The following is a 57,671-nucleotide window of genomic DNA, read 5'->3' on the forward strand; positions in this document are numbered from 1 at the left end:
CCCTTCTTGATGCCGTGGTTGATGCACGGTGCATAGGCGATGATCAGGCTCGGTCCTTTATAGGCTTCGGCTTCCTTGATGGCCTTGATGCACTGGTTCATGTCGGCACCGAGGGCTACCTGGGCAACGTAGACGTAGCCATAGGTCATGGCCATGCGGCCCAGATCCTTCTTCTTCGTCCGTTTGCCGCCAGCTGCGAATTTCGCAATGGCACTGGTCGGTGTCGCTTTCGACGACTGGCCGCCTGTATTGGAATAAACTTCCGTATCCATGACCAGGACATTGACGTCTTCATCCTGGGCCAGGACGTGATCCAGGCCGCCGTAGCCGATATCATAGGCCCAGCCGTCGCCGCCGAAGATCCACTGACTGCGTTTTACCAGATAGTCGCGGCGGTCATAAATCCGTCTGCATACCGGGCAGCTGTCCTTTACGCCTTCCAGTGCGGCTGTAACCTTGTCGGCCCGTTCCCGTGTGCCTTCTGTATCATCGCGGTGATCATACCAATCCTGCAGGACAGCTTTCACATCGGCCGGCGTCTGGTCATTAGCCAGTACTTCCGCTACGTCCATAGCTACCTTTTCCCGTACCTGGCGGACACCGAGGTACATACCCAGGCCGTATTCGGCATTATCTTCAAAGAGACTGTTGCCCCATGCCGGGCCGTGGCCGTCGGCATTGGTCGTGTACGGTGTAGACGGTACACTGTCTGCCCATACGCAGGAGCAGCCCGTCGCGTTGGCAATCATCATGCGGTCGCCGAAGAGCTGGGTGACCAGTTTGGCATAGGGTGTTTCCCCGCAGCCGGCACAGGCACCGGAGAATTCCAGCAGCGGCTGTTCGAACTGGCTGCCTTTGACGGTAAACTTGTTCATCGGGTTGGCTTTCCGGCTGACACTCATGGCATAATCCCACAGAGGAGCTTTCTGTTCCTGTGTGCTGAACGGTTTCATGACCAGGGCCTTTTCTTTTGCCGGGCATACCTGGGCACAGCTGCCACAGCCGAGGCAGTCCATGACGGATACCTGCATGGTAAAGTGCAGGCCCTGGGCGCCTGTTGCCGGACGGGAGACAAATCCTTCCGGTGCGGCTGCCACTTCTTCGTCCGTCGTCAGGACAGGACGGATAGCGGCATGAGGACATACCATAGCGCACTGGTTGCACTGCAGGCAGTTTTCTACCTGCCATTCCGGTACATTGATAGCTACGCCACGTTTTTCGTAGGCTGCCGTTCCCTGCGGGAAGGCGCCGTCTTCCAGACCGAGGAAGGCACTGACCGGCAGGCTGTCCCCTTCCTGGGCATTGATCGGCTTCTGCAGTTTCGTGATGAATTCCGGTACGTCTTTCTGCGCTTCCGGTGCATCGGTCGCATCGGCCCAGGCTGCAGGGATATCGATTTTCACGATCTGCGATACGCCCTGGTCGATAGCGGCGTTGTTCATATCGACGACTTTCTGGCCTTTCTTGCCATAGTTGGTGACGACAGCGTCTTTCAAATATTTCACGGCATCTTCAACGGGGATGATATCGGCCAGTTTGAAGAACGCCGACTGCATGATCATGTTGAACCGGCCGCCCAATCCGATGTCCTGGGCAATCTTGACAGCATTGATCGTGTAGAACTGGATATGTTTCTGTGCCAGGGTCCGTTTCATCGATGCCGGCAGGTTCTGTTCCAGTTCTTCTGCATCCCAGATGGTGTTCAGCAGGAACGTGCCACCGTCTTTGATACCGGCCAGTACGTCGTATTTGTGTACATACGTCTGCTGCGAGCACGATACGAAGTTGGCTTTATTGATCAGATAGGAAGACGTAATCGGTGTCTTGCCAAAGCGCAGGTGGGATACGGTGATACCGCCGGATTTCTTCGAGTCGTAGGCAAAATATGCCTGGGCATACATGTTGGTGTGATTGCCGATGATCTTGACAGCCGACTTGTTGGCGCCGACCGTACCATCACTGCCGAGGCCCCAGAACTTGCAGGCCGTCGTACCAGCCGGTGTCGTATCGATGTCCTTGGTGACCGGCAGGGACGTATTGGTCACGTCATCGGTAATGGCAACGGTGAAATGGTCTTTCGGCGTATCCTGTTTCAGGTTTTCGAAAACGCTGAGGATATGGGTCGGTGTCGTATCCTTGCCGCCGAGGCCGGCACGGCCGCCTACGATGAGCGGTGCGTTTTCTACGCCGCTGTAGGCCTGGGTAACATCGAGATAGAGCGGTTCTGCCAGGGAGCCCTGTTCCTTCGTGCGGTCCAGGACGGCGATCTTCCGAACCGTTTCCGGGATATATTTGAAGAAGTATTTGAGCGAGAACGGGCGATAGAGATGGACCGAAAGGAGACCCGTCTTTTCTCCGTGGGCGTTGAGGTAATCCACCGTTTCCTTCGTCGCATCGCACAGGGAGCCCATGGCGATGATCATGCGGTCGGCATCAGGCGCACCGTAGTAGGTGAAGGGGTGGTATTCCCGGCCAGTCAGTTCCGATACTTTTTCCATGTATTCTTCTACGATGTCCGGCAGGGCCTGGTAATAACGGTTCTGTACTTCCTGCTGCTGGAAGTAGATATCGCTGTTTTCCAGGGAGCCTTTCAGCGTCGGATGGTCCGGGGACGAGCCGCGGTCGCGGAATTTCTTCAGGGCATCCTGGTCTACGAGTTTTGCCAGGTCGTCGTAATCCCAGGCTTCGATCTTCTGGATTTCATGGGATGTACGGAAGCCGTCGAAGAAGTTGAGGAACGGCACGCTGCCTTTAAGAGCCGCCAGATGAGCAACAGCAGCCAGGTCCATGACTTCCTGTACACTGGCTTCGGCGAGCATGGCAAAGCCGGTCTGACGGCAGGCCATAACATCGCGCTGGTCACCGAAGATAGACATGGTATTGGTGGCCAGAGCGCGGGCTGCGACGTGGAAGACGCCTGGCAGGAGTTCACCGGCAATCTTGTACATATTCGGAATCATAAGCAGCAGTCCCTGGGAAGCCGTATAAGTCGTGGTCAGGGCACCGGACACGAGAGACCCGTGTACAGCACCGGCAGCGCCGCCTTCGGCCTGCATTTCCTGGATTTTAACAACCTGGCCGAACATGTTCTTGACGCCCTGGGTTGCCCATTCATCCATTTTTTCTGCCATAGTCGAGCTCGGCGTAATCGGATAAATGGCTGCTACATCGGTAAATACATAGGACACATAGGCGGCAGCCGTGTTGCCGTCCATGGTCATCATTTTCATTGCCATTGGAAACTCCTCCTAAAACGTAACTAAATGTTAAGGCGTAAATATAATGTTTCGTTATTCATAAGAGAGCTAAAAAGAGACTGCAGCAACATAATTCTATATGTATTTTGCTGCAGCCTCCCTTAGCGTTATGCAATTAATCAGAGTGGGATTCTGTCTGCATTACCAATATTATTTAATCAGATCGAGAGCCTGTTTGAGATCAGCGATGATATCATCAGCATCTTCCAGACCTACGGAGAGACGTACCAGACCTTCGCTGATGCCGGCAGCTTTCAGTTCTTCCGGTGTATATGTGGAGTGTGTCATGGAAGCAGCATGTTCGATCAATGTTTCAGCATCGCCGAGAGATACAGCCAGGCTGCACAGTTTGACGTTGTTCATGACGATAGCGCCTTCTTCTCTGCCACCTTTGAGTTCGAAGGAAATCATGCCGCCGGGCAGACGCATCTGTTTTTTAGCCAGTTCATACTGCGGGAAGCTCTTCAGGCCAGGATAGTTGACTTTTGCAACGGCCGGATGGCTTTCGAGGAATTCAGCAACCTTCATGGCGTTAGCCGAATGTTTTTCCATACGCAGAGCCAGTGTCTTCATGCCGCGGGCGATGAGGAATGCATCAAACGGGCTGAGTACGGAACCAGTCATATCTTTGATACCGAAGAGACGTACGTTGTTGATGTATTCCTGAGAACCAACTACGAAGCCGGCAATAACGTCGCCATGGCCGTTCAGATATTTAGTAGCGGAATGAACAACTACGTCAGCGCCGAGGGATAACGGTTTCTGGATGTACGGCGAGCAGAAGGTGTTATCAACTACGACGGTGATATCGCCCATTTCATGAGCCATCTTGCTGATGCCTTCGATATCGGAAATCTTCAGTGTCGGGTTAGCCGGTGTTTCGAGGTAAATAACACGGGTATTCGGTTTGATAGCTTTTTTAACAGCGTCCATATCGGTGATATCGACGAAGGATACTTCTACACCATAGCGGGTCATGCCGTGGTTCAGGAGAGCGAATGTGCAGCCATAGAGCGTATCGCTGGCTACTACATGATCACCTGCATGGAGCAGTGTCCAGAGAGCGGAAGAAATAGCGCCCATACCAGAAGCTGCAGAGCAGCAGGCTTCGCCGCCTTCGAGCATGGCAACTTTTTCTTCAACCTGCGTATCGGAAGGATTGCCAAGACGGGAATAAATGTAGCCCGGTTCTTTTAAAGCAAAGCGATTACCGCCCTGTTCAGCCGAATCAAATACGAATGTGGAAGACTGATAAATCGGGTTGGTCAGTGCACCGAATTCATTTTTCATAGCACCTGCGTGAATAGCCTGTGTAGCAAAACCCATTTTCTTCAACATTTCTTTTTCCATTACAATTTCCTCCTTAAATTATATAGAATGATAATATATAACACTATTCAAAAGCTATGCAGCTTTTAATAAACAAAGTATGTTTTCTTGTTTTTATTTCGTTTCCTCTTGACAATGTAAGTGTAACATAATGCTCATCCTTTGTATAATACGTATCAATCGTGCTATTGCATAGTTTAAAACTATATAAATCCAAGACAAAAAACTGCACTCTCTCATGGCAGAGTGCAGTTAATAGTTGTTTATTACATTATACGGTATAATACCGGTACGTACCATCAATTTCCCGACGAATCAGTTGCCCGTGGTGGAGCAGGTATTCAATATGAGCCAGCGTTTCTCCCATGGCAAACCACTTCTGGGTCGGTGGGAATTCGGCCCACGACCTGCCCCGCATAGACCAGGAAAGGCAGGGGGCTAGTTCAAAGGCCGTCGCTCCTGGATGCGCGGCGGCCGCCTGCAGCACTTCATCGAGACGGCTGGCATGATGCCTCCTTAGCGCATCGATACGGCTGGCAATAGACGTATCTCCTTTGCGATGTCCCGGCAAGGCCAGCCGTACAGGCAGATCATATACCTTATCCAGGCTCTGCAGATACCGTTCCAGCGCATCAGGCATATGATACCAGTATTGAATATTCGGCGTAATATCAAAGAGAATATGGTCACTGGTAAATATAATTTCTTTGTCCGGTATATACAGGCAGCACAGGCCTTTTGTGTGGCCCGGCGTATGAATGACCTGAAACTCCGTACCAGCCAGCAGTATCCGTTCCCCATCGTGCACAGTCTGTACTGTAAAAGACGGGTCCGGCGAATATTTCCGTGCCTGATTGGAAAATTGATTCTTTATATCTTGCGGCGGCATTCCTTCGACCATAAATTTTTCCTCCGCATATCGCCAGGTGCTGCCATCAGTCGAATCGACGAGATACTGATAGTCATCATGATGCATGAAAATCCGGCTTCCCGCCCGGGCAAAATCTCCCACAAGCCCCGTATGATCGGCATGGAGATGCGTCAAAAATAAATCGGTCCGCGCCAGGTCAACACGGAGGCTGTCCAATCCAGTAAACAGCGCTTCCCGGCATTCCGGCCGGTTAAATCCCGTGTCAATGACTAAAAACCGGTCTCTGCCACGTACGACATAGGAATTCAGATATCGCAGCGGATTGTTTGGCAGTGGTACTTCAATGCGGTATATATCCGGTTCCGCACATATATGTTCAATCATCATATAAAGCTCCTTATCTCTGAAATATTATTTAATTATAACACAAAACACCAGAAACACGGATAACCTGCAGCTATCCGCATTTCTGGTGTTTTGTCCTGCATAAAAGAGCGTCAACAACTTTACCGTCAGGAATACAAAAAAATAATAACACGATGCAAAATACACAACTAATATAAAAATATAAAAAACTAAAACCTTACCAATCCCCCTACAAAAATACTCCCCCATGCCGCTGTGCGGCACTTATCACGAACCGATGTAAATCTACGCATTGTTTCTTTTTCAGGAAGCTTTTGCATACCCCCATATGCCACCATTCTCACTGCCCCCACAGTTTGTCCGGCCGGCTCCCTGTGCCATTTGATCTCCCCAGATGCAATGGCATCTCTTTCCCTGTCTGCAATAAAAAAGGCCCCTGCTGCATGTCCTATGCAACAGGGGCGAAGTATCGCGGTACCACCCTGATATTATACTCAGTGTCTTACCAGACATTCCCTAACGCGGAATCACGTCTATGCCTCCTGTTTCTCTAGAAAAAAATTCGACATAGCTGCTCCCGGGCGAAGTCGGATATACGGATCATCTCCCGGCTCTCAGCAACCGCCGGTTCTCTGTCAGAAAATACCAATCATACCCTTTACCCAATCATAGCATTTTGTGGCATCTATTCTTTAAAATATATGCCTATAGGAAAGATTGAATACATTATCTATGAAAAATCATTCCCTGTCAAGGCTTTTATTTCAGTTTTTCGCCACATTTCTTAAATTAAACGTTTAATCAGTGTGCTTTTTCTTATTCTTTTTTCTTCCGGGGATTAAAACGGTTCATTCCCTTATCCACGCCCAATTTCAGGCAGCCCAGAATGGCGTCTGCGGCTTTTTTGAGCCCTTCTTCATATTCTGGTATCAATTCGTCTGGAAAAGGCGTCAGAACGTGATCTACGACATCATGATGGGGCAATGGACGGCCTATGCCTACACGGAACCGGATAAAACGTTCACAGCCATGAGCCAGAAGACTCTTGATTCCATTGTGTCCCCCGGCACTGCCACTGGTCCGGATACGCAGCCGGCCTACGGGCAGATCCATATCGTCATATATGACATATACATCGGTTTCATCCAGTTTATACCAACGCATGAGCGGGCCTACAGCAGCCCCGCTGTTATTCATATACGTCTGCGGTTTGACCAGCAATATCTTTTCACCGTCATCCATCGCCTGGGCTACCAGGGCATCCATCTGACTCCGCCAGACCGTAACGCCAAGGCGTGATGCCAGTTCGTCAATGACGCGGAACCCCGTATTATGCTTCGATTTTTCATATTCCCGGCCCGGATTGCCCAGGCCCACTATCATGTGCACCTTCGTACCTGCCTCTTATTTGTCAAACAGACGGCTGACCGATACATCGTGGAAAATACGCATGATTGCTTCGCCGAGAAGCGGTGCCACAGAGAGAACTTTGATTTTATCAATCTGTTTTTCTTCCGGAAGAGGAATCGTATTCGTAATAATCAGTTCCGTAATAACCGAATTCTTAATGCGGTCCACCGCCGGATCTGTAAGGACGGCATGGGCACAGGCTGCATACACACGGGCAGCACCCATTTCTTTCAGTGCCTTGGCACCACCGCACAAGGAACCTGCCGTATCGACGATATCATCGACGAGAATACAAGTCTTGCCTTTGATGTCACCGATGACATTCATGACTTCGGCAACACCCGGACGGGGGCGGCGTTTTTCAATGATTGCAATAGGCGCATTGACGCGGTCAGCCAGGTCACGGGCACGGGTTACCCCGCCAAGGTCCGGAGAAACGACGACGATATCGCCCATATCACATTCTGCTTTCTTTTGATTGATATATTTAGCAATGATAGAAGCAGAGCCGAGATGATCGACAGGAATATCGAAGAATCCCTGAATCTGTCCGGCATGAAGATCCATCGTAACCACCCGGGTAATGCCGGCAGTCGTCATCAGGTCAGCAACCAGTTTGGACGTAATCGGTTCGCGGCCACGGGTCTTGCGGTCCTGACGGGCATATCCATAATACGGCACAACTGCCGTAATGTGACGGGCCGAAGCACGTTTCAGCGCATCTGCCATAATCAGCAATTCCATCAGCGTATCATTGGCAGGCTGACATGTCGGCTGAATGACGAAAACATCCTTGCCGCGGACACTTTCATCAATCATAACCTGAATTTCACCGTTGTTGAATTTGCCGACAAAAGCCTTGCCCAATTCCAGGCCAAGGTAGTCTGCAATTTCTTTTGCCAGTTTCGGATTGGCATTACCTGTAAAAATTTTCAGCTTTTTCCCGTCTTCGTAACTCATGGTGAGCCTCCTAATTAAGTAGTGAAATATAATAACAGCAGTACCGATGGAACTTACTGATTATTTCTTATATGTATCGTCTTTTACCCAGCCTTCGATATTACGCTGTCTGGCCCGGCCCACAGAAAGAGCTTTGGCCGGAACATCTTTGGTAATCGTCGAACCAGCGCCGACATAAGCATAAGCACCAATCGAAACAGGCGCTACGAGATTGCTGTTGCATCCCACAAAGGCGTGATCGGCAATCGTCGTGCGATGTTTGATTTTGCCATCATAATTGACTGTAATCGTTCCGCAGCCGATATTGACGCCACTACCGACATCACTGTCGCCAATATAGCTCAGGTGCGGCAGTTTGGTACCATCGCCGACGTTTGAATTCTTTACTTCCATATAGTTGCCAACCTTGACATGATTGCCGATCACCGTATTGGGACGGAAATGGACAAAGGGCCCGATTTCACATCCATCCTTGATCTGACAATCATGGGCATAGGTAAACTGTAAATGATCGTGGGACCCCATTTGTACGTTCGTCATGCGGACGTACGGCCCGATCTGGCAATCTTCACCGATAACGGTATTTCCTTCCAGAATTGTTCCCGGATACAAGACCGTATCCCGGCCCACTACTACCGTCGTATCTACATAGGTATTGGCCGGGTCGATAATAGAAACGCCTTCAGTCATCAGCTCATCAATTTTACGGCTGCGCAGGACCTGTTCGGCCGCTGCCAGCTGTTGACGGGAATTGACACCCAGCGTTTCCCGATAATCGGGAGCAGCAAATGCGCTGACTACCCTTCCTGCACTGACCAGCATGCCAATAATATCTGTCAGATAATATTCGCCCTGGGCGTTGTTATTATTCACGTTGTGCAGCATCTGCCAGAGTAAAGACAAATCAAAGCAGTATATACCGGCATTGACTTCATCGACGGCCAGTTCTTCCGGAGTTCCATCTTTCTGTTCGACAATTTTCACTACCTGGCCGGCTTCATCGCGGATTATCCGCCCATAACCAGTAGGGTCCGGCATATGAGCTGTGAGGATCGTAGCCGCAGCCCCGCTCTTTTCATGCCAGTCCAGAAGGGATGTAAACGTATCTTTCGTAACCAGCGGCGTATCACCACAAGTAACCAGCAGCGTTCCCTGTGCATCTTTCAGCAGGGCTTCCGCCTGCAGGACAGCATGCCCGGTTCCGAGTTGTTCTTTCTGCATCACTGTTTCTGCTTCATTGCCCAGATATTCCTGTACCATTTCGCCACCGAAACCAACTACGACAATCTGCCGCAGTGTGCCCGCCGCTTTTACGGTTCGCAGGACTTGTTCTACCATCGGCACTCCACCGACTTTATGCAGAACTTTGGGAAGACGGGATTTCATTCTCGTTCCCTTGCCTGCTGCCAAGATAAGTGCAATCGTGTCTTTCATTCAGCCTTAGCCTCCCTGGTGTCAAATAACTTTACCATGTCTTTTTAGAATAACACAAACACTGCCTAAAATACATAGTAAATTTACAAAAAATTGCCACAAATTGGTAAATTCTCTTATGCTTCTTTGACATGCAAAAAGGAGAGGGGGCTCCTCTCCTTTTCTGACTCTTGCTATTTTATAAAACATGGACAACGACATTCTGTCTGCCAAAATTCAAAGCTTCATCGCGGTCGTCCATTCCCAGATCGATGCGGTTGCCAACAATGGCTCCGCCCGTATCATCGGCAATAGCGTCCCCGTATCCTTCAATATACAGCCGCGTTCCCAACGGAATAACATCGGGATCGACAGAAACGAGGCCATGCGTCAGCCGGTGACCACCTGCGGTGATACCGCTGTTTCCCGGATCATCTGCCGTATAGGCCGTAGCATCCATCACCATACTGTACTGGTAAGAACCACTTTCTTCAGGCACTTCACGCCCGCTGGCATCAGCCAGAGCCTGCATTGTCTGTGTTCCGACAACTCCGTCGGCGTCTAATCCATGATCTGCTTGAAAGCGACGCACAGCACTTTGTGTACCACTGCCAAACACACCATCTGCTCCATCAGATAAATATCCAGTATCAATGAGCATATATTGCACACTCTGTACAACAGAGCCGGTCATCCCCATTTCTACGTTCGCAGACGCAAGCGAAGAAAATGCAAAAACAAATAAAGCTGTGAGTAAGAAGACTATTCGTTTCTTCAAAAAACCACCTCTTTGCTAACATCAAAAAATCACATCGACAAAATTATAGCAAAAATGACACCATAAGTCAAAAAAATACGTATTTATGCATCGATTTTCGTCTATTTATACTCTATTCTCTTTGTGCTCGTTCTTTATTATCCTCTATTTATCACACTTTAATCATAAATTTTTATTACCAGGTACTAATTTTAATAATTATTATGCATTTTCGTGTTCTACCAAGTTCCTGACTTTTTCTGCTGCTTCGACGGAATCTGTCAGGACATACAGGTAATCTCCGGCACATAAACGGGTATGATAATCGGGAATAATTTCTTCTGTTCCCCGTTTGATATCGACTAAGGCAACATGATCCGGCCAGTCAATCCGCCCAATATATTTTCCATCAACGACGCTGCCGCTGCTGATAGTCAGCTCCAGAATATTACGTCGTTCTTCTGCAGGAAGCACTTTTTGTCTCGTCGCAAGAGACCGTTTAAGCAGTGTATCATAAATAGGCTGCCCTCCCAGAAGCTGTGCCGTCGCCAAAGCAATCATAGACGCCGTGCAAAGTACAAGCAGATGTTCATATGACGCCGTCATTTCCATGATCAGAATCGTACCCGTAACGGGAGAATGAACAGACGCTGCAAAAAACGCCGCCATGGAAATGACAATGATATTCGTCAGGTAATACGAGGAAATCACTCCCATTTGTACGAGAAGAATACCTATGCTGCCACCGCATAATGCTCCCAGTACCAGCATGGGAAGAAAAAATCCGCCCGGCGTGCCACATCCATAGCTGATCAGTGTAAACACGAATTTACCACAAAGCAGTGTCAGAAACAGAGTCAGCGACAACGGCAGTTGATACAGGCTGTTGATGAGGTCATTGCCCCCACCGAGAACCTGAGGAAATCCATATCCCAATATACCCGCCGTTACCAGGGCGAAGGCAATGCGCATATAATCATTGCGGAATACAGGCAATGCGTAGAATCGACCAATATTGAGAAGCCCTTTATTAAAAATAATTCCCGCTACACCAATAATGATTCCCAATACAACAGCCAGCCACATGTAACGTAACGGAAACGGTGGCAGCATGCCAAAATGAAAAATCGGGTCCCGGCCAAATACTACGCGGCTGACCATGGTTGCAACCAGAGCTGCTGCCATAGCCGGAGCCAGCACGACACTGGAAAAATTGCGATGAAGTTCTTCCAGAGCAAAAATCGCCCCTGCCAGCGGTGCATTGAATGCGGCCGCCAGACCGGCGCTGGCTCCCGCCGTGATTAAGTAGCGCTCTTCCATCCTCGTCCGCCCCAGTGCGCGGCTCATCCCCTGTGCGGTTACCGCACCAAGCTGAATAGACGGCCCTTCTCGTCCCAGGGACAGGCCCAGCCCAATCCCCAGGATACCGCCAGCCAGCTTGACCCAGAGGACACGCAGCCATCGCAAACGCACGACGCCGAGAATGATTCCTTTTACTTGCGGAATGCCACTGCCGGATGCTTCCGGTTCATGCTGTTTCAGCCGGTACAGTACATAAGATGCTAACAGTAAAAACACAAACCATAATATATTTTCCATCCATCCCGCCTGCATGAGCAGGCTATATATCTGTTCGCGCAACCGGGTACCCGCTTCGAGACACCAACGGAAAAAGCTTATGACAATACCGCTCAAGAGGCCCACCCACGCGCCTTCTGCAAACAAGCGCAGGCGGAAGCGGGGCCAGTGGTTTAAATTCCGTATAACCGGAATAATATCTATTTTACTTTGCATGATGCCAACCTCCCTATATATGGTCAGTATATCATATTTTTTATATTTTGATTATTTTATGACGTTTCTCATGATATAATAAACGGCATAGAGTACATCATCGTATAAAAAACGCAATATATTATAGTATATATAATATAAGAAACAATTGAATTAAACGATGGATAAACATAACATTTTTTATGGCAAGGAGGCCTATACAGTGCATACGTACCAGCCCGATTTTGATATTGAATCTGCTGTTTTACATGAATTACCTTATATGATCCACATGCGTGAACAGTTCCACGCCCACCCGGAATTGAGCGGCCGGGAACACGAAACTAGTCAGACAGTCCTTCACGAACTCCAGAAAGCAGGCATAGAAGATGCCCGCATCATCGCTGATACGGGAGTCACCGGTCTCATCCGGGGGGCACTGCCCGGCCCGGTCTTACTGCTCCGCGCCGACATAGATGCACTGCCCCTGACAGAGCAATATAGTTGTTCCTATACCTCCCAGACGCCCGGTGTCATGCATGCCTGCGGCCACGACGGACATACGGCCAATCTTCTCGGCGTCGCCCGCATCCTCCAGGCTCACCGGAACTGCCTGCGTGGCACAATCCGCCTCGCCTTCCAGCCTGCGGAAGAAGGAGACGGCGGCGCTGCCCGCATGATAGAAGCAGGGATATTACATAATCCTCATGTCGATTACGCTCTGGGACTGCATGTCGCCGGCGGACTTCCTCAGGGATACATCGGTCTTCGCCATGGAGAATGTTCTGCTTCTTGTGACGATTTCACCATCACAATCCATGGAAAAGGCGGACACGGATCGCGGCCATCGGATTGCATCAGCCCCATTCAGATGGGCGTATCCATTATCTCCCAGATTCAGGACTATGTATACCATAAACGGGCCGATGGCGACGGCGTCGTCCTCACCTTTGGCCAGTTCCAGTCCGGCCATAATCCCAACGTCATTCCCGATACAGCAGAACTCAAGGGAACGCTGCGCACATATAATGAAAAAAAACGTCAGGATATACTGGAAACATTGCAGCATATCCTGACCGCTTCGGAAACCATTTATGGTGGTACCTGCCAGCTTCATGTCGTTCCCTTCTCCCCAGTATGCATAAACGATGATGCCGTCACATCCCGCGTCGAATCCATCCTGCGCCACCACATGGCTGACCGCATCCAGTTGATTACCATGGAACGCGGCTCCGGTTCTGAAGATTTTGCCTACTTTAGTGCCGCTGTTCCTTCCTGTTTTTATTACACAGGCATCTATGACAAAGAACCTGTATTCGGCCACAACCCGGATTTTCACTGGGACAGCCATGCATTACAGTACATGGCAGAAAGTATGCTAACCCTTGTGTATTACTTCGCCGGCTGATTCTTCCTGACCGGCAAAAGATTGCAGACACGGCCGCAATACTGATAAAATATGTGCTGCTGTCTGCGTCGGATGCAGATGCGTGACCAGATAATACACACGATCTGGCGGCGGGTTAGTCAGTTTCTGTATAACATACTGTCCCGTCGCCGCTAATTGCCGGGCCATGGAAATCTGCATAACAGACCACTGTCCCGGCTTATTCAGCATCAGAGGAACCAGGCTTGCATTATCCAGGCTGACATAACTGTTATTGACCGATGCCCACCATTGATCATGCCACGCCTGGAACCCAATGCCACTGTAATTATAAATTTCCATTTCCTGTGGCAGATCCCGGGGACTGCAGACAGGTCCGGAAATCTCGGTCCCGATTGGTCGGACTACGACCATGGGCTCACTGAACCATTTTTCTACTAGCGTATTCTGATATTCTCTGGCAATGAGAGAAAATCCCAAATCTGCCTGATGGCGTTCAACCAAATCATAAATCAATCCCGAATGAGAGGTCATCACCTGCAGATGTGTCGCCGGCGCATGTCCGTGCAGATAGTCCACTATCGTTGGGATTACCTGGATATTCAGGCTGCTCAGAGAGGCAATCGTAAAAGACGACTGCCAGCGCCCCCTTCCCAGATGACAGGCATCCTTCCACAGAGACAGCATTTCATTGGCGATAGGGAGAAAATTCTCGCCTGCCAGTGTCAGGCGGAGAGATTTCATGCCCTGCCCCCGCTCTATCAAAATGACCTGCAATGCGGTCTCCAGATCTTTTATCCGTTTACTCACCGTCGATTGAGACAAATGGAGATTTCGTGCTGTCTGAGAAAAGCTGAGTGTCTGGGATAAATCAACAAAAATCTGTAAATCTTCATTCGTATACATCCTTTTCCCTCTCTTCGTTTCATATTCCATAAATCAATATTATCAGTACATATCAGACTCTGTTTCTATACCTATTCCAAATCGCGATACATTCATTTGATATTTACTATTTTACAAAATCAATAAAGTTTCGTATAGTAGAAAATCATATGGTTCCAAATATTTTTACCCGAAGTGAGGTCCTACCATGGTTTTCCTTTACATTCTTGAACATACGATGCTGCCCCTGTTTACACTGGTACTTATCGGTTACCTTGTAGACAGAAAATTTCACATTGCTGTCAAGTCATTGTCTAAATTGCTCTTTTTCCTCATCATTCCCAGCTTTATTTTCACTAACATTTATAAAACAAATTTTCCCAGCAACAGTATAAATATCCTGCTCTGTGTGTTTGTCCTGCTCTTCATCTCTTTTGTTATTGCCAATATTATCAGCCGGTGGAAGCATTATGACGCCGGAATGACTGAATCATGCCGCAATGCGCTGATGTTCAATAATACTGGCAACCTTGGCGTCGCATTAATTATCCTGGTCTTTTCTCATGAACCATTTATTGTAAATGGCCAGACACCGTATCTGGATGAAGCGATGGTCGTCTGGATTATAATTTATGTAGTTCAGAGTGTCGGCCTCAATACGCTGGGACTCTATCAGGCCGGACGTGGGAGACTTACTGCACGGGACACACTGAAAATAATGTTCCAAATGCCAATTATTTATTTGTTTGCAGCAGCGGTCCTGACCCGGTATCTCGGCTTACATGCAGAAAACTTTTATTTCTGGCCTATTATGGAAATGTCAAGTCAAGCCATCACACCAGTCGCTATGTTTACCATTGGCGTGCAGCTTTCACAAACGAAAATCGAGTGGCTGAATCCCGATGTCTGGATAATCAGCATCTTAAAATTCTTCATAATGCCCGTCATCGGCCTGGCTATCATTTTTACCGCCAATGTTTTCATGCCTGGCACTTTTACAGCGGTCGGGGCCATCGTCTTCCTCATCTATTGTGCCATTCCAACTGCCGTCAACACGGCTATGTTTGCCATGGAATTTGATAATAATCCCAATTATGCCACCCAGGTCGTCATGAATACGACGGCACTCAGTGCCATTTCACTGACATTAGTCATATTCGTCGGCCACCTTATATTTGTGTAATTTTCTATAATATTATACCTTTTATAAAATCAGAGATGCCAGATAATACATACCCTCGTATGCATTATCTGGCATCTCTTTATTCGTTATTGATAATCATTTCTTTTAAACATATGTTGTAAATGTAACAGAAATCCTGTTATAATCATGATATAGTAATCATAGAAAAAAACAAATGACCGATATACAAGAAAGGAGACATCCATCATGAAGGCTCTCGTACTCTACTCATCCCAAACTGGCAGAACGAAAAAATTTGCCGAAGCAATCCGTTCCGTACTCCCCGAAAACACGGATTTCCTGCCCATGGAACAAGCCCCGGAACACTTTGACGACTACGACATCGTCTTTGCCGGCATCTGGTTTTTAGATTACAAATTGGATAGCGTATCCCGGTCCGTATTACAGCGGCTGAATGCAAAAAAAGTAGCTATTTTTGCGACTATGCACCGCGACTTATATTCCGATGAAATCTCAAAAAACCTGCGCCAGGCCGTCGATCTGCTACCGCCCCATGTGTGGGTTGCCGGTACGCACGTCAGCTACGTAAACGAATCCATCGCCAGAACGCCCCTGGGCAAGCAGGAATCGCTCCGTCTGGATACACTCCAGGACTTTGCAGCCAACACCTATGAACGGGTTCTGACAGCAGCATAGCAGGATAGTACGATAAAAAACCGGAACAGAATGAGAAGAAAATTTCTCACCTCTGTTCCGGCTTTTTCATTGCTTACTTTATTTTCTCATATCTTTTTCAAAGACATACTCTGTCTGATTTTCCATGTGAAACCGATGAAGCATATCGATAAATTCCATTTCTTTCCGCCTGATATAATGAATAATCCTCCATTTAAACAGCGTGATTTCACGGCGCTTCATTTTTTCCATCTGCGTATCGGTAATCATATACATATCCCGCGAAGGAGTCTGCACAGCCAGTCCGGAGATATAGCAGTCTTCCCGTTTACGGAGTTCCAGGCATATGCTATAAGGAGCAAAGAACCACGTCGTATCATCGAGCAAATCAACCGCTATCTTAGCCGTATCTACAGAAAACTTCGGCATGATGTAAGATGGAAAATACAAACTATGCCAATGGACATAATCTGCCCCCCAGTTGATATATATCTGCTTCCTGCCATCCAGATCAGACGGCATCAGGACAGTTTTATTATGTATTTTATGCCGGCTTACTACCATCAGGGTTTCGGAATGAATCTTCCGGACCCTGATATGGGGCACCCGTTGTTCCCGCAGAGGAAATCCAATATCCAGTACATGGAGCCGTACCTGTTCATATATTTCATTTGAATGAAGAGTCCGGATATGCAGCCGCCAGTCCAGGGGATCTGTCTTCAACTGATTGTAAAATGCGCTGAATAAATAATTATTGACACTATTGACCGTTCCTATCGTCAATTCCAACGTTTGAGGGCGATGCTGAAAATTTTCCAGATCCTGATCCAGTCTCAGCCAGTTCTGGGCCAGTGGCAGAAACCTCGTTCCCGCTGCCGTAAGATGGGTATGCTTGGCTCCTTTATTACGAATAATCAATTCTTCCCCTACATGTTCCTCCAGTTTTTTCAAGCGATGGCTGACGGCAGCCTGGGATATGTACAAAACCTGTGCAGTTTTACTAATATTTTGCACATTTGCCAGCGTTACGAAAGTCTCTAATAAATCTTTTTCCATATCATTATCCCCATTTTATATTTCGATTATGCATTCAGATAATTATTCACTATATAAATAATTATCTGAATTATTATTTGTTTTTATTTTAATTCTTCCTGTATTAAGATGTCAATGTAAGATACGTATCTGATAAATGCAATAGTAGTATACTTTAGGAGGATATTAAAATGGAGATTATGGACTGCACGCTTCGTGATGGAGCTAATGTCGTGGGTGCTGGTTTTTCTACTGATTTAACAAAACTTATGATTGAAGGACTGCTTGACAGTCATATAACGGTGATTGAAATGGGACATTGCACAGGCCTTGGCAGTATGCAGCATGGAGGCAAACACTCTCCCGTGACTGACGATGAATATTTAGACGCCATCCAACCTTACGTCAAAAGAGGTCATATCGGCATGTTCCAGTCCGCAAAAAATGCCGATGAAGAACTTATCTTCAAAGCTGCCCATAAAGGGCTGAGCTTCCTGCGTGTCGGTGCCAATGCAGGAGATGGCAAAACGGCTGTAAATGCCGTTAAAATAGTCCGCAGAGCCGGTCTGGAAGCCCGCTACAGCCTGATGAAAGCCTATGTACTCACGCCAGATGAACTGGCCGCCGAAGCAGCTATGCTGGAAAATGCCGGAGTCCAGGCTATTACAATCATGGATTCTGCTGGTTACATGTTCCCGGAACAAGCCGCGGAATATACCCGGAAAGTAAAATCCGCAGTTTCAATTCCCGTAGGGTTCCACGGTCACAGCAATCTGGGAATGGCTATGGCAAACGCCCAGGCTGCCGAAGCCGCTGGCGCAGATTTTATCGACTGCGGCCTTATGGGCATGGCCCGCAGTGCAGGAAATATCACAACCGAAGGGGCTCTGGCTATTTTCCAGAGAGAAGGCAAAGCATTACAATACGATTTCTATGCTCTTCTCCATTTCATTGATGACAAACTGATGCCTGCCATGGAAAAAGAAGGATATCATACCCCCATAAAACCATTAGACCTGATTTTAGGCTATGCCGGCTGTCATTCCAGCTTTGTCAACACCTACAAAGAAGTAGCTAAAGAAACAGGTACAGACCTGTACAAACTCATCGTAGAAACATCAAAACGGAATCAAAAGAACCCAACCCGGGAACTGATGGAAGAAGTAGCAAGTTCCATTCATTAAGGAGAGGTATCAGGTTATGGAAACTAAGATGAATGTCTCGAAAAAAACACAATATCGCTGGTTTATCTTAGCATTAATATTCTGTGTTTACATGGTAGCTGGTGCAGACCGTTCCAATATCGGAATGGTCGTACCATTTATCAAAAAAAGTTTTGAACTAACCAATACAGATATTGGCGCTATGGCCAGTTTTTTCTATCTGACCTATGCAGTTATACAGATTCCTGCTGGTCATTTATATAGTAAAAAAGGGGTAAGAGGTTTTTACTCCGTCTCAATTTTATTCACTTCCATCGCTACATTTATTATGGGTATCGCTGACTCTGGGCTGCATCTAAAATGGGCCCGTGCACTCCTTGGTCTTGCCGAAGGGCCAATTAATATCGGATCTATTGCTACAATCAATAAGTGGTTCCCCACACAGGAAAAAGGTATGGCAACAGGTATCTACTTATCATCGATTAAATTTGCCCCAGCTTTTGTTCCACCACTCTGTGCGTGGATCATCATTGAATTTGGCTGGCGGACTGTGTTTTACGTGTTTGCCATTCCCGGTATTTTCCTTGCAGTGCTTTGGTGGTTATTTGTTCGCGATAACCCTCGTGACAGCAGACATGTCAATGAAGCAGAAATTCACTATATCGAACATCCTACTGTCACACTGGAAGATACCAAAAAAAGCACATCCTCCAATGCAAAACATCCTGAAGGAGTTATTGATAAGATTATTCGTACAAAACTAGTAACTCCCTTAAAATCCAATAAAGAAATCCTGAAATCGTGGAATGTATGGGCGGATGCGGCTGGCTATTTCTGCCTTGTAGCCATTACCTACACCATTATGACATGGATTCCTACATATCTCGTGCAAGTAAAGCAATTTGCCATTATGAAAGTGGGATTAGTTGCTTCCGCTCCATGGATTGGCGCCGTCTTGGGCAATGTTATTGGTGGAACACTATCAGATAAAGTATTTCATAGCCGCAGAAAACCCGTTATGCTGATTACCGCTATCAGTACTGTTTTTCTGATGTATTCTCTAAAATATGCCCCTAATGATATGACCATTCTTGGTTTGCTTCTTTTACTGGCCGGTACTTTCCTGAATCTTGGATATTCCATGTTCTTAGCCTATCCTATGGGCATTGCCACCAAAGATAAAGTGCCATTTGCTGCAGCTATCGTAAATACTGCTGGTTCATTAGGCGGAGCATTTGGTCCTTTTGCCGTAGGGCTGATACTCGACATGTTTGGCTGGGATCATGTCTTTACCTTCCTTGCTGGTATTTCGTTATTAGTTGTTTTCCTTCTTATTACCATGATAGAGCCGATTCAAAAAACCGATTCTGTTCCAAATAATAATTAGTTTTCCACCTGTTAGAGGAGATGCTTTTGATGAAAACATATATTTTTGATCCTATTTCTGACGATGCACTGGCATATGCACGTAAACATCTGGACGTTGTGACGTGGAAGGATGATAAAATCAATTCTCCCTCCGATGCAGAAGCATGCATTGTCCGTACTTACAAAATTGGTAAAGAAGAAATAGATGCCATGCCAAAACTCCGAATTATCGCTAAGCATGGTGTCGGTACAGATAACATCGATATTCCATATGCTAAAAGCAAAGGCATCCTCGTAACCAATACACCGACTGCCAATTCTAATTCCGTAGCCGAACAAGCCGTTGCACTGATTTTTGATTGTGCCCGAAAAATCACACAGGCCCATATAGATAACGAAAAAGGGCTGGAACGCAATCAGCCAATGTATCTTAAAGGATATGAAATCACAGGAAAAAGATTAGGCCTCATCGGAATCGGTCACATTGGCTATCTCGTCGGGAAGAAGTTAAAATCCGGCTTTAATATGGATGTCTACGCCTATGATCCATTTATTTCCACAGAAAAATGCGAATCGATGGGATTTCATCATACAAAAGATATGGACGATATCATTAAAACCTGTGATGTCATTTCTATCTCTGTTCCCTTAAACGATGCTACACGCAATCTCATCAGTAAACGTGAATTGGGAATGATGAAACCGACAACCATCTTAATCAACACATCGCGTGGCGGTATCGTCAATGAAACCGATTTGTATGAAGCTCTGCAAAACAAGAAAATATGGGGTGCCGGTTTTGATGCTTTTGTCTCAGAACCACTTCCCCCACATGATAAACTCTTTAATTGCTTCAATTTCGTCGGCACGCCCCATAACGGCGCGAATACGTACGAAGCCCTGACCCGTATGGGCACAGGTGCCGTCGATGAAATCATCCGCGTAAGTGAAAACAAACCTACTCTTACAAATCTCGGAGCTAAAATTCATTAAAATCATCTTTAAATAAATAATAGAAGCGCTGGCAATATCTTTCACTGTCAGCGCTTCTATTATTTATACTATATCAAATTCCATACTTATTATACAATTCATTGCGGAATGCCTCATCCTGTACGGCACGCCGGGCGTCGTCCAATTTATGCTCGTCCATCAGGTATTGAATCAATGTGCCAAGCCGTTTCTCCCCTTTTTTAATCCCCTTTTCTTCTCCTTTTTCAAAGGCTTCCCTAGTATTTGTATTGTAATCTATGATAGCCATTTCCCGGTTAATATAGGCTCTTCGTTCTGCTGTATTCTGCATGAATTCCCGGGCCGCTTTCATGGCATCATGAATGGCTGCATCACTCATGATCAGTTCCTCCTTTTCCTCTGCATTCAGTTTGTTGGCAAAAAACGCCAGCCACCTCTCCATTTTCGTCATCTTCTGCACCGGTTTCACTGGCAGTTTGACAAATTTAGGTATTTCCAGAAAATGTAATACCAAATCCTTGTTCAGCCGATCGTCCGTCTGTTTATTATACACACTCCACAGAGAATGAGCCTCTTCCTGGGGTAATAAGTTGAACCGTAACAGGTTGACCGTAATACAGGGTTTTACGTCTTTATAGTCCCCTCCTGGAGGCAGAGACATGAGGTACATTCTGGCCCAGTAGCACAAGGTGCGTCGTTGCATATTTTTCTGATTGATGACCTGTACTTCAATATCTACCTGTTCCCCCGTATCTAGTGTACAGGCCACATCCAGCCGCGATAATTTCTCATCATATCCATCCGGTATCAATTCCGTTGGGGCAAATACAATGTCACAAATAGGATGACCCAAATCTTCAGAAACAACGGCATTGAGAAAATCCATGGTGATTTGTTTCCGCTCCGGTTTTCCAAATACAAACTTAAACAGGACATCATTCATAGGATTGAAATTATGCTCACTTAGTTGTGAATCCAGCATATCATACCGGGCTTTCCTGTTCATTTCATACATAGTCAATACACTCATCTTTTCTTTATTATATCATGAAAAAAACAAAAAAAGGTCCACACAACTGCGCCAAAAAGCGCTAATCGTGTGAACCTAAAGTTCCATACCATCAAATTTTACATTCTGCAGCCACCATCAATTATTGCATATTTCACCCCCATTTCCTATGTAATTTATAAAATATTATTCTCACTTATATCATAACAAAAATATAACGCATGTGCAAATTCTCAGTTTGCTAAATATATTCTGACAAAAATGTGAATGATATGCACAGCTACTTTTCTTCCCGCACTTTATCCCAAAGCACAGCTACATCCTGCCAGTTTTCTGGTCGTTTTTCATTAAAATAGGTATGTGCATCGAGATCACGGAACCATTCCAGTCGTTTTTCTGTAGCCTGCGTCATAATCGGCGCCACACCAATGTCTTCCAGCATCTTCATTACGTCGCTCATTTCATGGGCCTGCCGGGCTCCATGCCATGCACTGGCTACAACAAGGTAATTATTGTTGAAATCAAATGATTTTCCATCCAGTGTATTGCCAATCGAATCAATTACCAATTTGTCTACGCCCAGTACGTTGGCAGCTTCCAGCATTTCCGCGCCCAGAGCCGCAATGCCTTTCATATAGATACTGCGGACAAATTTTACTGCGATGGCATCACCAGGTTTTTCCGTAATCTGTTTGATATTCATGCCATACGGGACTAACGCGTCGATAAAAGGCTGACAATTTGCGCCCGAAACCAAAATAGGTACTTTATAATGAGCCTGACTCAGGCTGGCCATAAGCGCCCCGTCAATGAAATTCCCGCCGTTTTCACTGATCAACTGATTTTCTGTCCGTTTGACACTGGGCAGACTGGTTGATAAATCGACGAGAAGTTTCCCCGGTGTCACACTGCCCAGCAATCCTTTCGTCGTATCCAGTGCAAATGCACCGGGTACGACCATCAGAATCATATCGCATTTTTCTACCACATCATTGTCAGAATCCAGAAGGGTTACCCCTGCTTTTTCCGCCTTATCTTTTACAATATATCCCTTATCCGGATGATTCTGCATCACATCATAAGCATAAATTTCTTTTAAGCCCTGTTCTATCAGCCCACTACTGATTTCGTATCCTACTTCACCAAACCCAATGAATCCTAATTTCACAATACTCACGCTCCATACATCATTATTTGATTTACTCTATTATTTCTGCACCAATTTCTTTGACTTTATCTGCTACCCAGGGACGGATATAGGTGCCATCTTCTACAATGTGTTTCATGATCCCCGCTTCTTTTTCCATGACCTTCTTCGTTGCAGCTGCAATATCTGCTGCTTCTTCCGGTTTGATGACGACGATGCCATCACCGTCACCGACGATGATATCACCAGGGCGGACGATTTTGCCCCCAAAGGAAATGACCGTATTGATTTCTCCCGGGCCATTTTTATACGGACCATTGGGAATCGCAGCTTTAGCATATACAGGGAAATCCATAGCCGCTATTTCGTCGGAATCACGGATAGCTCCATCTACGATAACACCAGCCAGGCCCCGTTTCTGACAATAGGTAATCATCAGTTCTCCAAAGATAGCACGGTTCACATCGCCGCCGGCATCAATGACGATGACATCACCCGGCTGTGCCATATCCATAGCCACATGGAACATCAGATTATCGCCTTCCGGTACTTTGACTGTAAACGCCGTTCCCAGCAAAGGAGCCTTGTTCAATGGGCAGATATCCGACCGCACTGCCGCTGTACGGTTCATGCAGTCATCAATATTGGCTACAGGCATTCCCTTAAATGCTTCTACTAAAGATTTATCTGGTCTTTCAATCGTTTTGATAATTTTGCATCCTACACTCATTCTTCTCTTTCCGCCTTTCATGTGTATAAATAATAGCATTCATGTTTAATGCTTTACCGGTATAAGCTTCATGTCTTGATATCATTTTATATCCAGGCTATAATAAAGTAAAATGAATAAATAAATAATTAATAATCAATTATTTTCATATTTGCTGAAAGGAGTATCACACATGCATATACACGACATCGAAGCCTTCCTGACCGTCGTTCAGACCCGCAATATCAGCCGGGCGGCTGAACAGCTCTACGTATCCCAGACGGCTATTACCCACCGTCTGCAGAATCTGGAAGCCGAACTAGGCGTTACTCTGTTGGAACGGGGCCGGGGCATCAAAGAAATTTCACTTACTCCTTCAGGACAGGATTTTATGCCTATCGCCCACCGTTGGGCTGCTTTATGGAAAGAGCTGGATCACTTCAAAGAAGAAGGAGAAAAACTTTCTCTTTCCTTTGGCTCTGTCCAATACCTGAATGATTTTATCTTTCCACCATTATTTCAAAAATTGCTGAATCATCAGCCAAAAATTCATTTATCCCTGCACACTGAGCATACGGCAGAATTATATCCTCTGCTCGAACGCAGGGAAATCGACGTAGCCATTGCCTGGCGGAACATCAAATATCCTGATATTCTCTGCACTCCCTGGAAAAAAACACCTTTAGTCGTATTAAAATCCAGTACCATATCTGACAAAGGCATTTCGACCATTGACAATACCGATTTAAATCCCCAGGACGAAATCTATGTTCCCTGGACACCGGAATTCAAAAACTGGCATGATGACCACTGGCCCAGTGATATTTACAGCAGTCCTACACTTCTTACAGGAGCACCTCTCACATTGCAAGTATTGAAAAACAGCGGCCGTTGGTCAATCGTTCCTTTGGGAATGGCACAGTATGCTTTTTCGCTGGGTGGATTCACCTATTCGTATTTATCCGATTCTCCCGCGCCCCTGACCGCCTATATTATCCAGCACAAAAAGCCCCGTCCCACCACGCAGAGGTCTCTTTCTATTTTTTTCAAATACTTGCAGGAATTTTCGTTGAATATTGACAGACAAGCATTAGCTTATAAAGTGTAACACATTGTTTACAATACATCGGCAGGGCTTTACATTAAATCTGGCTTATTGGTATAATATATGCATAATACTCATAATTATAAAAAGAAGGTCGTGCCTATGCATTCTTCGTCTCTGGCAGTCGGTCTCCTTCTTCTTGCCCTGCTGCCATCTATTTTCGTCCAATACAGAGTCTTTGTCCCACTCCTGGCTCCTTACCAATCACGCCGCCTGGCAAAGGCATTTATCCTGATGTATGCCGCCATTGTCCTGTGCGTTGTTTTTGTGTTTTCACAAGGTATTGTAGGCATCGCCTGGATTTCATTCAAAGACATCATATCCTTGCACGCTATCCCTTATCTGCTACTCGGTCTGCTGTATGTGCCGTCATACCGGCTGCAGTATGTATTCGTTCTGGGAATGCAGGGCCTGTATATTGTGGCACTTCTCACGCTCATTATGAACGTAGAGCTCCTGTTCATTCCTCCCAGTATATTTTTCCAACATATTACTCCGTTCCTCATGGCATACATGCTGTCCTATATCATCCTTGCACCACTGCTGCTAAAATTTTTCCGTTCCTTGTTCATCACCTATCATATGGTCGATATGCTGTCGTTCTGGAAATACACCGCCTGGATTCCAGTCTCACTGATCCTATATTCTGCCATTCTGGCCCATACCAATGAACCAATAGCCCGCGAATACCTCATTCCGCGCGTACTGCAGGCCTTGTTTGGGATTTGTATTGCCATTACGATGTATCTGGGCACGCGGAAAATGCATTATGCCATCGAACTCAAGCGTGAAAATGCGGCCCTGCTGACACAGATGGAAATGTTCGCCGACTATACGCGGATGCTTCAGTCCGCTCAGCGGCGCATGTCCATATACCGCCATGACACACGGCATCAGCTGCGCCTTCTGTCCAAATTAATCCAAGAAAAAGACGATACAGCTTCACTGGCCTTACTGAAAACGCTCACGCAGGAACTGGCTCAGACCCGTCCCTATCACTGGGGAGAAAACACCTGTATCCGGAAGACACTGCTTCCGCTCATCGAGAAAGCCCGGGAAGACGGTATCCCCGTCATGGCAGACCTCTCGCTGGCGCCGCATCTTCCCTTTGAACAGGAACTGGCTCAGGCGGCCGCCCGTCTGGTAAACGCCGCGATTGCCGTCAGCCGCTCTCAGGATAAAAGCAAGCAGTCTATCACAATCATTGCCCGTCAGACAGAAACGACAATCATGCTTCTCATCGGCAACCGTCAGACCGGCCCGGTATTGATGGATGCTGAAGGGCATCCACAAAACGGCCCATATGCCGAAGTGATACCGGCCCTGCATCAGTTTATAATAAATCATCAGGGAGTCGGCCGGTATACCTGCAAGAAGGGATGGGTTATCGCCAACGTGCGTATTCCCTGTAAGGGAGGTGCGTCCGTATGATATGGATACTCATTACTACTTGTCTGCTCACCCTGTCCATTGTACCGCCGGCCTATCTGCAGTATGCTTCTTTTGCCCCCTTGCTATCCATAACGCAAAAAAAATGGGTGTGTGCCGGATACGCTGTCTGTTTCATGGCAGAAACACTGGTCCTGATCTATCTCTTTCTCGGCGGGCAGTGGTCCCACTCTATTTTCATGTTCAAAAAGCTGTATTCCCTTTTATGGATTCCCTATTTTATCTGGGCCGTCATCATCATCCGTCCCTATTTTTTCCGGCATATCTACGTATTTGCCCTGCGCACCATATTCATGCTGATGCTCCATACCTTCATCTATTACGTATTCTATGTATTCATTCATCTGGGCATCTTACCTGTCAGCGAAAGCTCCCTGCTCTACCCACTCGAACTGTTTGTTTACACCATCAGTTATATACTCTGTCTGCCTTTCCTGATCCGGTATTTCAATGAAATATTCCGCAATGACCATGCGCTGAGCACACGGGTTTACTGGAAATATATCTGTGTCCTTCCCTGCCTGCTCCTGGCAGAATCTCTGTTTTTTGTCACCCAGTCTATCCCCAATGTAATCTATTTCGAAATGCTGGTGCCACGAATCATCATTTCCTGCGCTACCCTGCTCGTCGCCCTGAGCGTACGGGCCGGCATCAATCAGGCTGATGCCATTTATTTGACGCACGAACGCAATGACGCCCTGGCCGCTCAGATCCAGTCCAATCAGAATTACGCCCAGTCGCTGAATGAATCACAGACATTGATGGAACAGTTTTACGAAAAAAGACGGGAATATTTACAGAAATTGACAACCCTCATATCGGATCACGACTATGATAAAGCCCTGGCCCTGATTGAACACATAGGTCTGAAGCTCAATCAGACCAAACGGCAGCAGTATTGTAAAAACGCGGTCGTCAATGCCGCCCTTACGACTTATCTCAGTGCGGCCATACGCAAAGGTATCGCCGTCACGGCCCAGGCCGATATCCCGGACTGCAGTCCGGCCTTCAGCACGGACCTGTCCATGGTCTTTTCCAATCTCATTGAAAACGCTGTCCATGCCAGTGAAAAACAGGCAGAAGGCAGGCGCGTCCTGACGCTTCTCGTCGTTCGTCAGGAAGATATGCTGAACATTCTCATAAAGAACCGCTTCGATGGCACGGTCATATTTAACGAAGACGGGCTGCCAACGACCGATGCCCCGGGCCACGGCATCGGCATGAAATCCTTGGCCCGCTTCCGGGACGAATACCATGCCAATGTCATCTGTACCTGCGAAAAGGGCTGGTTCAGCACCTACATCCGGCTGGCACTGCCAGACACATAACATCTTCTAAGAAACAACAAACAGGCTGTCGCAATGTAAGCTACGAAAGCTATTTTGCGATAGTCTGTTTTAGTTTGCCAAAGAGCCGTCCCTTTGGCAGATACATCATGCTGCAGATGGAGAAATCTCATGTATGACCCATCGCTTATTGACAATATCTCACCAAATAACAAGACTGCCGCATCCTGAATGAAATTCAGGATGCGGCAGTTCGTCATGCCTTTTGCTTCCGCCTCTGACGATGCAGGGATTCAGCGTTTGTTATGCCTTGTTCTGGGCAGCCATAGCTTTCAGTTCTGGTTTAAATTCTTCTACCAGTTTCGCTTCTGCTTTGGCGCCTTTCTGCAGGGCTTTGTAAATGATTTCTGCCATTTCATAGCGGGTCATCGTGCGTTCGCCATGATACTTGCCATCTTCATACCCCTGGATGATGCCGTTGCCAGCCAGGCGGGATACGGCTTCATATGCCCAGTGGTTTTCCGGTACATCGGGGAATTCCTTGGACAGGTTCGGATTGAGGACAGACAAGAGGGCATCCATCTGATGCTGCAGGGTATTGACCTGGGATTCGAGATTCTTGACGTATTTTGCGCTTTCCGCCATCTGTTTATTCCGTGCTTTGTTGCCGCCGCGGCCGATGCGGACCGCTACGCCGCCGCCGATCATATTGTCATCCGAGCCGACTGTACCGGACAGGTTGACCATGACGTCTTCATTGGGGCGATAGAAGAGGCCCAGAGCCGTAGCCGTTTCGTTCTTGTAATTACCAACGGCTGCTGCCACATTGAACTTGGAATCGGCGTCAAATTCGAGAGGATGGAGGTTGGCCATAGCTGCTGCGTTAGCACCAACTTCGTTGATGCGGCTGTCCATCTTGCTGACGCGGCGGTTGGTTTCATAGAGCTGTGATCCATTGACCGCATCCAGGCTGTTGGCCGAAAGTTCTCCCGCTGCCACGTTGGTGATCTTCTGATTATTGGCGTTGATGCCATTATCATCAATATAGGTCTTGTCGCCAACTTTGTACGAAGAAGCTGTCACACTGCCCGATACGCTGGCATTGCCGCCTACGCTGAGGTCTTTGGCAACGGTGACCGTATCCTGGAAGTTTGCGGCTCCTGCTACATCGAGGGTGCCATCAATAGTCGCATTGTTGGTCACATGCAGGTCTTTCGTAGTGGTCGTGCCACCGACCGTGAGGTCTTTCATGACTTCAGCATAATCCATAGTCGCTTTGCCCGTTTCGAGGGTATTGCCGGAAATGGTCGTCTTCGTAATCGAACCGTCGCCGATTGCCGTGTTGTGGTCCGTATTTTCGAAAGTCGTGCCATCCGTCGTCGTAGTCACGGTGCTCTTGCCTACCGTATCTTTGATGCTGGTAGTTGCCGTGTTTTCAATTTCTGCTGCACTGTTGGACAGTTTTTCTTCCGCCTTGTTCACCAAGTTCTTGGCATCGTTGGTAATCGTTCCCTGTTTTGCCGTATTGGTGATATCCGCGCTTCCCTGACTTACGCTGGTGCTGGAAGTTCCATCGCTTGTGCTGACAGTCGTATTGACAAATCCATTGTCGGCATCTTTCAGGATATCGATGATGCTGCCGCTGACCAGTTTTTCCGTCGAAGTCGTTGCCGTCTTAACAGAAGCATTGTACTGGGTATCGCTGGCTTTGATCAGCTGTTCCGATTTATCCACGGTGTTGTTGGTATTGTTGGACTTGGTCCCGTCGGTGATGGAGGAGGCAAGGCTCTTTGCATCCTGGTTCACAACAGTGGTATTGGTGCCGTCCGTTACGGAGGAAGCGATCTGATCTGCTTTCTGCAAGTCGTTGGATGTATTGGTTCCGTCCGTAATGTTGGTATTGGTCTGGCCGGCAACCGTGTCGATGGTGGTCTTCTTGTCACCATCAATCAGCTGGGATTTTTCTTCGGCTGCACCGCGGAGATAGGAAGCGGTCTTGCCATCGGCCTGGCTCATTTCTTCCTTGGTCTGATAAGACAGCTGGGTAGAAGTATTGGAACCGGCATCGTTCGTCACTTTCTGTACGATGGAGCTGGTAGCATCGGTTTCTACATCGATAGCTTTGTTGGTAATCTTGTTCTTCGCTTCGTTGGTGATATTTTCTGCTGTCAAGCTGCTGTCACCAGTTACGGTCGTGGTCTGGTTTCCGCCTACCGTGGTGCTCAGGTTGGCTTTATAGTCTTCCGTCACATCGCCGGTCACAGTAGTAGACTGTTTTCCAGTGATGGTATTGGTCTGGTCACCAGTGATATTATTGATTTGATTGCCATTGACTGTGTGCTTTTCTTCACCGGTAATGGTGGTTTCCAGTCCGCCATTGTAGTTTTCCGTAGCTTTTCCAGTTACGGTTTCAGTCAAAGTACCGCCCACCGTATTAGTCTGGTTGCCTGCTACATAATGGGTTTCGTTACCGCCCACCTTGGTATCCAGGTCGGACTTGTAGTCTTCTGTGACTTTGCCGGTGACGGTGGTCTTCATTTCGCCGCCGACAGTCGTGGTCAGGTCTTTGCCAACCGTGTTGGTCATGTTTTCCGTAGCGTTGTTGATGATATCCTTGGCATCATTGGCGATCGTACCGTTCTTAGCCGTGTTGGTGATATCTTTTGCCGTCTGGGTGACGCCAGTGCTGTTGGTGCCATCCGTTACGGCGCTGCTGATGAACGGGTTGGCTGCATCGTCGAGGTTCTTGATGACGTCGATGATGCTGCTGCCGCTTACCAGGGCATCTTCCATCTTAGTAGCTGTCTTAGACGTAGCACTGTACTGGGTATCGCTGGCTTTGATCAGCTGTTCCGATTTGTCTACGGTGTTGTTGGTGTTGTTGGACTTGGTCCCGTCGGTGATGGAAGAGGCAAGGCTCTTTGCATCCTGGTTCACAACGGTGGTATTGGTGCCGTCCGTTACGGAGGAAGCGATCTGATCTGCTTTCTGCAAGTCGTTGGATGTATTGGTTCCGTCCGTAATGTTGGTATTGGTCTGACCGGCAATGGTGTCGATAGTAGTCTTGTTGCTACCATCAATCAGCTGGGATTTTTCTTCCGCTGCACCGCGGAGATAGGAAGCGGTCTTGCCATCGGCCTGGCTCATTTCTTCCTTGGTCTGATAGGACAGCTGGGTAGAAGTATTGGAACCGGCATCGTTCGTCACTTTCTGTACGATGGAGCTGGTAGCATCGGTTTCTACATCGATAGCCTTGTTGGTAATCTTGTTCTTCGCTTCGTTAGTGATGTTTTCTGCCGTCAGGCTGCTGTCACCAGTTACCGTCGTGGTCTGGTTTCCGCCTACCGTAGTGCTCAGGTTAGCTTTGTAGTCTTCCGTCACATCACCAGTTACCGTTTCCGTCAAGGTTCCTTTCACGGTATTGCTCTGGTTGCCATTGACCGTAGTGCTCTGGCTGCCATAAGTTTCTGTCACAGCTCCTTTGACGCTTTCCGTCTTGCTGCCACTGATGGTATTGGTCTGGTCTCCTGCTACCACATTAGACTGATTTCCGCCTACATTGGTGCTCTGGTCACCGTCAACCGTAGTTGCCTGGCTGCCGTATTTTTCCGTGACACTACCTTTGACCGTTTCCGTCTTGCTTCCACTTACCGTATTCTGCTGATTGCCAGCTACGATATTGGTCTGGTTTCCGCCTACAGAAGTTCTCTGGTCTGTCTTAACGTTGGTAACCTGGGCTTTGAAGTTTTCTGTTTCCGTTCCTTTTACACTGACCGTACGGTCTCCGGACACGGTATTGGTCTGATTACCTGCCACATAATGGGTTTCATTTCCGCCCACCTTGGTATCCAGGTCGGATTTGTAATCTTCCGTAACCTTTCCAGTAACAGTGGTCTTCATTTCGCCACCCACGGTGGTCGTCAGGTCTTTGCCAACGGTGTTAGTCATGTTTTCCGTAGCATGGTTGACCAAATCTTTTGCCTCATTGGTGATGGTTCCATTAGAAGCTGTATTGGTAATATCCGTCGTAGTCTGGGTGGAAGAAGTCGTGTTGGTTCCATCGGTGACTTCACTGGAGATGTTATCTACCTTCTGATCTACCTTGGAGAATACCGTATCAGACGAATTAATCTGATTCAGGATTTCATCGACACGCTGTTGGAACGTCGAGGTCTTACCTTCCTTATCTTGGAGGACACTACTGGATTCCGTTGCACTCTGAGTTGCTGTATTGGTGTTACTATCTTTATCCTTCAGTGTGCTCTGTGACTGAGTAGATGTCTGTGTAGACAGGTTGCTGTTCTTTTCAGAATCGATAACCTTGGACGTTACATCGTTGCCTTCTACAGTCAAAGTACTCTTGTTCCAGTTACCATCTGCATCGGTAGATTTCGCCCATGTAGAAGTGCCGTTTTCATCATAATCGATGGCGCTTTCTTTTTCACTGCCATCTTTGGTGCTGGTGGCTTTCTTGTAGCCCGTGATTTCACCGGCTGCCACTTTCGTGCTGGCCGTTACGTTGTTGTCCCCTACAATGCCGTTCTTGGTCAGGTCGATTTCATCCACATTCAGCTTGCCGTTGACCGTCAGGTCGCCGCCGATGGTGGCATCACCGCTGGTGGTGATGGTTTCAGCGCTCAGGTTCTTCACACCAGTGAGGTTGCCATTTTGCATGGTTGCCGTGCCATCAGAGATGCTCTTACCCTGGATAGCACCGCCGGCGGTCAGGTCACCGGTAATGGTGGCACTGCCTGCTGTGAGAGCGCCCTGGATGGAAGCGCTGGCTCCCGTAATGGCACCGCCTGCGTGAATGTCACCCAATGCGGAGATGTTGCCCGTGGAAGTTACGGTGCCGCCGGTAATGGTACCGCTGGTGTTGATGTTGCCATTGGTGATGGTAGCAATCCCATCGGTCAGGGTCTTGCCGGTTACCGTTCCGTTGCTCATGGAAGCACCCTTACCGTCGGTTACGGTTTCGCCGGTGATGGTTGCCCTAGAAGTGACATTTCCATTTTCATCTACGGTGAAAGCCCCGTTGGCCCCTTTGATCTTGCCGTCAGCGCTCATCGCTGCCTTGGCTTCGCTGTAGGTATCGCCGCCGGTGTAGACACCGTCTTTATCCACCACCGTGCTGTTGGTGCCAACCTTGATTCCATTTTCGTTCAGGGTGATCTGGTTGTCCTTGCCCTTGTTCAGGATCATTTCGTTGGCATCGGTCTTGGAGGTGGTCACGTTGCCCTGGGCGTCAATGGTAGTGGTGTTCTTTTGCAGGACATTGTCATTGCTCAGGCTCAGTCCGCTGTTGACGGCTTCCACCAGTTTGGTATCTGCTGCCACACGGGCCGAAGTTTCTGCCGTAATCTTATCATCCAGTACCGTATCGGCTGCTGCCCGTTCCTGGGCTTCCTTGGCATCAGCCTGGTTCAGAGCCGTGAACCCATCAGCCATGTTCTTGTTGATGGTATTGAACCCATCCACCATATTCTGGTTGACCTGCTGGATGACCTTATCCTGGGCTGCATCGGCACCAATTCGGGCAGCCGTTTCTTTTGCTAATGCCGCATCGAGATTGGTTACGTTTTCGCCGATGGTTTTGTCCGCTTTCACGATGGCCCCATCCTGTACGGCGGCATCGGTCTTGCTGACATAATTGTCGGAAGTCTGTTTTTCCAGATATTCCTTCACATTGGTGATCCGGGTATCCAGTTTTTCATCCCCTGCTTTGATTTCATCATGGATTGCATTGGCTTCGTTTGTAATGCGTTCGTTCAGTTCATTATCTGCCGCTTCACGGGCCTTTTCTTCTGCAGCTACTTTCCGATAGGTATACGTATTTGCTGCATCAACTTTCTGATCCGTTTCAGCCTTCGTATAAACGTCAGCTGCATTGGCTTTTTCCGCAATGGCATCGGCATTGGATTTAACCTGGGTATCGAGAGCGGAAAGGTTAGCCCCCACACTATTGGTTTGGACTACGTAGTTTCCGGTCTTCGTTGTATCATCGTAAACAGCTTCCGCTTCTACTTTCCCTGCTACCGATACATCACCAGTAGAGGTGATATCACCAGTAGAAAGGCTTCCAGAAGTCAATTCTCCACGGATTTCCATGTCTTTAACTGTCTGGTTTTCTTTAGTGCCTACAATCAAATCGCCGGTGCTGGAAATATGAAGGGCCGTGCTGGTTTTCTGGTCCGTCATAGCCTGCTTGATTTCAGTATCGGCGGCTTCCCGGGTTGCAGCTTCGTTGGCATCCGCCTGACTCAGGGCCGTGAATCCATCAGCCATATTCTTGTTGATGGTATTGAACCCATCCACCATATTCTGGTTAACCTGCTGGATAACTTTGTCCTGGGCTGCATCGGCACCAATCCGGGCTGCTGTTTCTTTCGCTAATGCCGCATCGAGATTGGTTACGTTTTCACCGATGGTGTTGGCGGCTTTCACGATGGCTCCATCCTGTACGGCGGCATCGGCCTTGCTCACATAATTGTCGGAAGTCTGTTTTTCCAGATATTCCTTCACATTGGTGATGCGTTCGTTCAGAGCCGTATCGCCAGCTTCACGGGCCGTTGCTTCGGCAGTGATAGCATCAGCATTAGATTTAACCTGGGTATCGAGAGCGGAAAGGTTAGCCCCCACACTATTGGTTTGGACTACGTAGTTTCCGGTCTTCGTTGTATCATCGTAAACAGCTTCCGCTTCTACTTTCCCTGCTACCGATACATCACCACTAGAGGTGATATCACCAGTGGAAATACTTCCAGATGTCAACTGCCCACGGATCTTCAGATCTTTGACGGTCTGATTTTCTTTGGTCCCTACAATCAGATTGCCATCCTTGGAAACATGCAGGGCCGTGCTGGTCTTATCCGTTGTAAACTGATCCGCATTGGCTTTGACCTGTGTATCCAGTGCAACGATATTTTCACCTACCGTATTGCCGGCCGTTACATAATTACCGCTCGTAAGGGTATTATCCACGACGCCCTGCATGCCGACGACTTTATTTTTAGCGGTAATATTGGTCTGGGAAACGATTTCCTTAGCACCTACCGTCGCCTGAGACGAAATATTTCCTGTTGCCGCAATGGTTCCTTGAGAAATAATGCTATTCGTGCCAATCAGGTCTTTCCCTTTTATGGTACCAGTAGCCGTAACCGTCTGACCAGCAATGGTTCCTACGGCTGTAATATTTCCCCGGCTATTAACACTTCCTGCATTCACAGCACCACCGGCACTCAGCGTTCCCGAAATGCTAGCTGATTTTGCAGAAACCGGACCAGCAACCTTCAATCCCGTTACATCCGTCGTCGTTGTGGTTTTTGTAGCGCTGTCATATGTTTCTTTCTGTAATGTATTGTCCGAAGAAAGAGTCAGTTTATCCGTTCCCAAGTTATCGATGACGCTCTGATGCTGGGCTAATTCAGTTTCGACGCTCTGCATAGCGGTTTTCAAATCTCCAATATCTCTTGCATTATTGGTAGCTTTCATTACCGTACCAGCCAGATTATCCACATCTCTTTGCGTACCCGTAATGACCTGCGTATCATTTATTGTCGCCGAGCTAATGGTTGCATAGCTATATCCCGCTCCGAGGGGACTAATCAATAAAGCTGCTACGGCTGCCAGTACAGCCCGTTTCGCCATACGGCCCGTGCTCGTGGATTTGCTCGTTCCTTTGGCTAATTCTGAAGCTACGACGTAGCAATTTCTTGATTTACTCCAGATGACTTTAAATATTTTATTCATGTTTTCGCCCCCTTTCTGTATAAAAATTCATCTATAACCCTAAATTTGCGTACAAAAATAAGACCTCACAAAAAATCTGTTTTTTCAGAATTTTTATGCTTCTTTTTTAAAAATAAACTTGAAATATTCTTCCTGGAATTGGCAGTATTTCCGTTTTGCCAGCGGAATCTGATATCCCTGGATTTCGATATAATCGCTTTTGATGACGTGAATGGCCGCCTGATTTACGATATACCCTTTGCCCGGTGAAATAAACTGGCCGGGAGAAATGGAATCCAGTGTCGCAAGCAGCTGTGCCAGGGCCTGGCGCGTCTCCAGAACCGCCCCATCGTGGGTATATACCTTCTGGATATGGCCTTTACTTTCTACAAACAGGATATCGTTGATTTCTTCCACTTGTATGCCGCCCCCGACAAGACGGAAAATGATTTTTTTGCTATGCCGCTGCCGGATGCTTTCCATGACCCGGTTCATAGCCTGATCAAACTGTTTTTGTGTAAACGGTTTGACGAGGTAATGCGCGGCCTGGACACCGAAGGCATCGACTGCAAACTCATCGCTCGTCGAAAGAAAGATGATTTCCGCCCGGCTTTTCTGGTTTCGCATTTCTGTTGCGACATCGGTTCCCAGCATACCAGGCATACAGATATCGAGCAGTACAATATCAAAATTCATTTCTTCTTCAAAGGCATCCAGAAACAGCATGGCATTATCATACCGGGAAATTTTGATTTCATACGTGCTGTCTGCAAAATAAGTACGCACGGCGTTTTCCATGATATCCAGCTGTTCCGGTATATCGTCACAAAGGGCAATCCTCAGCATAGTATACCTCCTTTCGATATATGATATGAGCATCCGTCATTTCTCATTGCACTTGCATTATATCATGTACTTTTCCTTCGAAAGGCCTTCGTGTCATTAAAAGTGCATTTTTTGTCACAAGTGGGATTTCCTCATATTCACTCAGGTAAATTTACCGTTTCTTTTCATTTCTTCCGTCCCGATATGGACAGGAGATAGATTTCAACGTTCTTCCCCTTTTATAATTTTAGTATATAACAAAACATGTTCTGCCGATAGTATACTTTTGTATATACTTATGGGATGTGGGACGGGAAAGCCACAAAAAATAGAACCAACTGGCGCGTTTTTGTCAGACCGGTTCATACCAGGAAATTCCCGGTTCTCTTCCAGACTCCCCCACATATAGTATATAATGCAGAACTTTTTCTAATCCTTCTGCCAGAAATAGAGCAGCCGTCTGCTATCTGACAGCCAGACCGTTGGAGACATACTATGCCAGAAACTTGTCCTGACCGTAATACAAAGTGATTACCAGTTGACAGTTCAACATTTGCAGCAGAAAAGAAACTTCGGCGTCTGGCGGGAAACAGGGAACAAAGCCGGTCTGCTGCCCTAGTTGACCGGACAGCCAGTTCATTTCACGATAAAACTATCAAAAAGTTGGTTGCTTTCATAAAAATTTATTGACAATCCCTGTATTTACAACTATAATGAATGTCATCAATAGAACACAGGGCGATGAAGCCCGGCTATGCACACACCGTAGTGTGTCATAGCCGGGCTTTTCTGTTTTTCTATTGGTAATTATTTATTCGTACTGCAATAGAATAAGAGCAGGCAGGTCATTTCGAGGGGAAGTAACAGGCTTGTCTGTATGAGGGGACAAAGAGGTCCTGCCAGCACCAACCTCCACGTGCTGTGCAGGACCTCTTTCTTTTGCAGTCAACCAGAGGGGTGACAGGTATGAAAAAATTTTGGTGTTTGTTTTCCTGGTTCCTGCTCATAGCGCCTACTGCACTGGCTGCTGACGGGAGCGGAACCATCGACACGGGGGATACGGCCTGGGTACTGATTTCCGCAGCCCTGGTCTTCATCATGACCCCGGGTCTTGGCTTTTTCTATGGCGGTATGGTCCGCAGTAAAAATGTACTGACGACGATTATGCAGAGCTTCTTCATCGTCGCCATGATTTCTGTCGAATGGATTATTCTGGGATATGCCATGACATTTGGTACCGACATTCACGGCTTTATCGGAAGCCTGGACAAAATCGGGCTGGCCGGTGTGGGCATGCAGTGCCTTTCCGGCGGTACGATTCCCGAACTGGCCTTTGTCGCATTCCAGTGCATGTTCGCCGTCATTACACCGGCTCTGATTACCGGGGCCTTTGCCGAACGGGTCAAATTCCGTGCTTTCTGCATTTTTATCCTTTTATGGGCTATCTTCATTTACAATCCCATGGCTCATTGGGTCTGGGGCGGCGGTTTCCTGGCCCAGCTCGGCGCACTTGATTTTGCCGGTGGCCTCGTCATCCACATTCTTTCTGGTGTATCGGGGCTCACACTCTGCCTGCTCGTCGGCAAGCGCCGCGGGCTTGGCAAATATCCTATTATTCCACACAATATGCCCATGGTCGTCCTGGGCGCAACACTCTTATGGTTTGGCTGGTTTGGCTTTAATGCCGGCAGTGCTCTCGGTGCCAACGCACTGGCAGCCAACGCCTTTATCTGTTCCCAGGCCGCAGCGGCTGCTGCCACCGTTTCCTGGGTCCTCATCGAATGGTTCATCAATGGCAAACCGACCGTCCTGGGAGCCGCATCGGGCTGCATCGCCGGTCTCGTAGCCATTACGCCGGCTGCCGGCTTCGTCGCCCCCCTTCCGGCTCTCTATATCGGTGCCATCAGCGGCATCATCTGCTATCTGGCCGTTGCCGTCTGCAAGAATCGTCTGGGCTATGACGACGCCCTCGATGCCTTCGGCATCCACGGTGTAGGCGGCACGTGGGGTTCCATCGCCACTGGCCTCTGGGCTACGGTAGAAGTCAATCCGGACGGGGCCAACGGCCTTTTCTATGGCGATGCCCATCTTTTGATGGCACAGGTCATTTCGACAGTCGTTGCGTACGCGCTGGCTATTATCGGATCCATTATACTCTATAAAATCATCAGCCTCTTCACGAATTTCCGCGTCGACGCCGATGAAGAAGTGGTCGGACTCGATATCAACGAACACGGCGAACGCGGCTATACGCAGCAGACATTATAATATGGACAGCAACGGCCAGTGTCACACCCTTACCCAAGCACTGGTCTTTGCCGCATCAGCTGCGGGATTGGCATGACGATCCCAAGACGTGTTACATGTATCTCCTTAACAAACAATCCCTCAGCTGATGCTATAATAGATATATATCCCAATGCAGGAGTGATTATATATGAGAAAAATTACAAAAATAGACATCGTGACCCGTCCGAGCAAACTGGATGAACTCAAAGCCGCCCTGAACGCTATCGGCGTCATGGGCATTACCGTCAGCCAGGTCTATGGCTGTGGTACACAGAAAGGCCATATCGAAGTATACCGGGGCAAGGAATACCAGGTAAACCTCCTTCCTCATATTAAAGTAGAAACGGTTGTCTGCGAAGTCCCTGTCGATGATGTCATCGAAACGGCCATGCGCATCTGCCAGACGGGAGAACCGGGCGATGGCAAAATCTTCGTGTTCAACGTCGAAGATGCCGTCCGTATCCGTACGGGAGACCGCGGAGCCGAAGCCATTATGGATGAAAAAGAACCTCCTACAACGTAATTCCTGATACGACGAAGAGGCCGCTCCACGAAGCGAAATGCTTCATGGGGCGGCCTCTTTTTCCGTATGGAATCCTATGGGAGTTTTCTTATCCGTCTACCGATTCCAGTGCTTTTTTGATTTTGGATGCCACACCGGTCATTTTATAGGCCGGGATGGAGCAGACACCGAGGCGGATGCCCCGTGCCAGAGGAGCAGCAAAAATGAGGTCTTCCTGAAGTTTTGCACAGGCCTGAGCCGATTTCAGCGTCGGGACAGAAATGAAAAATCCCGCCTTATAGGGAACAAAATCGAGATTGCAGGCCTGGGCTTCTTCCATGAAAATATCTGCACGGCGGCGGATATTCTGGAAATAGTTATTTTCTTCTGTTTCCAGTTCTTTCAGCAGTGCCGGGTCTCTGCGTACAATAGATAACAGGGTCATGGCCGCCCGGTTGATATTGGACCAGGCCGTACGGGCCGAATATTTCCCCACTTCCTGAAATTCATCGATGACATCCTTGCTGGAAGACAGGCCTACGAGAGCGCCTGCCCGCTGGCCGTAGAGGGTAAATCCTTTAGACATGCTGTAGGCAAACATGACGAAGATGTGTTCCGGCAGATGGCTGAACTGCTTCATGAACGTACGGACTTTGTTCTTATCCCCCGTATAGGCGATATATGCGATATCGACGAGGATACTGATGCGTTTTCCATTCTTTTCGTGGAACCGGCACACATCGAGCACTTCTTCCCAATCGCGGTCCGACAGGGCAAATCCTGTCGGGTTATTGGCCGGCGTGTTGAGCATGATGAGCAGAGAGTCCTGCTGGCGCAGAATGGCTGCTACAGCCGAAGAAAAAGAATCAATATTGAAGGAACGGCTGTCATCGAGCATAGCAAAAGTCGTAAGATGGCGGCCCACTTCGTCACAGAGATTGTCGTAGACCGACCAGCGCCAGTCCGTCGTCAGAACCTGGTCACCTACTTCCGAATAGTTAGTAATGGCGATATGAACGGCCCCGGTACCACCGGCCGTCGCTATGGCAGCCGTATAGCCATCGGGCCGCTGGTCTTCAAAGGTCGCATCGATGACATCACTGCGGTAATCGGCCAGTCCGACCGGCGGCGCATAGGTAATAAAATCACTCATAGGCAGTGATTTATATACTTTTTCGACGACAGGAAGACAGGCTACTTTTTCATCGTCTCCAGCATAACAACCTACGGTAGCATTGACTACGTTTTTAATTCCGTATTTTTTTATTGCCTCTTTGGCTGCCGCGCTGGACGAAAATACGACATCATTTATTTTTTTCCCTTCCCGGCTGGCAGCCGCCATACATGTTGACATAACAGGACCCCCTCCAAAGCAAAAAAGCAATGATTCCTTTTTATTATACCACGCAATGCCCGGTTTACATATATTTTAATGCAATTCAATCTTTTTCTTTCTGTTCTTTTGGTTCTATTACGGTGGCCTGTTTTATTCCTTTTATTCCCAGAAGGTCTGAAAGGAGTTCGCTCTGACTCAGTTCTTCTCCTACGTGTACCGTCAATTCCAGTTCGACATTTTCCTCTTCTTCTCCAGAAAGAGTGCGAAAGGAAAGAAGTGCCAGCTGATGGTGCTGCAGATATTCCGACAGGCGGCGGGACTGTCCCACCGTATTGCGCATCGTCAGGTGCAATACGTAAGAATGGCGTCCCCGTTTCCGCATCATCTTATCCAGACGGACAAAGACGGTAAGTACGATAAATATGAGCACCGTCGCGGCCGCCGCTGTCACCAGATAGCCGGCACCGACGACCAGCCCGACGGCAGCCACACCCCAGATGCTGGCCGCCGTTGTCAGGCCCTTGACACTGTGTCCCTTCTGATTAGCCAGAATCGTGCCGGCTCCGAGAAACCCTACACCAGAAATGACCTGGGCTGCAATCCGTTCGGGATCCGAACGGGTATAGCCATAGACAGAATAGAAATCGAGGGCAATATTAATAGAAATAATCATGCACAGGCAGGCGCCGAGGCATACGAGAATATGAGTACGCAGACCGGCAGATTGGCTCCGGGCCTCCCGTTCATACCCGATCAGGCCACCCAGGATAATAGCCACGATGAGCCGTATGATACTGTCACTGGTACTAATCATCATGGGCATCACTCCTATTCATCAAAAAAGCAAAATCTTCACTTTTTCTTTATATTAGTTATAGTATAATATACGTCGGAAGGAAAATCTACGCTCAGCGTTTATACTGTATGTCTATATTCCTTATACACCATGTTTACAGAAAGGAGCCTTCCTGATGGGTAAACATATATTTTATCTCGATAATCTGCGCACATTCGTCATTTTTCTGGGTATTCTCTGCCTGGCAGCTGGTTCGTTCCTGCCGGCTCCGTTTATGCCACCTCATTACGTCTTTGCCGGCCAGCCGGGTACTATCGCCCCTTTTTATTATCTCTTTTATGAATTTGCCATGACACTGGTCATTCCGGTCCTCTTTTTTATCAGCGGCTATTTTAGCGCGTCGAATCTGCGGATCCGCCTGTTCCAGCCATATTTCAAAGGACGCTGGCTGCGTCTGGGCTGGCCTTTGCTGTTTGCTATAATCATCATGATGCCGGAAATAGCCTGGATCAGCGCCCGCAGCACGGGATACAGTGCGGGATTTTTCACTTTCCTTACGCAACGCTTCCTGGGCCGGGGATTCACGTTGGGAATATACGGATTTCTGGCAGTGCTCCTGCTGTTCATCCTGCTGCTCATGGCAGCCAAAAAGCTCAATCATCAGGCCCTTCGCCATACGGAAATTTCGTCTCCATCCCCGCTCTTCCTCATTCTCTTCGTTGGTGTTCATCTCATTTTAGCCCTGGCCGTCTACTTCGGGCTGCTCGGCCTGTCACCGCAAAGTCTTTCCGCCTTCCAGGCATTTTTTGCCGGTCTGGGCTTTCAGCCGAGCTGGCTTATCACGGCGGCCTTATACTTTCTCCTCGGCATCTACGCGGCCAAACACCGCTGGTTCATCCAGGGAGGTTATGTTCCAGGGATTATCTGGTTTGCCGCGGCCATTGGCTTTTCTATTATATACAATGTATTTCCCTATTATCACGTCATTACCCTCGCCTTCCTGTCTCTTTCGGGGACACTCGGTCTGATTGCTGCCTTTGCCCGCTGGGGAGATCAGAGTTCGCAGACGCTGCTCACCCTGTCCCATATGGCCTACCCCGTCTGGTATCTGAGCGAACCGGTATTGGAAAACATCATGTACTTTCTCCTGCCCCTTACAATTGCCGCTCCGCTCAAACTGATACTGGCTCTGGGCCTGACCTTGTTCTACGGATATTTCGTCTACAAATATGCCTTATGCCATCTGGGCTGCTTTAAAACGCGCTGACGGGGATTTAAATAATTCCTTAATTTTCGCCCCCCTACTGGCACAAAGGCTCCTATCTATGCTATGATAGGATAAGTCAGTTATATACTTTCTTTTTTCACCTAAGGAGTTGGATGAATTCTATGGATACATTGCTGCAATTAATGGAAGTCTATGGATATGCAGCCATGTTCGTGGCCATGGTAGCCGAAAATGCCAATATTCCCGTTCCCAGCGAAGTCGTCCTCGGTTTTGCGGGATTTCTCATTTCACAACATATTTTCGATTTCTGGACGACCTTTATCATCGCCTGCACAGCCGGCGTGACCGGCTCAATTCTGAGTTACTGGCTCGGTTCGTATGGCGGCCGTCCTCTGCTCTTGAAATACGGCAAATATATCTTCTTCAATGAAAAAAAGTTCAATATGGCCGAAAAGATGTTCAATAAGTACGGTGGTATTGCCGTCATCATCTGCCGCTGCCTGCCCGGCGTACGGACATTCATTTCCTTTCCGGCCGGCGTCGCCCGTTATCCCTTCGGCCGGTTCGTACTGTTTACGATTATCGGCACCATTCCCTGGACACTGCTGCTCGTCTGGGCCGGCTCCGTACTGGGCAGTCATTGGCGTGACCTGATTCAGTATAATCATCAGCTGCTCATCGGAATGGGCATCGTCTGCGCCGTCATTGCCGTCGTCGGTCTCTGGAAATACCGCCGCAGCCGCAACCGCCGCCAGACGGAATAATCTGTGCCATCTGCTGCCGCATACCTCATCGTGCGGCAGTTTTTTTCTGTCACATACGGCCCACTGGAAAGGAGTCTTACATGAAAGCCCGCAGTCTCTTACTCGCTATCGCCATTGTCAGCCTTTTATTTTTCCTTACAGGCAATGCGTCTCTGCCCATCACCGATCCGGTAGAATCAAATTACGCACTGACAGCAAAGGAAATGGTCTTGTCCGGCGATTGGATTTCTCCCCGGATTTTCGATACATTCTGGTATGATAAACCGATTTTCATCTATTGGATGCTCAGCCTGTCTTATACGCTGCTGGGATTCAGCGACTTTGCTTCCCGCCTGCCGGGAGCCGTGTTCGGCATGGGATCGGTCGTCCTGTTTTCCTGGTATCTGCTGCACCGTGGCACCCGGCGGGAACTGGCTGTCCTGGGAGCCGCCGTCATGGCCACCAGTCTGGAGGTCTGGGCCGTATCCCATTCTATCATTACCGATCAGATTCTCTTCTTCTTTACAGAAGCCACCCTGTTTTTTGCCTATATCGGCCTGACAGAAAATCGGAGCCCCTACATGACGGCCGCCTATGCCATGGCCGCCCTGGCCGTTCTTACCAAAGGCCCGGTCGGCATCGTCCTGCCCGGTACGTTTTTGCTGGTCTTTGCCGCCCTGCGCCGTGATGCATCACTGCTGCGCCGGATTTTCCAGTCTCAGGGAATTGCCTTGTTTCTCCTACTCTGTCTGCCCTGGTACGGAATCATGTATCAGCTCCACGGAAACGATTTTATCGACGGATTCCTGGGACTGCACAATGTAGCCAGAGCCACCGCATCGGAACACCCGGAAGTCAACGTCTGGTATTATTATCTGGTGCTCGTCCCCGTCAGTCTGCTTCCCTGGACCGGGCCCGCACTTTACGGAGCATGGCATCGCCGTCATGATGGCGCCGAATATCAGTTCATGATGATCTGGGCACTGGGAACGATATTGTTCTATACTCTCGTTGCAACGAAATATCCTACCTACGCCTATATTGCCAATATTCCGCTTCTCCTGTTTGCCATACTAGGTATCGGAGATTTATATGAAAAAAACAGGGCCCGGTTCTGGACGATTCTTACCGGGCCTGCCATCATCTGGTGGCTGCTCTTCGCCACTGCTCCCTTATTATTCAAAAAGGCGGCCTTCGTTCCCGGAAGCTGGACCGGATTGTACATATTCATTTTCCTCTCTATCGTCCTGCTCCTGGCTGCCCAGAAGACTCATGCCTTCCCGGCACTGCCTGTCATGACTGCCATCGGCACGGCTGTCATCTATATTCTGGTCCTCTATCAGGGCCTGGTACCGTTCTATGATTATCGGTCGGCATCGGCATTTCTCCATCAGGAAGAAGCCTTACAGGGGCAGCTCTACTTCTTTGAAGAGTACCGCACATCCTTTGCCTATTACACGGGCCGTACCGCTTTGTATACAGAGCCGGCCGGATACGATGAAAATGCCCGGCTGCACCGTTCTTCTGTCTGGGCTGGCAAACACCCCTTCCCGGAAGAAGACAGCCCGCGTCTCATGGCGCGCCTTTCGGCAAGGGAAAGGGTAACCATCCTCGTGCCACGGGGCCGTTATAGCGATTATGTCCAGTCAGAATTTTATCCCCTTACCAGAGAAGCCGGAAAGATAGGCGCTTGTTACCTGTTTTACACAAAGGAGGCTTTGCCATGACCATAGAAGATTTCATTCACTCTCTCCAGATGTATACCAGCCCGGCTGTATGCAACCCCTGGCGGGACTATGACCGTACGTGCGATTTGGGACCACAGGCACCGGAAATCCGCCGTCACCAGCTGCAGGAGTATCTGGCCCAGCGTATCGGGCAGGCCCGTTACCTCTTTGTCGCCGAAGCCGCGGGATATCAGGGATGCCGGTTCACGGGTATCGCCATCACGTGTGAACGGATGCTCCTCGGCGCCCACAAGCAAGTGACCAGCGCCATGGTCCTGGGCCATGCAGGACAGCGCACGAGCCGTCCCGACTCTCCGTATATGACCAGTCGCCCCCAGAGAGATCACGGCATGAATGAACCGACAGATACGTACGTATGGGGTGCCATCCTGGACAACGGTCTCAATCCGCGGGACGTCCTGCTCTGGAATATTTTTCCCTTTCATCCCCACAAGGATTCGCCCTTTTCCAACCGCACACCGACGGATGAAGAATTATCGGCAGGCCTCGCGTACACCCGCCAGCTCCTCGCGCTCTGTCAACAGCCCCTGCGTATCGGTGCCATCGGCCGCAAGGCAGCAGAGACACTGCAAAGCGCCGGCATTGATGCCATTGCTACTCGTCATCCGGCCAACGGCGGAGCCGGCCTGTTCCGGAAACAATTTGCCGATCTGATTAAAACTGTATAAAACGAATTCTATTGCCTATCCTGATAAGACCGTATTGCCATGAACCCAAGGCTCATGGTGTGCGGTCTTTTTTTGCATATTCTATACAGGTACAGAAATCACCGGCATCATCGACGCTCTCATTTTATGATTATTTATCATAGTTAAAATGATTTTATTTTATCGCAAATTCAATAAAAGGTAAACTATTTTAGCTGTATGTCTTTATTTTTATCAATGTATACAATATTATTTTTGAATTTTTTATTGACACAACGACATTTCACCTTTATAATAAATTCCAATCTGTACAACGTTTATTGTATGCGTTATAAAAATACATCTGCGTTGTACCGGGGGGATATGAAGAGGGGGAATCGATATGTATAAAAAATTACGTGATCTGCCGGCACCGCAGGGGCTGTACGATCCGGCATTCGAACACGATGCATGTGGCATTGGCTTCGTCGTCAATATGAAGGGGAAAAAATCTTATGATATCATCGACCAGGCTCTAACCATCCTGGAAAATCTGAAGCACCGCGGCGCTGAAGGCGCCGATGCCCAGAGCGGTGACGGTGCAGGAATCCTCGTACAGATACCGCATCAGTTCTTCTGCCGGGAATGTGAAGTCCTGGGCTTTACCCTGCCGCCAGAAGGAGAATATGGTGTCGGCATGATTTTTGCCCATCGCTACGAAACATTCCGCAAGAAGCAGATGGAAGAATTTGAAAAGATTGTCAAAGAAGAAGGCCTGTCCATCCTCGGCTGGCGTGACGTACCGGTCGATGAAAGCCTCATCGGGAGCATCGCCAAGACAATCCGTCCTCATTTTCTGCAGGTCTTTATCCGCAAAGATCCCTCTATGACCAACCCGATGGATTTTGAACGCAAGTTATATGTCATCCGCAAGATGGCGGAAAAGAAGATTATCCCGGCCAGTCAGGAAAAGGGCTCCGATTTCTACATTGCCAGTCTGTCTTCGCGGACCATTGTCTATAAAGGCATGCTGACTTCTATCCAGCTGCGCCATTTTTATCTGGACCTGTCCGACCTGGATTTTACGACCTCCATGGCACTCGTCCACTCCCGGTTCAGCACCAATACATTCCCCAGCTGGGCCCGGGCCCATCCGAACCGTTATATCGTCCACAACGGAGAAATCAACACCATCCAGGGGAATGTAAACTGGCTCAATGCCCGGGAAAGCAAATCCAAATCCAGTGATTTCCCGGACCTGGAAAAGGTCTTTCCCGTCGTCGATGACAGTGGCAGCGACTCGGCCATGTTCGACAACTGCCTGGAATACCTGTATATGACAGGACACTCCCTTCCCCATGCCATGATGATGATGATTCCCGAACCGTGGGAAAAAGACCCGCTCATGAGCAAGGAAAAACGGGATTTCTACCGCTATCATAACTTCATGATTGAACCGTGGGACGGCCCTGCCGCTATCGGATTCTGTGACGGCATCGTCATCGGCGGCATGCTCGACCGCNNNGGAGCCCTGGGACGGCCCGGCTTCCATCCTGTTTTCTGACGGCGAGGTCATGGGCGCGGTGCTCGACCGCAACGGCCTGCGTCCTGCCCGCTATTATGTCACCCGCGACGACCGGGTCATCGCCAGTTCGGAAGTAGGGGCACTCTCCATTCCGCCGGAAGATGTTCTTTATAAAGGCCGTCTTCAGCCGGGGAAAATGCTCCTCGTCGATACGCAGCAGCAGCGCATCATCGACGATGAAGAAATCAAGCAGCAGATTGCTACGGAATTTCCCTATGGGGAATGGTATAAAAAGCACGTCATCGATCTGGACGATCTCATGTCCCGCCAGAATCTCATCGGCAGTGACAAGACGATACCATACGATTTGAAAGAACAGGAAATGGTCTTTGGCTATACGCAGGAAGACATGGATAAAATCATCCTGCCAATGGCCCGCGATGGCAAGCAGCCCATTGACTCGATGGGGATGGACGTATCCCTGCCCGTTCTGTCGGACCGTCCCCAGCTGCTGTATGATTACTTTCAGGAAAACTTCGCCCAGGTCACCAATCCGCCCATCGACGGCGTACGGGAAAACATCGTCATGAGTTCACTCGTCATGGCAGGGAACGTCGCCAATATCATGGATCCCGATGACGAAAACACGGCCGCTCTCTACCTAAAACGACCTATTCTCACCAATGAAGAAATGGCGGTCATCAAATCACTCATGACAGATAAGCTCCACACATCGGTCATTTCTATGCTGTATCCCGTAGGCGGCGGCCCCGACGCTATGGAAACGGCTATCGAATCACTCTGTATCGACGCGCTGAAAGCTATCCGCAACGGTGCCAATATCCTGATTCTGTCCGACCGGGGCATCAATTCCCGCATGGCTGCCATCCCGGCCCTGCTGGCTACGGCTGCACTCCATCATTTCCTCATCCGCAAGACCGTCCGTTCTGATGTCGGTCTCATCCTGGAATCAGGGGAACCACGGGAAATCCATCACTTCTGCACCCTCGTCGGCTATGGCATCACCGCCGTCAATCCGTATGTAGCACTGGAATCCATCAAAGAACTGGCTGCAAAGAAGAAACTGGGCAAAATCTCCTGCGAGGAAGCTCGGGAAAACTATATCCGGGCCTCGGTCAACGGCATGCTGGCTGTCATGTCCAAAATGGGTATTTCCACCATCCACAGCTACCACGGCGCCCAGATTTTTGAAGCTGTTGGTATCAGCCGCGACCTGATCCAGAAGTATTTTGTCAATACGCCCAGCCCCATCGGTGGCATCGGCCTGAAAGAAATAGCCAAAGAAAACGCCCTGCGTCATGAAGCTGCTTTTTCTGGCAGCGATACCCTGCCGAAGGGAGACATCTATCAGTACCGCAAAGGCGGACAGGCTCATATCATCGATCCCCAGGCAGTCCAGCTCCTGCAAAAAGCCTGCCGTACGAACGATTATGACCTATACCGTGAATATGCCGACCGAGTCAATACGTCGTCCACGTACCGCCTGCGCGATTTGCTGGACTTCGTCTATCCTGCCGGTTGCAGCATCCCCATCGAAGAAGTCGAATCGGAAGATAATATCGTCAAACGGTTCCGTACCGGTGCCATGAGTTACGGCGCCCTCAGCAAGGAAGCCCACGAATGTGTGGCCCGGGCCATGAACCGTCTCGGCGGCATGAGCAATACTGGCGAAGGCGGCGAAGACGCAGCCCGGTTTGATACCGATACCAATGATAAAATCAAACAGGTCGCTTCGGCCCGTTTCGGCGTAACCAGCAACTACCTGGTCCACGCAGCAGAATTACAGATTAAATGCGCCCAGGGTGCCAAGCCCGGCGAAGGCGGCCATCTGCCCGGCAGCAAGGTCTATCCCGACATCGCCAAAACCCGCCATGCCACGACTGGCGTCGCCCTCATTTCACCGCCACCGCATCACGATGTGTATTCCATAGAAGATCTGGCAGAACTCATTTTCGACCTGAAGAATGCCAACCGCAACGCCCGCATCGGCGTCAAACTGACCAGTGGTGCCGGCATCGGTACCATTGCCGCCGGCGTCGTCAAAGCCAAAGCTGATGAACTAACCATCAGCGGCTTCGATGGCGGTACCGGGGCATCTCCACGGACCAGTCTGCGCCATGCCGGCCTTCCATGGGAAATCGGCCTTTCGGAAGTACAGCAGACACTGCTCCTCAATCAGCTCCGCGACCGGGTACGCGTCGAGGTAGATGGCAAACTGCTCACGGGCCGCGACGTAGCCATTGCCGCTCTGTTCGGCGCTGAACTCTTTGGATTCGGCACGGCGCCCCTTATGGCTATCGGCTGCCATATGCTCCGCGTATGTCACCTCAACACCTGCCCGTACGGTGTGTGCACACAGAATGAAAAGCTGCGGAAGAATTTCAAAGGCAAGCCGGAATATATCATCAATTTCATGCACTTCATCGCCCGGGACCTGCGGGAAATCATGGCCCGTCTGGGATTCCACAAAATCGACGACATGGTGGGCCGTTATGATCTGTTGAAGCAGAAAGACACGGCACCGAACTGGAAGGCTTCCACAGTCAATCTGAAGCAACTCCTCTATCGTCCATACACAGATATCCGCATCGGCCATCACTTCACGACACCCCAGGACCATGAAATTTCCAAGACACTGGACATGTCGAAACTGGTGCGCATGTGCCGTCCGGCCCTGGAACAGAAAAAACACATCCGTGCCCGCCTGCGCATCAAAAACACGGACCGCGTGACAGGTACTCTCCTGGGCAGTGAAATTACACGGCGCTACGGAGAAGAAGGTCTGGCCGAAGATACGATCAAGCTCTGCTTCGTCGGCTCGGCCGGTCAGAGTTTCGGAGCCTTCATCCCCAAAGGACTGACACTGGAACTGGAAGGTGACGCCAATGACTATCTCGGTAAAGGGTTGTCGGGCGGCAAGATTATCGTCCATCCACCGGTAGAATCAGTATTCCCGGCAGAAGACAACATCATCATCGGCAACGTAGCCTTCTATGGCGCGACCAGTGGCGAAGCCTATATCAACGGCATCGCCGGTGAACGGTTCTGCGTCCGCAACAGCGGCATTACGGCTGTCGTCGAAGGCGTAGGCAATCACGGCTGTGAATACATGACCGGTGGCCGCGTCCTCGTGCTGGGACGTACGGGCCGGAATTTCGCAGCCGGCATGTCTGGCGGCATTGCCTATGTCTATGACCTGGAACCGACGAACTGCAACCAGGACCTGGTACATCTGGAAGATCTTACCGATGAAGGCGAAATCGCCATCGTCAAAGCAATGCTCGCCCGCCATGTCCAGTACACCGGCAGCGAACTGGGCTGCCGGCTCCTGGAAAACTGGGAAGACACACAGGGCCGGATTACCCGCATCATTCCGACAGCTTATGAAGAGATGCTGGCTCTCATCGAAAAGGCAAAGGCCGAAGGCTATACCGATAAAGAAGCCCATATGATTGCATTCCAGACAAAACACGGAAAATAATAGTCACACCGGCAAAAAAAACGGCAGCAGCCGCGCAGTTTTCGCTGCACAGCTGCTGCCGTTTTTTTCTGGGCCCTATTTCAGGAGTGATTCTATCTGACCGGCTTTGAGTACTCTGCCTGCCGATACCACTTTTTCGTCTACGACAAGGGCCGGTGTGCTCATGACGCCATACCGGGCAATCTGGGCAAAATCCGTTACGTACTCAATCCTGGCATCAATACCGAGGTGCTGGACGGCTTCTTTCGTCGCTGCCAGCAGGGCTTCGCATTTGCTGCATCCGCTTCCTAATACTTTGATTTTCATCTATGTGATAAGAATACTATTCACATTGATATTTGCCAATATGAACGGTTAATCTATCCAGAATCACCTGCCGGTTGCACAAATCTTTTTACTATAAGATATAAAGTATAGTATAATAGTACCATTCTCCCATGAAAGGATGATAGATATGTATATTGATGACGCTGAAGGCATGGTATTTCGTCCCCCCAGCGAAGCCTATAGTTTCATATTGCGTGCCACCATCGGCTGTTCCCACAATACGTGCACATTCTGCCCGATGTATAAGGAATCGCGGTTCCGGATCCGTCCCCTGGAAGAAATCGACGGTATCATTGAACGCGGTGCCGCCGCTTACCCCTATGTGCGCCGTGTCTTTATCGCTGACGGCGACGCCCTGGTCCTGAAAACCAAAGACCTGCTGCACATCATAAAAAAATGCTATGACCTGTTCCCCCGCCTGACCCGCGTCGGCGCCTATGCGACTCCGGCTGACATCGACCGCAAGACACCGGAAGAACTGACTGCACTTCACGAAGCAGGTCTTGGAATTCTCTATACGGGAATCGAAAGCGGCGACGATGCGGTCCTCACCCGGGTCCATAAGGGTACGACGGCGGAACTCACCGTGCGGGCCGGCCAGAAAGCGCTGGCTGCGGGGTTTAAATTATCTGCCATGATTCTTCTCGGCCTGGGTGGTCAGGAACGGACCCATGAACACGCCCTGCACACGGCGGAAGTCGTGTCTGCCATCAATCCCACCATGCTCAGCGCCCTGTCCCTGATCATTCCCGAATTCGTTCCCCTGTACAAGGAAGTACAAGACGGCACCTTTACACCTCTGACGGCCCGGGGATTTATCCGGGAACTGGACGAGCTCCTGCGCCATACGGAAATGACAGAGCCCTGCATTTTCCGCAGCAATCACGTTTCCAATCTCTATCCCGTAGGCGGCACACTGCCCAAAGACAAAGAAGCCATGCTCCGGGCATTAGAGCAGATGATGCCCCATATGGACGATACGACACCCATTCTGGGCGACGTAACTCATTTCTAAAACTAAAAAAACAGAGGATGCTGCACTACAGGCTTTTAAAGCCATTCTGCGCATCCTCTGTTTTACTTTATTGTATTCTCTTTTTAATGCTGCGCCGGAACGGTGATGGTTTCGCGCTGTTTTTCTGCATCCCGGGCTTCTATCTTATCCATGTTGCGGGCAAAAATCCCGGCCAGGATGGACCCGGTGACCTGATGGATAGCAGCACCGACAGCGGCCGGAATGGCTACAGCCGGAGCGAAGAAGACGGAAACAAGGGAAATAGCCAGGGCATCGTTCTGCATGCCAACTTCCAGCGTGACGGAATGCTGCTGTTTCTTACCCAGTCCTAATTTACCTGTAACGAAGTAGCCAATGAGGAAACCGCCCAGATTATGGATGAGTACCATGAGGATAATGAAGAATCCCATTTCCAGGATTTTGACACCATTGATAGCAATAACGCCACCGACGATGACCAATACGCCAAAAGCAGAAACGAGTACCAGTACTTTCGACAAAGAAGCGACGTGCTTTTCACCCATGATGCGATGAACGATGAGTCCCAGAACCAAAGGAACCAGAATAACTTTCATAACCGTCATGGCCATGGCAAAGAAAGAAACTTCAACCCACTGGCCAGCCAGTCCCCAGACGATGAAGGGCATCATGATGGGTGCCAGCAGAGTCGAACAGGTCGTAATGGATACGGACAGCGGTACATCGGCTTTCGCCAGGAAGCCCATGACGTTGGATGCTGTGCCGCTCGGACAGGACCCCAGCAGAATCATGCCGACAGCCATTTCCGGTGGCATCTGAAAAGCCAGTACCAGTCCATAGGCCAGGAGCGGCATAATCGTGTAGTGAGCCGTGCAGCCGATGAGGACTTCTTTTGGCCGCTGCAGGATGAGTCTGAAGTCTTTGGCATGCAGCGTCATCCCCATACCAAACATGATGACCCCCAGAAGCAATACCGTATGCGGTACGGCCCATAAAAATGCGCCCGGCATAAAGTATGCCCAGATAACGACAAGAAATACGATGTACGTCAGGTTCTTTCCGACAAAACCACTTAATTTCCCGATTAAATCCATCATATGAATCCCCCCGATGATGCGTGTACGAATTAATAAATATAAATAAAATATACCCCAGTAACAAATCCTGATGACTATCCCGCTTTTTGTGTAAAAAAACGCTTTGTCTCTTTTAAAAGAGACAAAGCGTTCAGCTCTGCGGTACCACTCTTATTGTCGTAACGACCCCTCTGTGCATCTCCGGAACCCCCGTTCCTTGCAATGCCTGACCCGCTAACGGTGGTCTTCCGGCTGCGTCTACTTGCAAAGCGTTCGGGCAGCTGCTCATGGGTGACTTCACGGTATCTGCCCATCCCGTCTCTCAGCCTGCAACGGTTCTCTGTCATGGGGGATTGCCCTTACTACTCCCAGTCAACACGGTGTCTGTGGATTTGTTGATGCTTATTATACGCACGGTGTATGAGAAAGTCAAGAAGTTTTTTTCTTCGCATCTTAAAAAAAGCACGCATTAAAACGTTAAACTTAAAATTATTAACATTGATTTTCCAGGCATTCTCATTAATAATTAACGCGATCTATCTATAGAATTTTAGAATTGAAGTACATTCTTTCTCGTTATTTCAAATTTCATTTTGTCTTACTTTTGTTGAAATTTGTAGTATAATGTAGAAAAATCCCGTAAACCAAGGAGGTTCTGCCTTATGAAAAAGATATGTCTCTTCCTCATACTGCTCGTTACTATAGCCAGTGCATCCTTTGCTGCAGACACGACCGGATCATCCCCTGCCACTACTCCGCCCGTCACGGCCAGCCAGCCGGCAGATGATACCGCACGGTTCGACAACGAACGGACCATCCTTCTGGTCCGTACGACCCAGGGCGGTTATCCTGCCCATTTCATGGAACAGCGTCTGCGCCAGCCCTTCCGCCTTCCATACTGGGACCGCCAGTATGCAGCGGAAACGATTCCCCCGGAAGACATAACAGAAGATACGATGCAAAAACTGGCCGCATCCTACAAAGCCGATATCGTCCTCGTACCGGTCGTACGGACCTGGATCTGGCGGCAGTATCACGCATACCGCGGCTGGTATGATGACGACGAATTTTTCACAGAATGCTGGTATGACCTGCGGGTATATGCCTACAATGTCAAAGATCAGACACTGAAGAGTTATAGTTCCCGCGGCTCAGAACGGGATGAAGCCTCTATCCTCAATGATCCCAATGAAATTCTGGGACGGGCCATGGACCAGATTCTGGAAAAATTGCCATATAAACGCATCCCGACGGACATTGAACGGTAATCAGCCGCTGATTTTACGCTGTGAAGCTTCCATCCAGGCCGCACCGGCAATGCCCGGAGTCGTCATTTCCCAGGGAGACAGGATGTGTTCCATCTGTTCCTCCGTCAGGATATGATGTTCCCGGATAATATCCCGTACGGGCCGTTTGGTTGCATACGCTTCCCGTGCCAGGAAGGAAGCCTTTTCATAGCCGATATGCGGCAGCAGTGCCGTAATGATGCCGACACTGTGATCAACCCAGTACTGGCATTGACTGCGATTGGCTTCCAGTCCCTTCAGCAGTTTATCGATGAACGCATAAATCGCATTCGTCAGGCACTGCATGGCACTAAAAAGATTATACGCCATGACCGGCTCCATGACATTGAGTTCGAACTGGCCGTTTTCCGAAGCAAAGGTGACGGCCAGGTCGTTGCCAATGACCTGATAGCAGGCCTGGTCGAGTACTTCTGCCATGACGGGATTGACTTTACCCGGCATGATAGATGAACCGGGCTGACGGGCCGGCAGTTTCAGTTCATTGAGGCCACAGCGCGGGCCCGATGCCATGAGACGGAAATCGTTTGCCATTTTAATCAGCACCAGAGCCGTGCATTTCATGGCTGACGATACTTCAGCAAAGCCGTCCGTATTATTAGTCATGTCAATGAGATTGCTGGCCGTCGTAAACAGTTCTCCCGTAAGCCCGGACAATTCTTTGGCAACGCCCCGGATGTACTGAGGTTCGGCATTAAGACCTGTGCCGACGGCAGTACCGCCCATATTGATAGTATGTACACCTTCAAGAGACCGCTTGATCCGTTTGCGACCCCGGTGTACAGCCGATGCATAGGCCCCCATTTCCTGTCCCAGTGTCACCGGTACGGCATCCTGCAGGTGGGTCCGCCCCATCTTGATGACATCTTTAAAGTCTTCTTCTTTATCGAGAAGAGCCGCTTCCAAAGCCCGCAATGCTTCGTTCAGTTTCTTTCCTTTGAGGATGAGGCAGACCTTCATACTCGTAGGAAATACATCGTTCGTGGACTGGGCCATATTTGCATGATTATTCGGTGATACGATATCATACCGTCCTTTGGGCTGCCCCAGGATTTCCAGTGCGCGGTTGCAGAGTACTTCGTTCATATTCATATTGACCGATGTACCGGCACCACCCTGGATTGGATCGACCGGGAACTGGTCAAGCCATTTCCCAGACAGGATTTCATCGGCTGCCTGTACCAGAGCCGTACCGATTTTCTTCGGCAGACGGCCTGTCTTCATATTTGCCAGCGCGGCTGCTTTTTTGACCAGCGCCATGGCATGAATGAAATCCGGGTCGAGATGATTGCCTGTAATATGGAAATTTTCCAAAGCACGCATGGTCTGTACGCCATAATATACATCATCTGGCACATTCATTTCTCCCAAAAAATCATGTTCTGTTCTCATGATACCCCTCCTGGCCACGCACTGTTGTATACAGTATGCAATGTTTGTGATAAAGAAATTAATGAAAATTTACAAATCCATATTTCATGGGAACTGGTACAGTAAAAGGCGCTGCCGGATCTATGTCCAACAGCGCCTTTGCCGCACGTCCTATGAAATTTAGCTATATCTTAACGCTATTTGAAATGGTTGTCAAGATATACCGATACATCGTACGAACTCCCTGCAAGCCATTGCATGGTGATATTTATTGAATATGATTCTAAATACTTTAAACATTTACATTGTCTCCCGATTGCCTTATAATTTTATTAGGATACGTCTATCTTAAAATTTTGTTTTTATAAAGGAGACGATTTGCATGGAATTAGAAGAAATGTGGGAAAAGATGGTCGATTGTCTGCACAAAGAAGTAAAACCCGCCACGGGGTGTACGGAGCCGATATCGCTTGCCTACGCATCGGCTGTAGCTGCGGAAAAGCTGGGGCAGCCCGTAGAAAAAATTGAAGCAAGGGTATCGGCTAACATGATGAAAAACGGGATGGCCGTCATCGTGCCGGGAACGGAAACACCGGGGCTGTACATCGCGGCAGCCGTCGGTGCACTGGGCGGTGACCCCAAAGGCGGTCTGCAAGTACTGAAACGCTTGTCTCCCGACGTCGTACGGAAGGGCAAAAAGATGGTCGCTGACAAGCTCGTATCGGTCGATATCGCCGACGTTCCCAATGTACTGTATTCCGAAGCCAAAGTCTATGGTGGCGGCCATACGGCACGGGTCTGCATTGCCGACGATCACACCAATGTCGTGCGCATCGAAAAAGACGATGCCGTCCTCTTTGAAGCACCGCCGATGAGCCGGGACGAAATCTCTCCGGAAGAACAGTTCCTGAACAACCTGACATTAAAGGATGTCTATCAATTTGCAACCGAATGTCCCATTGACGATATCCGCTTCATGGAAGAAGCCGCTAAATTAAATGAAGAATTATCCAAAGTCGGTCTTTCAGAAAAATACGGCCACTGCATCGGTTATACGATGAAATCAGAAATCCATACGGGATTCCTTAGTAACGCCCTGCAGGACATGATTATCATGAAGACAGCCGGAGCTTCTGATGCCCGCATGGGAGGGGCCCCGCTTCCGGCCATGACCAATTCCGGTTCTGGCAACCAGGGAATCACGGCTACCATTCCCGTCGTCGTAACGGCACAGAAAGTAAAGGCATCCAAGGAACAGCTCATCCGGGCCCTTACCATGTCTCATATGACGGCCATTTACATTCACAGCTTCCTTCCCAAACTCTCCGCGCTCTGCGCCTGCGGCACGGCCGCTATGGGAGCTGCTACTGGCATGGTCTGGCTCCTGGGAGGCAAATTCCAGGACGTGCAGGATACCATTTCTAACATGACCGGTGACCATATCGGTATGGTATGTGATGGCGCCGGCAACAGCTGCACCCTGAAAGTTGCCACAGCCTGCGACGCCGCCTGCCGGGCAGTCATGCTCAGCCTGCACAATATCCGCGTAACCGGTAGTGAAGGCCTGGTCAGCAACAATCCCGATGAATCCATCCGCAATATTGGCGAACTGGCCAAAAAAGGTATGGAACAGACCGATAAGGAAATCCTGCAGATCATGCTCCATAAAAATAAACTCGATGCGTGAAAGCAAGAGAACTATCTAAAAATCTTATAGATAATTGTTCAGTCATCTCATAAAACAACTCACGTACACGTAAAGCCGCAACAAACGGGCAGCTGCTCATTTTGTTGCGGCTTTCGTCTTTACAAATCTTTTTTCAGATAAATCACATTGGGCATGGGATTATGATAATACGCCGGGATTTCGGTAAATCCGAATCGTTCATACGTATGAATGGCGCTTTTCATCGTATCGGTAAACGAATCCAACACCATTTCCTTATATCCATCTGCACAGGCCTGATTGACAATCTTCTCTACGAGCATACGCCCGGCATGAAGATGACGGTATGCCGGTTTGACATATAACCGCTTCATTTCACAGCGCCGGTCATCGTGGCGGTGATAGGCAATACAGCCAATAACCGCTCCGTCATCGGCCACGGCTGCATAGATGCGGCCGTAAGGCGGTACATAACGTTGTTCCAGATGAGCCAGTTCATCTGACAGATTCTGAAAACTTAGATCCATGTGCAGAGAATCGGTATATTCCACAATCAGTTCCTTTAGTTCAGGCAGCCGCTGCGTTCCATCAATAATTTTCATGTCAATGCCTCCC

General features: G+C 48.8%; 39 protein-coding genes, 1 pseudogene and 1 other annotated feature. Of the genes and pseudogenes, 19 read left to right on the top strand and 21 right to left on the bottom strand.

What is annotated here, in order from left to right:
- The 8 genes from nifJ to B2U90_RS07000 all read right to left on the bottom strand — a co-directional run.
- Positions 1–3,236 (bottom strand): pyruvate:ferredoxin (flavodoxin) oxidoreductase (gene nifJ / locus B2U90_RS06965; protein ID WP_292017470.1); only part of this gene is annotated, 3,236 nt, incomplete at its 3' end.
- A gap of 171 nt (positions 3,237–3,407) precedes the next feature.
- Positions 3,408–4,607 (bottom strand): methionine gamma-lyase, encoded by a 1,200-nt coding sequence (gene megL / locus B2U90_RS06970; RefSeq protein ID WP_292017471.1) that lies wholly within the window; start codon positions 4,605–4,607, stop codon positions 3,408–3,410.
- A gap of 250 nt (positions 4,608–4,857) precedes the next feature.
- Positions 4,858–5,844, bottom strand: a complete 987-nt coding sequence (locus B2U90_RS06975) for an MBL fold metallo-hydrolase (RefSeq protein ID WP_234995353.1) — start codon at positions 5,842–5,844, stop codon at positions 4,858–4,860.
- Positions 5,845–6,277: 433 nt separating this feature from the next.
- Positions 6,278–6,502 (bottom strand) — a binding site (T-box leader).
- Between the two features lie 137 nt (positions 6,503–6,639).
- Positions 6,640–7,206 (bottom strand): aminoacyl-tRNA hydrolase, encoded by a 567-nt coding sequence (gene pth, locus B2U90_RS06980; RefSeq protein ID WP_292017510.1) that lies wholly within the window; start codon positions 7,204–7,206, stop codon positions 6,640–6,642.
- A 21-nt stretch (positions 7,207–7,227) separates the two neighbouring features.
- Positions 7,228–8,193, bottom strand: coding sequence for a ribose-phosphate diphosphokinase (locus B2U90_RS06985; protein WP_059076580.1), 966 nt, complete (start codon positions 8,191–8,193; stop codon positions 7,228–7,230).
- 60 nt (positions 8,194–8,253) lie between these two features.
- Positions 8,254–9,627, bottom strand: coding sequence for a bifunctional UDP-N-acetylglucosamine diphosphorylase/glucosamine-1-phosphate N-acetyltransferase GlmU (gene glmU / locus B2U90_RS06990; RefSeq protein WP_170087141.1), 1,374 nt, complete (start codon positions 9,625–9,627; stop codon positions 8,254–8,256).
- A 178-nt stretch (positions 9,628–9,805) separates the two neighbouring features.
- A complete protein-coding gene (locus B2U90_RS06995) occupies positions 9,806–10,306 on the bottom strand; it encodes a peptidoglycan-binding protein (protein ID WP_072235729.1) in 501 nt (166 codons plus the stop codon).
- A gap of 279 nt (positions 10,307–10,585) precedes the next feature.
- Positions 10,586–12,157, bottom strand: coding sequence for a ClC family H(+)/Cl(-) exchange transporter (locus B2U90_RS07000; RefSeq protein ID WP_292017472.1), 1,572 nt, complete (start codon positions 12,155–12,157; stop codon positions 10,586–10,588).
- Between the two features lie 202 nt (positions 12,158–12,359).
- Between B2U90_RS07000 and B2U90_RS07005 the strand changes: the two genes are divergently transcribed.
- Positions 12,360–13,544, top strand: a complete 1,185-nt coding sequence (locus B2U90_RS07005; protein ID WP_292017473.1) for a M20 metallopeptidase family protein — start codon at positions 12,360–12,362, stop codon at positions 13,542–13,544.
- On the opposite strand, the gene B2U90_RS07010 is transcribed toward B2U90_RS07005, so the two are convergent.
- Positions 13,515–14,429, bottom strand: coding sequence for a LysR family transcriptional regulator (locus tag B2U90_RS07010; protein WP_075581578.1), 915 nt, complete (start codon positions 14,427–14,429; stop codon positions 13,515–13,517). The two genes, B2U90_RS07005 and B2U90_RS07010, sit on opposite strands and share 30 nt — an antisense overlap.
- A gap of 187 nt (positions 14,430–14,616) precedes the next feature.
- Between B2U90_RS07010 and B2U90_RS07015 the strand changes: the two genes are divergently transcribed.
- Entirely contained in the window at positions 14,617–15,591 is a 975-nt protein-coding gene (locus tag B2U90_RS07015) for an AEC family transporter (protein ID WP_059076575.1), read from the top strand.
- Positions 15,592–15,798: 207 nt separating this feature from the next.
- Positions 15,799–16,248 carry a flavodoxin family protein gene (locus B2U90_RS07020; protein ID WP_113856357.1) on the top strand — a complete coding sequence of 150 codons (450 nt, stop codon included), beginning with the start codon at positions 15,799–15,801 and terminating at the stop codon, positions 16,246–16,248.
- A gap of 78 nt (positions 16,249–16,326) precedes the next feature.
- Here the strand turns inward: B2U90_RS07020 and B2U90_RS07025 are convergent, their stop codons facing one another.
- Positions 16,327–17,283, bottom strand: coding sequence for a LysR family transcriptional regulator (locus B2U90_RS07025; RefSeq protein WP_292017474.1), 957 nt, complete (start codon positions 17,281–17,283; stop codon positions 16,327–16,329).
- A gap of 170 nt (positions 17,284–17,453) precedes the next feature.
- Between B2U90_RS07025 and B2U90_RS07030 the strand changes: the two genes are divergently transcribed.
- From B2U90_RS07030 to B2U90_RS07040, 3 genes are read left to right on the top strand one after another with little or no spacing between them, the layout of a single operon-like run.
- The gene (locus tag B2U90_RS07030; RefSeq protein WP_292017475.1) at positions 17,454–18,446 is read left to right on the top strand and encodes a hypothetical protein; all 993 of its coding nucleotides are present in this window, start codon (positions 17,454–17,456) and stop codon (positions 18,444–18,446) included.
- A 16-nt stretch (positions 18,447–18,462) separates the two neighbouring features.
- Complete coding sequence (locus B2U90_RS07035; RefSeq protein ID WP_292017476.1) at positions 18,463–19,812, top strand: MFS transporter; 1,350 nt, start codon at positions 18,463–18,465, stop codon at positions 19,810–19,812.
- A gap of 29 nt (positions 19,813–19,841) precedes the next feature.
- On the top strand, positions 19,842–20,786 hold the full coding sequence (locus B2U90_RS07040; protein ID WP_075581580.1) for a hydroxyacid dehydrogenase: 945 nt from the start codon (positions 19,842–19,844) through the stop codon (positions 20,784–20,786).
- A gap of 73 nt (positions 20,787–20,859) precedes the next feature.
- Here the strand turns inward: B2U90_RS07040 and B2U90_RS07045 are convergent, their stop codons facing one another.
- The 3 genes from B2U90_RS07045 to B2U90_RS07055 form a co-directional block, all read right to left on the bottom strand.
- Positions 20,860–21,780, bottom strand: coding sequence for an Rpn family recombination-promoting nuclease/putative transposase (locus B2U90_RS07045; protein WP_292017477.1), 921 nt, complete (start codon positions 21,778–21,780; stop codon positions 20,860–20,862).
- 274 nt (positions 21,781–22,054) lie between these two features.
- A complete protein-coding gene (locus tag B2U90_RS07050) occupies positions 22,055–22,942 on the bottom strand; it encodes an NAD(P)-dependent oxidoreductase (RefSeq protein ID WP_292017478.1) in 888 nt (295 codons plus the stop codon).
- Between the two features lie 31 nt (positions 22,943–22,973).
- Complete coding sequence (locus tag B2U90_RS07055; RefSeq protein WP_292017479.1) at positions 22,974–23,651, bottom strand: RraA family protein; 678 nt, start codon at positions 23,649–23,651, stop codon at positions 22,974–22,976.
- Positions 23,652–23,823: 172 nt separating this feature from the next.
- Here B2U90_RS07055 and B2U90_RS07060 point away from each other — a divergent pair, with 172 nt between their 5' ends.
- The 3 genes from B2U90_RS07060 to B2U90_RS07070 all read left to right on the top strand — a co-directional run bounded on the left by B2U90_RS07060 (position 23,824) and on the right by B2U90_RS07070 (position 27,512).
- Positions 23,824–24,738 carry a LysR family transcriptional regulator gene (locus B2U90_RS07060; protein WP_292017480.1) on the top strand — a complete coding sequence of 305 codons (915 nt, stop codon included), beginning with the start codon at positions 23,824–23,826 and terminating at the stop codon, positions 24,736–24,738.
- A 99-nt stretch (positions 24,739–24,837) separates the two neighbouring features.
- Entirely contained in the window at positions 24,838–26,166 is a 1,329-nt protein-coding gene (locus B2U90_RS07065) for a hypothetical protein (protein WP_292017481.1), read from the top strand.
- A complete protein-coding gene (locus tag B2U90_RS07070) occupies positions 26,163–27,512 on the top strand; it encodes a sensor histidine kinase (protein ID WP_292017482.1) in 1,350 nt (449 codons plus the stop codon). The genes B2U90_RS07065 and B2U90_RS07070 overlap by 4 nt, the downstream gene beginning before the upstream one ends.
- Before the next feature lie 261 nt (positions 27,513–27,773).
- On the opposite strand, the gene B2U90_RS07075 is transcribed toward B2U90_RS07070, so the two are convergent.
- Together B2U90_RS07075 and B2U90_RS07080 are read right to left on the bottom strand one after the other, a co-directional pair.
- Positions 27,774–35,219, bottom strand: a complete 7,446-nt coding sequence (locus tag B2U90_RS07075; protein WP_292017483.1) for a bacteriophage T4 gp5 trimerisation domain-containing protein — start codon at positions 35,217–35,219, stop codon at positions 27,774–27,776.
- Positions 35,220–35,312: 93 nt separating this feature from the next.
- Positions 35,313–36,044: a LytR/AlgR family response regulator transcription factor gene (locus B2U90_RS07080; RefSeq protein WP_292017484.1), complete on the bottom strand. Its 732-nt coding sequence runs from the start codon at positions 36,042–36,044 to the stop codon at positions 35,313–35,315.
- A 945-nt stretch (positions 36,045–36,989) separates the two neighbouring features.
- On the opposite strand from B2U90_RS07080, the gene B2U90_RS07085 reads away from it, so the two are divergent.
- Together B2U90_RS07085 and B2U90_RS07090 are read left to right on the top strand one after the other, a co-directional pair.
- Positions 36,990–38,291, top strand: coding sequence for an ammonium transporter (locus B2U90_RS07085; protein ID WP_292017485.1), 1,302 nt, complete (start codon positions 36,990–36,992; stop codon positions 38,289–38,291).
- Positions 38,292–38,460: 169 nt separating this feature from the next.
- Positions 38,461–38,835: a P-II family nitrogen regulator gene (locus B2U90_RS07090; protein ID WP_059076561.1), complete on the top strand. Its 375-nt coding sequence runs from the start codon at positions 38,461–38,463 to the stop codon at positions 38,833–38,835.
- A gap of 88 nt (positions 38,836–38,923) precedes the next feature.
- On the opposite strand, the gene B2U90_RS07095 is transcribed toward B2U90_RS07090, so the two are convergent.
- Positions 38,924–40,168, bottom strand: coding sequence for a pyridoxal phosphate-dependent aminotransferase (locus B2U90_RS07095; RefSeq protein ID WP_292017486.1), 1,245 nt, complete (start codon positions 40,166–40,168; stop codon positions 38,924–38,926).
- Between the two features lie 85 nt (positions 40,169–40,253).
- Positions 40,254–40,967: an MgtC/SapB family protein gene (locus B2U90_RS07100; RefSeq protein ID WP_292017487.1), complete on the bottom strand. Its 714-nt coding sequence runs from the start codon at positions 40,965–40,967 to the stop codon at positions 40,254–40,256.
- 154 nt (positions 40,968–41,121) lie between these two features.
- Between B2U90_RS07100 and B2U90_RS07105 the strand changes: the two genes are divergently transcribed.
- From B2U90_RS07105 to gltB, 5 genes and pseudogenes are all read left to right on the top strand, one after another.
- A complete protein-coding gene (locus tag B2U90_RS07105) occupies positions 41,122–42,213 on the top strand; it encodes an acyltransferase family protein (RefSeq protein ID WP_292017488.1) in 1,092 nt (363 codons plus the stop codon).
- 122 nt (positions 42,214–42,335) lie between these two features.
- Complete coding sequence (locus tag B2U90_RS07110; protein ID WP_292017511.1) at positions 42,336–42,938, top strand: DedA family protein; 603 nt, start codon at positions 42,336–42,338, stop codon at positions 42,936–42,938.
- A gap of 80 nt (positions 42,939–43,018) precedes the next feature.
- Positions 43,019–44,644 carry an ArnT family glycosyltransferase gene (locus B2U90_RS07115; protein WP_292017489.1) on the top strand — a complete coding sequence of 542 codons (1,626 nt, stop codon included), beginning with the start codon at positions 43,019–43,021 and terminating at the stop codon, positions 44,642–44,644.
- On the top strand, positions 44,641–45,333 hold the full coding sequence (locus B2U90_RS07120) for a uracil-DNA glycosylase (protein WP_292017490.1): 693 nt from the start codon (positions 44,641–44,643) through the stop codon (positions 45,331–45,333). The genes B2U90_RS07115 and B2U90_RS07120 overlap by 4 nt, the downstream gene beginning before the upstream one ends.
- Before the next feature lie 361 nt (positions 45,334–45,694).
- Positions 45,695–50,318 (top strand): annotated as a pseudogene (gltB, locus tag B2U90_RS07125) (glutamate synthase large subunit).
- A 75-nt stretch (positions 50,319–50,393) separates the two neighbouring features.
- Here the strand turns inward: gltB and B2U90_RS07130 are convergent.
- Positions 50,394–50,624 (bottom strand): thioredoxin family protein, encoded by a 231-nt coding sequence (locus tag B2U90_RS07130; RefSeq protein ID WP_059076614.1) that lies wholly within the window; start codon positions 50,622–50,624, stop codon positions 50,394–50,396.
- A 148-nt stretch (positions 50,625–50,772) separates the two neighbouring features.
- On the opposite strand from B2U90_RS07130, the gene B2U90_RS07135 reads away from it, so the two are divergent.
- Complete coding sequence (locus B2U90_RS07135; RefSeq protein ID WP_059076552.1) at positions 50,773–51,660, top strand: radical SAM protein; 888 nt, start codon at positions 50,773–50,775, stop codon at positions 51,658–51,660.
- An 83-nt stretch (positions 51,661–51,743) separates the two neighbouring features.
- On the opposite strand, the gene B2U90_RS07140 is transcribed toward B2U90_RS07135, so the two are convergent.
- Positions 51,744–52,736, bottom strand: a complete 993-nt coding sequence (locus B2U90_RS07140) for a bile acid:sodium symporter family protein (RefSeq protein ID WP_059076551.1) — start codon at positions 52,734–52,736, stop codon at positions 51,744–51,746.
- 641 nt (positions 52,737–53,377) lie between these two features.
- Between B2U90_RS07140 and B2U90_RS07145 the strand changes: the two genes are divergently transcribed.
- Positions 53,378–53,983 (top strand): acid shock protein, encoded by a 606-nt coding sequence (locus tag B2U90_RS07145; RefSeq protein WP_292017491.1) that lies wholly within the window; start codon positions 53,378–53,380, stop codon positions 53,981–53,983.
- Here B2U90_RS07145 and B2U90_RS07150 read toward each other — a convergent pair whose 3' ends face one another.
- Entirely contained in the window at positions 53,984–55,411 is a 1,428-nt protein-coding gene (locus tag B2U90_RS07150) for an aspartate ammonia-lyase (protein ID WP_292017492.1), read from the bottom strand.
- 361 nt (positions 55,412–55,772) lie between these two features.
- Between B2U90_RS07150 and B2U90_RS07155 the strand changes: the two genes are divergently transcribed.
- Complete coding sequence (locus tag B2U90_RS07155) at positions 55,773–57,077, top strand: serine dehydratase subunit alpha family protein (protein ID WP_059076548.1); 1,305 nt, start codon at positions 55,773–55,775, stop codon at positions 57,075–57,077.
- A gap of 119 nt (positions 57,078–57,196) precedes the next feature.
- Here B2U90_RS07155 and B2U90_RS07160 read toward each other — a convergent pair whose 3' ends face one another.
- Positions 57,197–57,658 (bottom strand): GNAT family N-acetyltransferase, encoded by a 462-nt coding sequence (locus tag B2U90_RS07160; RefSeq protein ID WP_113856382.1) that lies wholly within the window; start codon positions 57,656–57,658, stop codon positions 57,197–57,199.
- Positions 57,659–57,671: the final 13 nt, after the last annotated feature.

Source organism: Megasphaera sp. UBA4233, from assembly GCF_002395615.1.
In the GTDB taxonomy this organism is placed as follows: Bacteria; Bacillota; Negativicutes; order Veillonellales; family Megasphaeraceae; genus Megasphaera; species Megasphaera hexanoica.

Bases quoted from the DNA above. Each gene is read 5' to 3' on its own strand.
- megL (WP_292017471.1), bottom strand. From the start codon at position 4,607: ATGGAAAAAGAAATGTTGAAGAAAATGGGTTTTGCTACACAGGCTATT.
- B2U90_RS06975 (WP_234995353.1), bottom strand. From the start codon at position 5,844: ATGATGATTGAACATATATGTGCGGAACCGGATATATACCGCATTGAA.
- pth (WP_292017510.1), bottom strand. From the start codon at position 7,206: ATGATAGTGGGCCTGGGCAATCCGGGCCGGGAATATGAAAAATCGAAG.
- B2U90_RS06985 (WP_059076580.1), bottom strand. From the start codon at position 8,193: ATGAGTTACGAAGACGGGAAAAAGCTGAAAATTTTTACAGGTAATGCC.
- glmU (WP_170087141.1), bottom strand. From the start codon at position 9,627: ATGAAAGACACGATTGCACTTATCTTGGCAGCAGGCAAGGGAACGAGA.
- B2U90_RS06995 (WP_072235729.1), bottom strand. From the start codon at position 10,306: ATGGGGATGACCGGCTCTGTTGTACAGAGTGTGCAATATATGCTCATT.
- B2U90_RS07000 (WP_292017472.1), bottom strand. From the start codon at position 12,157: ATGCAAAGTAAAATAGATATTATTCCGGTTATACGGAATTTAAACCAC.
- B2U90_RS07010 (WP_075581578.1), bottom strand. From the start codon at position 14,429: ATGTATACGAATGAAGATTTACAGATTTTTGTTGATTTATCCCAGACA.
- B2U90_RS07015 (WP_059076575.1), top strand. From the start codon at position 14,617: ATGGTTTTCCTTTACATTCTTGAACATACGATGCTGCCCCTGTTTACA.
- B2U90_RS07020 (WP_113856357.1), top strand. From the start codon at position 15,799: ATGAAGGCTCTCGTACTCTACTCATCCCAAACTGGCAGAACGAAAAAA.
- B2U90_RS07025 (WP_292017474.1), bottom strand. From the start codon at position 17,283: ATGGAAAAAGATTTATTAGAGACTTTCGTAACGCTGGCAAATGTGCAA.
- B2U90_RS07030 (WP_292017475.1), top strand. From the start codon at position 17,454: ATGGAGATTATGGACTGCACGCTTCGTGATGGAGCTAATGTCGTGGGT.
- B2U90_RS07035 (WP_292017476.1), top strand. From the start codon at position 18,463: ATGGAAACTAAGATGAATGTCTCGAAAAAAACACAATATCGCTGGTTT.
- B2U90_RS07040 (WP_075581580.1), top strand. From the start codon at position 19,842: ATGAAAACATATATTTTTGATCCTATTTCTGACGATGCACTGGCATAT.
- B2U90_RS07045 (WP_292017477.1), bottom strand. From the start codon at position 21,780: ATGTATGAAATGAACAGGAAAGCCCGGTATGATATGCTGGATTCACAA.
- B2U90_RS07055 (WP_292017479.1), bottom strand. From the start codon at position 23,651: ATGAGTGTAGGATGCAAAATTATCAAAACGATTGAAAGACCAGATAAA.
- B2U90_RS07060 (WP_292017480.1), top strand. From the start codon at position 23,824: ATGCATATACACGACATCGAAGCCTTCCTGACCGTCGTTCAGACCCGC.
- B2U90_RS07065 (WP_292017481.1), top strand. From the start codon at position 24,838: ATGCATTCTTCGTCTCTGGCAGTCGGTCTCCTTCTTCTTGCCCTGCTG.
- B2U90_RS07070 (WP_292017482.1), top strand. From the start codon at position 26,163: ATGATATGGATACTCATTACTACTTGTCTGCTCACCCTGTCCATTGTA.
- B2U90_RS07075 (WP_292017483.1), bottom strand. From the start codon at position 35,219: ATGAATAAAATATTTAAAGTCATCTGGAGTAAATCAAGAAATTGCTAC.
- B2U90_RS07080 (WP_292017484.1), bottom strand. From the start codon at position 36,044: ATGCTGAGGATTGCCCTTTGTGACGATATACCGGAACAGCTGGATATC.
- B2U90_RS07085 (WP_292017485.1), top strand. From the start codon at position 36,990: ATGAAAAAATTTTGGTGTTTGTTTTCCTGGTTCCTGCTCATAGCGCCT.
- B2U90_RS07090 (WP_059076561.1), top strand. From the start codon at position 38,461: ATGAGAAAAATTACAAAAATAGACATCGTGACCCGTCCGAGCAAACTG.
- B2U90_RS07095 (WP_292017486.1), bottom strand. From the start codon at position 40,168: ATGTCAACATGTATGGCGGCTGCCAGCCGGGAAGGGAAAAAAATAAAT.
- B2U90_RS07100 (WP_292017487.1), bottom strand. From the start codon at position 40,967: ATGATGATTAGTACCAGTGACAGTATCATACGGCTCATCGTGGCTATT.
- B2U90_RS07105 (WP_292017488.1), top strand. From the start codon at position 41,122: ATGGGTAAACATATATTTTATCTCGATAATCTGCGCACATTCGTCATT.
- B2U90_RS07110 (WP_292017511.1), top strand. From the start codon at position 42,336: ATGGATACATTGCTGCAATTAATGGAAGTCTATGGATATGCAGCCATG.
- B2U90_RS07115 (WP_292017489.1), top strand. From the start codon at position 43,019: ATGAAAGCCCGCAGTCTCTTACTCGCTATCGCCATTGTCAGCCTTTTA.
- B2U90_RS07120 (WP_292017490.1), top strand. From the start codon at position 44,641: ATGACCATAGAAGATTTCATTCACTCTCTCCAGATGTATACCAGCCCG.
- B2U90_RS07130 (WP_059076614.1), bottom strand. From the start codon at position 50,624: ATGAAAATCAAAGTATTAGGAAGCGGATGCAGCAAATGCGAAGCCCTG.
- B2U90_RS07135 (WP_059076552.1), top strand. From the start codon at position 50,773: ATGTATATTGATGACGCTGAAGGCATGGTATTTCGTCCCCCCAGCGAA.
- B2U90_RS07140 (WP_059076551.1), bottom strand. From the start codon at position 52,736: ATGATGGATTTAATCGGGAAATTAAGTGGTTTTGTCGGAAAGAACCTG.
- B2U90_RS07145 (WP_292017491.1), top strand. From the start codon at position 53,378: ATGAAAAAGATATGTCTCTTCCTCATACTGCTCGTTACTATAGCCAGT.
- B2U90_RS07150 (WP_292017492.1), bottom strand. From the start codon at position 55,411: ATGAGAACAGAACATGATTTTTTGGGAGAAATGAATGTGCCAGATGAT.
- B2U90_RS07155 (WP_059076548.1), top strand. From the start codon at position 55,773: ATGGAATTAGAAGAAATGTGGGAAAAGATGGTCGATTGTCTGCACAAA.
- B2U90_RS07160 (WP_113856382.1), bottom strand. From the start codon at position 57,658: ATGAAAATTATTGATGGAACGCAGCGGCTGCCTGAACTAAAGGAACTG.